Below are 55,592 nucleotides of genomic sequence, written 5' to 3' on the forward strand. Positions count from 1 at the left end.
GGCCGAGGAGCTGCGGCCCGCCGTGGAGGGCGGCGAGATCAACCCGTTCCGCAGCTACGACGTGATCCGCGTCATCCACGACCGGCTGCGTCTGCTCGAGCGCAGCCCGCTGCACACCGGCGGCTTCAAGGACGCCCCCTCCGTACGCCACTGGGTCGTGGTGCCGGTCGGTGAGAAGGCCGGTTCCGTCTCCCGCCCCGAGGGCACCGAGGTGGAGGCGTTCCAGGTCCGCCAGCACGAGATAGAGCGGATCTGCAACGAGCAGCAGTTCGGCAGCGGCAGCCGGCACTACCTCGGCGTGCAGTTCGTGCTGTGGGACGGCCAGCTCGTGATAACCCTGCTGATCACGGTCACCGTGCTGCACGAGACGCTCCGGGTGGAGGTCACCGGCCACGCCCTCGGCCCGGTGAACCCGCTGTTCACCTCCAAGCCCGCGCCGAAGAGCAAGAGTGTCTCCAAGACGGTCAAGTTCTGGGAGACCAAGTCCGTGAGCCTGCCGCTGGTCGACGCGAGCGAGGTGGTGCGGCTGGCCGCCCGCGCCCCGCTGACGTGGTTCCCCGGCTTCCTGGAGTTCCTGGGCGGGAAGCTGACCCTGCCGGAGCCGTTCGGCCTGCGGCACGCCTGGGCCGACAAGCCCTGGCGGCACCGCTTCATGGCCGACGACGCGCTGCGGGCGGCGACCCCGGTGCTGCGCGTGGTGCACTCCGCCGCCCTGAGCGTGCTGAAGGAGAACGGTGTGGACGTCGCGCGCTTCGACAGCCGTTCGCTGGTGCTGAGCGGGCAGGTGCAGGCCGCGGAGCCGCGCAAGGCCGACGAGTACCACGCGTAGCCGCTGTTGCGGCGGTCAGCCGGTCGGACGGGGGCGACCGACGCGGGACCGGCTTGCGCGCGGCCCCCGCCGCGCACAAGACCACTCACCGGAAGATCCCCGTATGCCCCAGTGAGTACCGCCCCGGCTGCGGGTAGACCGCCAGGCCGTGCGGGCCCTCACCCACCGGGATCTTGGCGAGGGTCTTCCCGGTCCGGGTGTCCATGGCGTAGACCTCGGAGTTGTAGCGGCCGGACAGCCACAGCACGTTGCCGTCGGCGGACACCCCGCCCATGTCGGGGCTGCCCCCGCCGGGAATGTGCCACTTGTCCACGAGCTTGCCGCTCTTGAAGTCGAGCAGGGACACGGAGCCCTCGCCCCGGTTGGAGATGTACATCTTCTTGGAGTCGCGGCTGACGTAGAGGCCGTGGGTGCCCTTGCCGGTCGGCATCAGTTTCGGCTGTGCGAACGTGTCGCCGTCCAGCACCCACATGCCGTCGGCCATCATGTCCGCGACATACCAGGTCCGGCCGTCCGGCGACATCTTCACGTCCTGCGGCATGGCGCCCCGGAACGGCAGTTTCTGCTGGCCGACGACCTTCATCTTCTCGGTGTCGACCTTCAGCAGTTCGCCCGAGAACTCGCAGGAGACGATGAAGTACTTCCCGTCCACCGAGAAGTCCGCGTGGTTGACGCCCGCGCAGCTCACCGGGACGGTCTTGCGCACCTCCATCGACTTCGGGTCGCGGAAGACCAGCTCCTTGTCCATGGAGGCCATCACGACGGCGTACTTGCCGTTCGGCGTGAAGTAGAGGTTGTACGGGTCGTGCACGTCCACCGCCCGGCCGGACCTGCCGGTCGCCGGGTCGATCGGCGTCAGGTCGTGGCCGCGGTTGTTGTTCACCCACAGCGTCTTCATGTCCCAGGACGGGACGACGTGCTGCGGCTGCACCCCGACCGGGATGGTCTCGATGACCTTGTACGTCTTGGGGTCGATGACGCTGACCGTGTCCGAGCCGGTGTTGGGCACGTACACGCGGGAGGGAAAGTTCTTGACCTGCGGTGCGAGCTTGTTCGGGCGGTCGGCCGCGTACACGTCGTGCTCGTCCAGCGGCGGCGGCATGCCCGGCAGCAGCGACTTGGCGGCCTGCGCGGGCGAGGCCGGGGTCGACGCCCCGGGGCTGCTGTCGGCGGCCTCCGGCCCGCTGCCGCCGCCGCACCCTGCCGCCGTCAGTGCGCAGGCGACGGCCAGCAGCGCGGCCCGTCGGCCGGTACGGGCACGTTTCCGATCTTGGGTTGAGGTCCGGTCAGCCATCAGGTCACAAGCTCCGTTGTCGTCACCGCGCGCAGTCCGCGCCGGTGCAGGCCGTCGAGGATCGGGGGCAGCGCGGCAACCGTGCCGGCGTGCCCGAGGTGGAGGCTCACGATGGATCCCGCGCGGGCCCGGTCCAGCACGGTGCGCTGGACGGCGGGGGCGCCGGGGTCGTCCGCGTCGAGGGAGTCGACGTCGTAGGAGAGGACGTGCGGGTAGCCGGCCTTACGGGCCAGCCGGGTCACCAGTTCGGTGGCGTACTGCGTGCGCGAGGGGCGGAACCAACTGCCGATGGTGCCGGTCAGCTTCCGCAGCCGGTCGGCGCATCCGCTGATCTCGGCGTACGCCTCGGCCGCCGGGAGGGCGCAGATGTCGAGGTGGCGCTGGGTGTGATTGCCCAGTTCGTGGCCGCCGTCGAGGATGCGGCGGGCCATCAGCGGCTGCTCGTCGAGCCAGCCGCCGACGGCCAGCACGGTCACCCGGGCGCCGGCCCGCTCGGCCTCGCCGAGCAGCGCGGTGGCCGTCTTCGCGTCGCCCTGGCCGTGGAAGGTGAGGGCGACCGCGTCGCCGCGCCGCGGGCCGTGCTGGATCTGTACGGGCAGGCCGGGCGCTCGGGTCGGCGGGCGGGCCCTTCGGGCGGCGCCCGAGGCGGCCGTCCCCGAGGGGCGCGCCCCGGGGCCCGGCGGGCCGGTCCCGCCCGGTGGCGGGGAGCCGGAGGCCCGTACGGGCGCGGTGCCCGTACGGGCTGCGCACCCCGACGCGAGCGCACCGGCGGCCGCGGCCGTGGCGGTGCGCAGCACGGAGCGACGATGCAGGGAAGTCACCTCACCATTAGAGGGCAACGTGTCCGCATTTGTCGCTTTGTCGGATTTATCGCGGGGCGTGTCTCGGCCTCCGCTGCGGCGTCCGGGCTACTGCGGCCAGGCGTCGGCCAGCATCTTGCGGGTGTCGGCCAGCAACTGCGGCAGCACCTTCGTCTGACCCACCACGGGCATGAAGTTGGTGTCGCCGCCCCAGCGCGGCACGACGTGCTGGTGCAGGTGCGCGGCGATACCGGCGCCGGCCACGGCGCCCTGGTTGAGGCCGATGTTGAAGCCGTGCGCCCCGGAGGCGGCGCGCAGCGTGGTCATCGCCCGCTTGGTGAACTCGGCCAGCTCCAGGGTCTCGGCCCGGTCCAGCTCGGTGTAGTCCGCCACGTGGCGGTACGGCACCGACATCAGGTGTCCGCCGTTGTACGGGTAGAGGTTGAGCACCGCGTACACGTGCTCGCCACGGGCGATCACCAGCCCGTCCTCGTCCGACTTGGCCGGAATCGTGCAGAAGGGGCAGCCGTCCTCGGCGCCCGGTCCGGACGGTTTGTTCTCCCCCTGGATGTACGCCATCCGGTGGGGCGTCCACAGTCGCTGGAAGGCGTCCTGTGTCCCGACTCCGATCTGCTGCTCCGGCTCACTCGTCATGCGGGCCAGCATATTCCCCGGTCGCGCGGCCATGCGGCGAGGGGCGGTCCCCGTCCGGGACCGCCCCTCGTGCGCCCCGCGCGAGCGGGGCCCGTCTCACACCTGGACCCGGCGCTCCACCGCGTCCAGGATCTCGGCGATCGCCTGCGCCTTCGGGATGCCGTTCTTCTGCGACCCGTCGCGGTAGCGGAAGGACACCGCGCCGTTGGCGACGTCCTCGTCACCCGCGATGATCATGTACGGCACCTTGCTGCGCTGCGCGTTCCTGATCTTCTTCTGCATCCGGTCCGAGGACGCGTCCACATCGATCCGCAGCCCCCGCTTCTTCGCCTCGGCGGCGAACTCCTGGAGGTACGGGACGTGGTCGTCGCCGATCGGGATGCCGGTGGCCTGCACGGGGGCCAGCCAGACCGGGAACGCTCCCGCGTAGTGCTCCAGCAACACCGCGAAGAAGCGCTCGATGGAGCCGAAGAGGGCACGGTGGATCATCACCGGGCGCTGCTTGGAGCCGTCCGGCGCGGTGTACTCCAGGTCGAAGCGCTCCGGCAGGTTGAAGTCCAGCTGGACGGTCGACATCTGCCAGGTGCGGCCGATGGCGTCCTTGGTCTGCACCGAGATCTTCGGGCCGTAGAACGCGGCACCGCCCGGGTCCGGGACCAGCGGCAGGCCCTGCTTCTCGGCGACCTTGCGCAGCGTCTCGGTGGCCTCTTCCCAGACCTCGTCGGAGCCGACGAACTTCTCCGGGTCCTTGGTGGACAGCTCCAGGTAGAAGTCGGTCAGACCGTAGTCGCGCAGCAGGTCCAGGACGAAGGTGAGCGTGGCGTCCAGCTCGTCCGCCATCTGCTCCTTGGTGCAGTAGATGTGCGCGTCGTCCTGGGTGAAGCCGCGGGCACGGGTCAGGCCGTGCACCACGCCGGACTTCTCGTACCGGTACACGGTCCCGAACTCGAACAGACGCAGCGGCAGTTCGCGGTACGAGCGGCCGCGCGCGTCGAAGATCAGGTTGTGCATCGGGCAGTTCATGGGCTTGAGGTAGTAGTCCACGCCCTCGTCGAGCTGCATGGGCGGGTACATGCCGTCGGCGTACCAGTCCAGGTGGCCCGACTTTTCGAACAGCTTCCCCTTGGTGGCGTGCGGGGTGTAGACGAACTCGTAGTCCGCCTCCTCGTGACGCCGCCGCGAGTAGTCCTCCATGACCCGGCGGATGATGCCGCCCTTGGGGTGGAAGACCGCCAGACCCGAACCGATGTCCTCCGGGATGGAGAACAGGTCCAGCTCCGCGCCCAGCTTGCGGTGGTCGCGCTTCTCGGCCTCGGCGAGGAACTCCAGGTACGCCTTGAGCTCGTCCTTGGTCGGCCACGCGGTGCCGTAGATGCGCTGGAGCTGCTTGTTCTTCTCGCTGCCGCGCCAGTACGCGGCGGCCGAGCGCATCAGCTTGAAGGCCGGGATGACCCGGGTGCTGGGCAGGTGCGGGCCGCGGCACAGGTCCTTCCAGCACAGGTCGCCGCTCTTCGCGTCGAGGTTGTCGTAGATGGTCAGCTCACCGGCGCCGACCTCGGCGGACGCGCCCTCGGCGGCCTCCGCGGCGGAGCCCTTGAGGCCGATCAGCTCCAGCTTGTACGGCTCGCCGGCCAGCTCGGCGCGGGCGTCGTCGTCGCTCACCGCGCGCCGGGCGAACTTCTGCCCGCGCTTCTGGATCTCCTGCATCTTCTTCTCGATGCGCTTGAGGTCCTCGGGGGTGAACGGGGTCTCGACGTCGAAGTCGTAGTAGAAGCCGTCCTTGATGGGCGGGCCGATGCCCAGCTTCGCCTCCGGGAACAGCTCCTGCACGGCCTGGGCCATCACGTGCGCGGTGGAGTGGCGCAGGATGTTCAGCCCGTCCTCGCTGCCGATGTCGACGGGCTCGACGGCGTCGCCCTCGGCCAGCTCGTACGCCAGGTCCCTGAGCTGCCCGGCGACGCGGGCGGCGACGACGGAGCGCTCGCCCTGGAAGAGGTCGGCGGCCGTAGTGCCCGTGGCCACCACGCGTTCTTCCCGCTCGGAATCGCGTTGGATGGTCACACGGACGTCTGACACCGGTCTCTCCTGACTTCTCGGGCGCGTCAGCGGTTGCTGCGCAGGCAAATCGTACCGAGCGACCGGCGCTCCTCGCGAAACGGTTACGACGGGGCTGCGCCGGGAGCGTTCTTCGGGGGTGCGGGTGCGGGTTTGTGGGGTTGGCGTGGTGGGGGCGCGAGGGCGCGTTTGCGGGGACGGCATGGTGGGGGTGCGCGTGATGCGCGATGGGCCCGGTGGGTGGGGGCGCGGGGCCACTCCAGCGGGGTCACTCCCCCAGCCTTCGGCCGGGGGCGCCCCCACGGCTTCCTTCAGCCCTGGCCGTCGGGCGGCTGTCCCGGGCGATAGGGCCGGGCTCTCCACGAGCCCGCAAGCGCACCGGGTCCGGTGCTCGCGGCTTGCGCGATGGGCCCGGTAGTGGGGGCTCGGGGCCACTCCGGGGTCACTCTCCCCCAGCCTCCGGCCGGGGTCACTCCTCGGCATCCTTTAGCCAAGGTGAATCGGATAGTGGGCCAGTGTCCGGACTGCCTGCGGGGAGACCCCGGAATGTCCCCGAGCCCTGGCCGTCCGGCGGCTGTCCCGAGCAATCGGGCCGGGCACTCTCACAAGCCCAAGAGCCCGTCCCTCGCGCACAGCGCGAAGACGGCCGCTCTCCCGCTCACAGCACGAAGGGGTCGCTCTCCCGCGCGCAGCACGAGGAGCCCTTCCTCCGGCGCGCAGCGCAAGGACCCTTCTCCCACGCGGAGCAGCGGGAGGCGCCCCGGAGGCCGCAGCAGTGACGCCCACACTCACGCGAGCCTCACCACCCCATGGGCGCGCACCAGGGTGATCGAAAAACTCCCCCCCGACCTCGGCTCGCCGAACCGGCCCGAGGGGGCGTGCAGGGGGCCACCCCCGCAGGCAGTCCGGACACTGGCCCACATATCCGATGCACCTCAGCTAAAGGATGCCGTGGGGGTACCCCCGGCCGAAGGCTGGGGGAGAGATGGCCCCCTGCGCCCCGCCCCCACAACGCAACCAATGCGAGCCACGCGTCAGCAAAAATCCTCGCGCGCAGCGCAGAGGGCCCCTCACTCCCCCGGCAACGGCAACGGCAACGGCACCTCCCCCCCACACGCCTCCTCAAAAACATCCAAATTCTCCTGGAGCGACTTCAGCAGCCGATCCCGCTCCGCCTCATCCACCTGAACAGGCGTGACATCCGACGCCCCCGTGATGCGCCGGAAACCGCCCCGGCTCTCCAGCCGCCCGCTGACCCGGATCGGCAGACCGACCAGATGGGCGTGCCCGGCGATGCGGTAGTCCTCCTCGTCGAGCGCGACCCGCACCTGGAGCACGTCGGCCCCGGACAGCACCCGCAACCGCACCACGCCGGGCCCGCCGGGACGCTCCCGCCGCAGCCGTACCACCGCGCCGGTGACCCGCACCGGCAGTGACGGCTCGTCGCGGACGTAACGCTGGGCAGCCTGCTGGAGTGCGGGCAGGTCGCCGGGCGAGAACTCGACCGGTTCGGGCCGGGCGGCGAACCCCGGGGGCGGCCCCGCCCCCGGCGACCACTCCACCGAGATCCGTACCCCCTCCGCATCCCGCACCAGTGAGATCAGCGCCTCCGCCAGCTCATGGCACACCCCCAGCTCCACGGCGGCGTCGAACGCCTCCATGCCGCCGGTCGCCCGCTGGTAGTCGGTGGCGTCGCGGGTGGCGTGCAGCGCGCGCTGCAACCCGGCGACGGCCGCGCGGCCGGCCTCCACCGGCACGTACGCGGTCAGCCGCCGCCCGGCCGGCGCGGGCCCGACCAGCACGTCCGCCATGAAAGCCTCGGCCTTGCGCTTGTGCCGGGCACCGTAGAAGCCCGCCCTCCCGTACGTGCCGAGCGCACCGGCCATCAGCATCGAGCGGGCCGCCGTACGCAGCTGCTCCTGCGCGACCCACGGGGTGCCGCCGATGCCGTCCTCCGGGACCTCGCGCTCCCAGCGCACCTCGTCGCTGGGCACCGCGAGTGCCGCCAGGACCTCGCGCGCGGACGGCGCGGCGCTGTGCGCGAGGGCGGCCAGCGCCTCCGCGATCAGGTCGGTGCTGTCCGGGAAGGTCCGGGTCTGCGGTACGAGCAGACTGGTGCCCCCGGCGGCTCCGCCGGGCGGCGTCCAGCGGGCGTAGTGGCCGGCGGCGCCTCCCCGCCGCCGCCAGCCGTGCCGCGCCAGCAGGGCGCCGAGCACCGCCGGGTCCAGCTGTGCCGGGTCCGGAAGCCGGAACGCGTACTCGTCGGTCGGCCGGTGCATCAGGGTCTCCCTCCCGCCCCGACCCGCGTCATGATCTCGCAGAGCGCGCGGTCGTCGAAGATCCGCGTGGTCGGGATCCGCACGTTGGTCCTGCGCCGCCCGGTCACCTCATGGCCGGCCAGGTTGATCCAGTAGCAGCTGTGCCGCAGTTCGAGCCGGTCGTGGTCCGCCCGCAGCCAGTCCTCCTGGGTCCGCGGCACCAGCATCACGACCAGGATCTTGTGCACCGCCACGGGCGTCCGCGCGAGCTTCACCAGATGAGCGTTGTCCAGAGTGAAGGCGAAGCTCGTGCCGGGCGGCCGGGGGCCGACCTGGTACGTGCACTTCAACTGCACCTTGATGGTCACTTCGTCGTCGACGGCATGGCCGGGCGCGCCGTGGCTGACGTGCCAGTCGATGCCGTTGTCCGGGAAGGGCTGGGCCAGCGAGCAGCCCGACGCGGCGGCCACCGCGTGAAGATAGCCCACTTGGAGCGTCTCCATACAGGCCGTGGTGGCGAGCGCGCCGCGCAGCGACGCCGTGCGCGCGGGCACCAGTCCCCCCGGATCGGGCTGCGCGAGCGTCATCGCTCAAGTGCCTTCCGGGCCGGGTCGTTCGAAGGGGCCGTCGTCGTGGCGACGGCCCGTTGTGGTGTTCTTGTCCGTCTCAAGTGGTCAACAAACCAGGACGGTTCGACAACCGGAACCCTCGGGTATCACCTGGTCGGGTGGCCGCGTCGGCTCACCCGCCGTACGAGCGCGAGGAGTTGTGAAGATGCCGTGCTGGTTCGACGGTCCGCTCGCTTCCTTCGACACCGAGACCACCGGGATCGACGTGGAACGAGATCGCATCGTGTCCGCCGCCCTGGTCGTCCAGGAAACCCCGCGCAGCGTCCCCCGCGTCACCCGGTGGCTGGTCAACCCGGGTGTGCCGATCCCCGAAGCGGCCACCGCCGTGCATGGTCTGACGGCCGAACACCTCGCCCTGTACGGCCGCTGGCCGGCGCCCGTCATGGAGGAGATAGCCCGTGCGCTGACCGACCAGTCGCTCGCCGGGCGGCCGCTCATCGTGATGAACGCGCCGTTCGACCTGACGCTCCTGGACCGTGAACTGCGGCGGCACCGCGCCGCCTCGCTCCCCCACTACCTGGGCGCCCACCCGCTGTCCGTGCTGGACCCGCGGGTGCTGGACAAGCACCTGGACCGTTACCGCAAGGGCCGCCGTACGCTCACGGACCTGTGCGCGGAGTACGGGGTCGAGCTGACCGGCGCGCACGAGGCCGCCGCGGACGCCCTCGCCGCGCTCCAGGTCGTACGGGCGCTGGGGCAGCGGTACGCGGAGCGGCTGGAGCCGCTGAGCCCGGCGCAACTGCACACCCGGCAGGCCGTGTGGCACGCCGCACAGGCGCGTGGGCTGGAGGCGTGGTTCGCGCGCAACGGCACGGAGGAGGCGGTGGATCCGCACTGGCCGATGCGTCCGGACCTCCCGGCCGCCGCCTGAACGACGGCGGACGACCCCGCACGCCCTCATACGCGCCCCTTGACGGCCCGCACGACGACGTACGGCAGGCCCTGCCGGGCAACGGTGCGCCAACGCCGAGGGCCGGGCTGCCTGTTGGCAGACCGGCCCTCGGTCCCGGTGGGCGATACTGGGTTCGAACCAGTGACCTCTTCGGTGTGAACGAAGCGCTCTCCCACTGAGCTAATCGCCCGGGTGTTTTCCGCTCCCGGGGTTTCCCCCGCGAACGACCTGAACAATACAGGCCGTCGGGCCTTTTCATCAAATTCCCCGCCCGCGCATTCCCGTCCCCCGCAGTCTGGAGGCCAGGCCCCGGTGTCCGGCGCGCATCATCAGCGTGTGGTTGGCGAGGAAGAACGGCCGGCCCGGCAGCGCGAGCCGGCGTAACGACGGCTTGCGCACCTCGACCTCCTGCTCGAAGACGGCACACGTCCCGCCACCGGAGGCGCCCACCGTCCAGCGCGCGAAGCCTTCGAGGTCGCCGCGCATCGCTATCTCCAGGACCCCGGTGTCCGGGTCGCGGCACGTCTCGGTCGCGGTGACGGTCAGCACGTACGGGAGCAGGGACCGGAAGTGCGCGGTGCCGCTGCGGTCGTCGACGCGGATCACCCGGCGCACCTGGGGCCACCACTGCGGATACGCCTCGGCGTCCTCCAGGACGGCGTAGACCGCCGGGGGCGGCGCGGACAGCCGCCATTCGCTGCGGAAGCGGTACCGGTGCAGGACGTGCCGCCAGTCGGTCATGCCCCTCAGTCTGCCGCCCGGGCGGCGCCGGGAGAACGACGACGGCCCGGAGGTCTGGAAACCTCCGGGCCGTTGTCCGGTGTGGGCGATACTGGGTTCGAACCAGTGACCTCTTCGGTGTGAACGAAGCGCTCTCCCGCTGAGCTAATCGCCCGGGCGCAGCGCCAACATTACCGCACGTCGGAGGGGTCTCGTGACCACCCACGGGGGCGGGCGTCCGCGCGCGGCCCCCGCCCGGCCGCGCGCCCGTCACTCACCCGCGTTCCACGGCAGCACGAAGCCGAACTTCCACAGGTACACGGCCAGCCCGGCCACGATGATCACGGCCCCGATGCTGGTCAGGATGATGTTGCGGCGCCGCACCTTCGGATCCAGGGCCTTCTGCGTGGCCTCGGTGACCTTGCGCTTGGTCCAGCGCAGCACCAGTTGGGCCCAGACGAACTCGGTCGCCCAGATCGCCATGCCCGCGAAGATCACCAGCCAGCCCGGCCCTGGCAGCGGCAGCATGATGATGCCGCCGACGACCACCGCGAGGCCGACGACGAATATGCCGACCTGCCAGCTCAGGTGCAGGGGCCGGGAACGCTTGATGAAGCGCGGCGCCCGGGAGCCGAGTCGCTGTGCCACGTTCGCAGTCTCTCCCGCGGCGCCCTCTTGTGCAGCCGGGGCCGCCGCCGCGGTGGTGATCCCGACTCCCCCGTTACTCTCCGTATTCATGCGGCCCAACCTACCCGACGGACCACCGTCACCGGAATGGCCGCCGAGGAGGATTGGCAACTCCGCCGTAAGAGGTACCGGAAGTCACCCAAAACCCTCAGAGGGGTTTACAACGGCACCGTAGGTGGCATGTCGATTTCGCCGACGTGCGAATCCCCGAGCGCACACTGAGCGAAAGGCCCTGGCGCTTATGAACACCACGGTCAGCTGCGAGCTGCACCTGCGCCTCGTTGTGTCGAGCGAGTCGTCACTGCCTGTACCCGCGGGCCTGCGGTACGACACGGCGGATCCCTATGCCGTGCACGCGACCTTCCACACCGGAGCCGAGGAAACCGTCGAGTGGGTCTTCGCCCGCGACCTCCTCGCCGAGGGCCTGCACCGGCCCACGGGCACCGGAGACGTCCGCGTATGGCCGTCCCGGAGCCACGGACAGGGCGTTGTCTGCATCGCCCTGAGCTCCCCGGAAGGCGAGGCCCTCCTGGAAGCCCCGGCGCGGGCTCTGGAGTCGTTCCTGAAGAGGACCGACGCGGCGGTTCCCCCCGGTACGGAGCACCGGCACTTCGATCTCGACACGGAGCTCTCCCACATCCTCGCGGAGAACTGAAAGGCGGCGCAGCAGCCCATCGCAGCCATCCACCGCACCGAACCGCTCACACCTGCACCGTCCGACTCGGGGCGACGGCACAGGACCGACAAGTTCATACGGCACGAGCCGGCGCCGTCGCCGCGGACCCACCGCGGAGACGGCGCCGAGGCTTGTTGGACGCGCTAGAGTCGGCGACCATTCGGCAAGGACACCGGGGCGGCGCCGTCCGACCCCACCCGGCCAGGGAGCGAAACCGTGATGATCACCCACGACACCCGGTGCGCGCTCGACGCGGTCGTCGACCTGTTGAACACCGCCCCGGAGGGCGATGCCCCCGGCGCCACCGACAGCCTGACCGACCTCGCGGCGCTCCAGGCGTTCGTCACGCGTAACGCGATCAGCGACGTGGGCACGCTCGGCGACCGTGACCTGGCCTCCGTACGGGCCGTACGGGCCCGCTTCGCCGACGTCTTCGCGGCGCCGGACGACCGTACGGCCGCCGAGCGGCTCAACGACCTGGTCGCGGCGGCCGGCACCACGCCGCGGCTGACCGACCACGACGGCTACGACTGGCACGTGCACTACTTCGCGCCGGGCGCCTCGGTCGCCGAGCACCTGGCGGCGGACGGCGGCATGGCACTGGCGTTCCTGGTGGTCGCCGGGGAGCGGGAACGGCTGCGGCACTGCGAGGCGCCGGACTGCCGGTTCGCCTTCGTGGACCTGTCCCGCAACCGTTCGCGCCGCTACTGCGACAGCCGTACGTGCGGCAACCGGCTGCACGTCGCGGCCTACCGGGCGCGCCGCCGCGAAGCCACCCGCTGACGGCGCTGACAGTACGGCCGGGGCCCGCCCGGCCCGTCGCCCCCTCGACCGGCCTCACAGGACGAGGAGGTCGTGCAGGGCGCCGATGAGCAGCAGGACGGCGATGAAGGTGAGGAAGAGCATCAGCGGCGGCTGGGACAACGCGAAAAGACAGCCACGCGGTTCGGGGGCCGGGGGGTCCGCCGCTGTGACGGCGGGGTCCCGGGCAAGGGCGCACTCGTCGTTCATCTCGCGCCGATGATGGCGCAGATGATCAGGTGGAAACGCCCGGATCACTCCTCAGGACCGGGAGTTCACCAGATCCCGTGCACTTCCGTGATCGCTACGGTGTCCGAGAGGTCACCCGCAGGGAACCTGCGGCGCGTGCCGTACGGCGGCTCCGGCGGCCTGCTCAGCGGCTCCGGCGGTCCGCCCTCCGGGGGGCTCGGCCGCCGTGCGGCTCCGGGCGATCCCGCGCCCGGTCAGATGCCGTGCTTCTTCAGGATGGCCTCGATGTCGGAGAAGTCCTCCTCCGGCGCGCCGCTCTTGTTCCGGCCCTTGGCCTGGGCCGCGGGCTGCGGGGACCGCGCACCCGCGCCGAGCGACGGGGCGGACGCCTTCGGCGCCACCGCGGCCGGGCCCTGCTGCCGGGCCGCGGCGCGCCGCTCCTTGCGGCTGCCGCCGGCCTTGAGGGAGTGCCGCTCGGCCACCCTCGCGATCATGAACAGGACGACGGAGAGGGCCAGCACCCCGAAGCCCGCCCAGACCACGGGCTTGAAGACCACACCGGTCAGCCAGTCGATGACGCCGGTCATCGCCAGGCCCGCGGGGACCAGTGAGACAGCGGCGATGCGCGTCGCGGCCAGGAACCGCTTGCGGTAGGCGGTGAGCGCGGCGATACCCAGGCCGGCCACCGACACCACGGTACAGATGGTCGAACTCAGCATCCCGGTCCTCCTGCCGATCGATTCTCGTCCTCGCCGCGCCCGGCCCACCCGTCCGCGGGACGGCAGCGCGACGCACCTCTTGCCCTGCTCTGCCTCCATCCTGCCTCCTCCCGGCCGTCCGGTGCCACGATCCGGGGCAGGCTCAGGGACATCTAAGGGTCCGGCTCCTCCGCAGGTGCCGGTCCGGGTGCGGCGCCCTCGGACCGGCGCGGGTGCCGGTTCGGCCGGGGCCCCGCGGGCTGGGAGACTGGGCGTATGAACGACGCCACGACCTCCGGTTCCGCCCGCCCCGTCGTCCTCGACGTGTGGTGCGAGCTGCAGTGCCCGGACTGCACCGCCGCGCTCGACGACCTGCGGGCCCTGCGCGAGCACTACGGGGACCGGCTGGACATCCGGCTGCGCCACTTCCCGCTGGCCAAGCACAAGCACGCCTACGCCGCCGCCCAGGCCGCCGAGGAAGCCATGGACCAGGGCAAGGGTCAGCAGTTCGTGGAGGCCGTTCTGGCCCGTACGGAGGAGCTGGGCGCCAAGGGCGAGCGGCTGCTGCTCTCGGTGGCCGCCGAACTGGGCCTGGACGCCGAGGAGATGGACACCGCGCTCATCGACGGCCGGCACCTCCTGGCCGTCGACGCCGACCAGGCGGAGGGCAAGGCGATCGGGGTGACCGGCACGCCCACGTACACGATCGGCGGGGAACTGCTGGACGGCGGCAAGAGCCAGGAGGGCCTGCGCGAGCGGATCACGGAGATCGCCGACCGGCTGCTGGCCGGGCAGGCCTGACCCGGCCCGCGGCCCGCCGGACGGGCCCGCGGCCGAGCCGGGCGGCCGGCGCGCTCAGAGCAGGAGCTTGTGCAGGGAGTAGTCGGTCGGCCGGTAGCCCAGGGTCTCGTAGAGACCGCGGGCCCGCGGGTTGTCGACGAAGACGTTGAGCCCCAGGACGGTGCGGCCCGCTTCGAGGGTCTCCCGCTCGGCGATCAGCATGAGCGAACGGCCGTGGCCGCGTCCGCGGTGCTCCGGCGCCACCTGGATGTCCATGACATAGCCGCCGGGCCGGGCCGGGTGGTACGTCGTGGTCCAGACCGTCCCGACGTCCGTGCCGTCGTGGGTCAGCACGCGCAGCGACTGGTGCGGGGTACCGGGCCCGTCCGGGAGCAGCGTCGCGTGGTCCTGCGCCGCGTTGTGTTCCGCGCGCTCGCGCGGCATCCCGTTGGCCACCTGCGCTTCGACGTAGGTGGCGGCCGCGGCGGTCAGCCAGGCCGGGTACTCCTCCGCGCCGAGCGGCCGGACGGCGCTGCCCGCGGGAAGTCCGGGCGGGGAGGTGAGCTCCTTGAGCATCCGGCGGCTGTGCTCCGTGTAGCCGAGGGCGGCGGCCAGTCGCAGGGCCGGCTCCGCGGCGGCCGGCACGTCCACCGAGATCCGCCGGCAGCCCCAGCCGCGCAGCACCTCCTCGGCGGCGAGGGCCGCGACGGTGCCGCGGCCGCGGTGCCGGTCGCGTTCGTCGATGCGCAGGTCCGCGATGCGCCCGGCGGACAGGCCCAGCCGGGCGTCGGTGGCCAGAGTTATCCGGCCCACCGGGCGGCTGTTGACACAGACTTCGTACGTACGGGCCCGGCCGCCGTCGTCGCGTCGTTCTTCGGGGCCGGCGGGGCGCAGCGTAGTGGTCACGCTGGCTTTCTACCCGGTTTTCCGGGCGTACGTCATCAGCGCGGGTCGAAGTCGGCGGCGGCGCGCTCCGCGAAGACCCGCATCGCCTCGGCGGTCAACGGTCCGGGCGTGTCACCCAGTTGGCGTCCGTCGACCCGGGTGACGGCCTGCACGTCGCGGAGCGTGGAGGTCAGGAAGACCTCGTCGGCGTGTTCCAGGACGTCCAGCGGCAGGTCGGTCTCCTTGGCGCCGGTCCACTCGACGGCCAGGGCACGGGTGATGCCCGCCAGGCAGCCGGAGGCCAGCGGCGGGGTGTGCAGCACGCCGTCCAGGGCGACGAAGACGTTGGAGCCGGTGCCCTCGCAGAGCTGGCCGACGGTGTTGCCGAAGAGCGCCTCGGAGGCGCCCTTCGCGCGGGCGCGGGCGAGCGCGACGACGTTCTCCCCGTAGGAGGTGCTCTTCAGGCCCGCCAGCGCGCCGCGCTCGTTACGGGTCCAGGGGACGGTGACGACCGCGGTGGTGTCGGGGCGGCGCGGCGCCTCGCCGAGCGCGACGACCAGCGTGGGGGCCGCCTCGCCGCGGTCCGAGCCGAGGGGTGAGAGGCCGCCGGTGTACGTGACGCGCAGCCGGCCGAGCGGTACGGGGTTGGCCTCCAGCACGGCCGCGCAGGCACGCCGTACCTCGTCGAGGTCGGGATCGGGGAGGCCGAGACCGCGGGCGGAGGAGGTGAGCCGGTCCAGGTGGCGGGTGAGGGCGAAGGCCCGCCCGTCGACGGTCCGGAGCGTCTCGAAGACGCCGTCGCCGACCGTCAGGCCGTGGTCGAGGACCGAGACCCGGGCGCTCTCGGCGTCGCGCAGCTCTCCGTCGAGCCAGATCTTCATGGTCGTGTCCCTCCGCCGCTCGGCTCGTGCAGGCCCGACGCTACCGCCAGCAGCCTGCGGGCCTTCAGCTCGGTCTCGTCCCACTCCCCCTCAGGGTCCGAGCCCCAGGTGATGCCCGCCCCGGCGCCGAAGCGCAGCACCGGCCCCTCGGGGGCCGAGCGGTCGATCCAGAACGTACGGATGCCCACCGCCAGCTCGCCGGTGCCGCGATCGGCGTCCACCCAGCCGATGCCGCCGCAGTACGGGCCGCGGGGCGCGGTCTCCAGTTCCTCGATGACGCGCTGGGACGCGAGCTTCGGCGCTCCGGTGATGGAGCCTGCCGGGAAGGTGGCGTCGAAGAGGTCCGCCCAGCCGGTCTTCCCGTGCTCCTCCGCCAGCTCCCCGCGCACGGTGGAGACGAGATGGACCAGGCCGGGGTGCGCCTCGATCGCGCAGAGCGCCGGGACGGTGACGGAGCCGGTGCGGCAGACCTGGCCGAGGTCGTTGCGGACCAGGTCCACGATCATCACGTTCTCCGCCCGGTCCTTGTCCCGCAGGTCCTCGGGGACCCGGCCGGTGCCCTTGATCGGGCCGGACTCGACGGTGCGCCCGGAGCGGCGCAGGAACAGTTCGGGGGAAGCGGTGGCGACCTCGGTGCCGTGCGCGGGGAGGCGGACCGTGCCCGCGTACGGGGCCGGGTTGCCGCGGGCCAGGACGGCGGACAGGGCGTCGACGTCGGCGTGCTCGGGGTCCGGCAGCGGCGCACTGAGAATCCGGCAGAGGTTCACCTGGTAGACCTCGCCGGCGGCTATGTGGGCGCGTATGCGCCGTACGCCCTCGATGTAGGCGGCGCGGTCCAGCGAACTGCGCCAGTCCCCGGGGGCCGGGCCCCGCCAGCGGGCGGGGTCGGGCGGAGGCACCGCCCCGGTCTCCCGTACGTCCCCGAAGCGCGCGCAGAGCAGTCCGCCCTCGTAGTCGGCGACGACGGCCCACCACCCCGCCGAGTCCAGGGCCTCCGGATCACGGGTGACATCGCGCAGGTCAGTGGCTGTACGGCCGCCGAAACGGGCCAGCGGAGGGAGGTCGTTCACGCCATCGAGTCTATGGCTGGGGCCCGGCGCCCGCCCCGATCGGGCGAGCAGCGCAGCACGCTGCACAAACGCGTTTTTGTACTGGCCCGGGAATCCGCTAGAGTTCAACACGTCGCCGGGACGCGGAAGCGAAACGGAGACGCGGTTCCTCCCCGGACCTGGTCCGGAAAGGCGCCTGCGGACGTAGCTCAGTTGGTAGAGCACCACCTTGCCAAGGTGGATGTCGCGAGTTCGAGTCTCGTCGTCCGCTCGAAGTGGGGGATCTTCCCGACCCCCGCACTCCTGGTGGAGTGGCCGAGAGGCGAGGCAACGGCCTGCAAAGCCGTCTACACGGGTTCAAATCCCGTCTCCACCTCCAAGGACGATTAGCTCAGCGGGAGAGCGCTTCCCTGACACGGAAGAGGTCACTGGTTCAATCCCAGTATCGTCCACTGGTCCGCAAGGACCGAGCCCCCGGCCTTCGGGCAGGGCGGAACCCGCGCGATTAGCTCAGCGGGAGAGCGCTTCCCTGACACGGAAGAGGTCACTGGTTCAATCCCAGTATCGCGCACGCAGCACCCCGCGGCCCCGGCCGCGGTCCCGAGGACGATTAGCTCAGCGGGAGAGCGCTTCCCTGACACGGAAGAGGTCACTGGTTCAATCCCAGTATCGTCCACACCGTAAGACCGAGGGCCGGAGCTTCTTGCTCCGGCCCTCGGTCGTTGTGGCGTCCCCGGAAACTGGTCCGTCAGGGCGCGGGCGGGGGCGTCCAGTTCGAGCCAGGGGGCGCCGTACGGACGTACGGGAAGACCGGTCGGCCGGACGGCCGGCCGGTCCGGGTCACAGTCGGGAGCGGGCGCCTGGGCCACGACACGCCCGCAGCGGACGAGGGTGGCGTCGGAGCGGGGGGCGGTGCGCGGGGCCGAGTTCGGCCCCGGACAGGCCGATGGCCGGGCATCTCCCCAGATGCCCGGCCACTCGTGCCGTCCGCCGCACCCCCGTCCCCACGGGGTTGTCGGCCGGAAGATCCCCCGTCCCGGGCCGCTCTCCCAGGACCGGGGCGCCTCAGCGCCCCAGCATTCCGGCCACGGACGACGCCTGTGTCATGACGGCTTCCCAGCCGCCGAACACCACGGCGAGCAGGACCGCCAGCGGCAGCACCATGGCCACCGCGACGAGCGGATGGCGGGTGCCTGAACGCCGCCCGCCGAACGCCGAGGCGGCCCTGCGCCCTTGCGTGCGGACGGCCGTGCGCCCGAAGCTGTCTGCCATCGTCCCGCTCCCCGTCGAATTGGGGCGGCGGGCGTCTGACCTCGGGGGACGAGTGCGTTCGCCCGCCGCTTGCACCCAACATTAGGGAACCGGCGGGCCCCGGTCGTCATGCCGTCGTACCGATTGGACGGCCTCCGGGAGGATGACGGTACGCCGCGCCGCGTACTCCCCTGGGTGGAGACCTCGCCCCGGAACCCCGGGTCATCCCGGAGGGGACGCTCCCCCGGCGGCCGCCTCGGACGCCTCGGCCCGCGGAACGGGGTGCTCGACCAGGGCCAGCACCCGGCTGGCCATGAACCGGGCCGTCCGCACCACCGTGCCACTGCGGGTGACTTCGCTCACTTCCACCACTCCCCTGCGCACCGCCGTCTCGACCCTGCGGCCCGCTCTGCTCGCCACCACTTCGTACGTCCGGGTCGTGTCCCCGGCGTCCACGACGATCTCGACTCGGTCACCCTTCACCGCGCCAATCCCCCTTCCGCGACGGATCATTGAGAGCACACGCGGCAGGCCGGGCCGCGCCGGGCCCGGATTCCTGCCGCTCTTTCAGGATCCCACCGTGCACTGACAATCCGGCTGCCGACTCATGCGCGGCCTATCAGCACAGCGAGCCGTCAATCCGTAAGCTGTGCCTCGTCAGACGGGACCGGGCAGCGGGGATGGACATGGCGATGATGCGGCTCCGGCGCGAGGACCCGCGTGTCGTCGGTTCGTACCGGCTGCACCGGCGGCTCGGCGCGGGTGGGATGGGCGTGGTCTATCTCGGCTCCGACAAGCGCGGGCAGCGGGTGGCGCTGAAGGTCATCCGGCCGGATCTGGCCGAGGACCAGGAGTTCCGGTCGCGGTTCGCCCGTGAGGTGTCGGCCGCGCGGCGGATCCGCGGCGGCTGTACGGCGCGACTGGTCGCCGCCGACCTCGACGCGGACCGGCCGTGGTTCGCCACGCAGTACGTCCCCGGGCCCTCGCTGCACGACAAGGTCAACGACGAGGGGCCGCTGTACCCGGCGCAGGTCGCCTCGATCGGTGCCGCGCTCTCCGAGGGCCTGCTGGCGGTGCACGACGCGGGCGTGGTCCACCGCGACCTGAAGCCGTCCAACATCCTGCTCTCCCCCAAGGGCCCGCGCATCATCGACTTCGGCATCGCGTGGGCCACCGGCGCGAGCACGCTCACCCACGTCGGTACGGCGGTCGGCTCGCCCGGGTTCCTCGCGCCGGAGCAGGTGCGGGGCGCCGCGGTGACCCCGGCGACGGACATCTTCGCGCTCGGTGCCACGCTCGCGTACGCCTGCACGGCGGACTCCCCGTTCGGTCAGGGCAGTTCGGAGGTCATGCTCTACCGCGTCGTCCACGAGGAGGCGCACCTGGGCGGTGTTCCGGACGCGTTGGCGCCGCTGCTGGCGGCCTGTCTGGCCAAGGACCCGGCGGACCGGCCCTCCACGCTGTCGCTGTCGCTGCGGCTGAAGGAGATCGCCGCGCGGGAGGCGCAGGGCCTGGCGTTGCCGGGCGGATCCGGCGGCGAGGCGGTGTCCGGCGGGGCCGGGCGCGGGCGGGCCGGCCGTGGCCCGTCGTCCGAGCGCGGCGCGTCCGCGGACCGGGGGGCCGCGTCCGAGCGGAGCACTCCGGCCCGGGCCAGGCCCGTACGGCCGCAGGCCGACCGGCCGACCGGGAAGCGCGCGGAGGAGTACGCGCGCCAGCGGACGGAGCGGCGGGCGGCCGGCACGCCGACGCCGCGGCCGCAGGCGCCGCGCGGAGGGGCGCCGGGACGCGGGAGCGCACCGGGCCGGCCGCAGTCGGCCCCCGGGGCCGCTCCGGCGGGGCCTCAGGGGGATGCCGCGCCGAAGCCCCGTGGTGGCCGGCGGCCGTCCGTACCGGGGGCGCGTACCTCGGGACGGAACGGTTCTCGTCCGGCGCGCGCGCCTCGCACGGGGGCGCGGACGTCGCCCGGCGGGCGCAGGCCGGGGCCCGACCGGCGGTTGCTGCGCCAGCGGATCATCGTGTTCATCACGGTGACGCTGCTGGTCGCGTTGGGAATCGCGGCGGCACAAGGGTGTCAGGGGCCAGCCCGGGGGCTGGGGGCCGAGCGGGCCGTGGTGACATCCTCGGCCGCTGAGCCGTCGGCGGGGTCGTCGGCAGGGCCCTGGCGGGGTTGAGCTCGCCAACGGGAGCCTGACGACGGGGCCTACCGGAGCCTGACGGGGCTTGACGGGGCCAGCCGGAGCCTGTCAGGGCCTACCGGCACCTACCGAGGCTCATCGGGTGGACACGCCGCCCGTTTCCCCCCGCCCCGCCGTCACCGCGTAGAACGCCACCGCTGCCGCCGCCCCCACGTTGAGGGAGTCGACGTCGTGGGCCATCGGGATGCGGACCCAGGTGTCGGCGGCCCGTAGGGCCTGCGGGGTGAGGCCGGCGCCTTCGGCGCCGAGCAGCAGGGCCGCGCGGTCCAGGCGGTGGGGTGCCACCTCGTCCAGGGGGACCGCCTTGGCGTCCGGGGTGAGGGCCAGGAGGGGGAAGCCTGCCGCGCGGACCGTTTCGAGGTCGCGGGGCCAGTTCTCCAGGCGGGCGTACGGGACGGCGAAGACCGCGCCCATGGAGACCTTCACCGAGCGCCGGTAGAGGGGGTCGGCGCAGTCCGGGGAGAGCAGGACGGCGTCCATGCCGAGGGCTGCGGCGCTGCGGAAGATGGCGCCGATGTTGGTGTGGTCGTTCACGGCTTCCATGACCGCGATCCGGCGGGTGCCGGGGCGGGCCAGGAGTTCGGCGGCCGTCGGCAGGGGTTTGCGGGCCATGGACGCCAGGGCCCCGCGGTGGACGTGGTAGCCCGTCACGCGTTCGGCGAGGGCCGGGCTGACCACGTAGACGGGGGCCGGGACCTCGTCGATGACGTCGCGCATGACGTCGACCCACTTGGCGGACAGCAGCATCGAGCGCATCGCGTAACCGGCGTGCTCGGCGCGTCGGATGACCTTCTCGCCCTCCGCGATGAACAGGCCCTCGGCCGGTTCGCGGCGGCGTCGCAGTTCGACGTCGGTCAGGCCGGTGTAGTCGCTCAGCCGCGGGTCGTCCGGGTCGTCGACGGTGATGATCTCAGCCACGGGATGGGGTGCCTTGTCGGTGCGGGCCGGCGAAAGGTTTCGCAGGTCAGGGGGCGGGGTTCACGGCGACGACGTCGCCGATGACGATGACGGCGGGCGGGCGGATGCCCTCGGCCCGTACCGTCTCGCCGAGGGTGCCGAGGGTGGCGTCCACCCGGCGCTGGGCCGCCGTGGTGCCTTCCTGGACGACGGCGACGGGGGTGTCGGCGCCGCGTCCGTGGGCGATGAGCGTGGCGGCGATGGCGCCGCTGTTCTCGACGCCCATGAGGACGACGACGGTGCCGCGCAGGCGGGCGAGGGCGGACCAGTCGACGGTGGAGCGCTCGTCGTCGGGCGCGACATGGCCGCTGACGACGGTGAACTCCTGGGCGACGCCGCGGTGGGTGACGGGGACGCCGACGGCGGAGGGCACGCTGATGGAGCTGGAGATGCCGGGGACGACGGTGCAGGGGATGCCGGCCTCGGCGAGGGCCTGGAGCTCTTCCATGCCGCGGCCGAAGACGTACGGGTCGCCGCCCTTGAGGCGGACCACGGTCTTTCCGGCGCGGGCGTGCTCGATCAGGGCGTTGTTGATGGCCTCCTGGGCCATGAACCGGCCGTACGGGATCTTCGCGGCGTCGATGACCTCGACGTGCGGCGGGAGTTCGGCGAGCAGGTCGCGGGGGCCGAGCCGGTCGGCGATGACCACGTCGGCCTCGGCGAGCAGGCGGCGGCCGCGCACAGTGATCAGGTCGGGGTCGCCGGGGCCGCCGCCGACCAGGGCGACGCCGGTGGCCCGGGCGCGGTGGTGCGGGGCGGCGAGGGTGCCGTCGCGCAGGCCCTCGACGATGGCGTCCCGTACGGCGGCGGAGCGGCGCGGGTCCCGGCCGGTGAGGACCGCGACGGTGACGCCCTCGCTGCGGCCGGTGGCCGGGGTCCAGGCGGTGGCGGCCTCCGCGTCGTCGGAGCGGACGCACCACACGCGGCGGTCCTCGGCCTCCTGGGAGGCGGCCGTGTTGGCTTCGGGGTCGTCGGTGGAGATGAGCGCGTACCAGGCGTCCGCGAGGTCCCCGGGCTCGTACCGGCGGCGCTCCCAACGGATCTCACCGGTGTCGGCCATCGCCTCGACGGACGGCTTGGCGGACGGGGAGATCAGCAGGACGTCGGCGCCGGCGGCGACCAGGGAGGGCAGGCGACGCTGGGCGACCTGGCCGCCGCCGAGGACGACCACGCGGCGGCCGGACAGGCGCAGTCCGACGGGGTAGGCGGCGTGTTCGGCGTGCTCGGCCATGACGGTACGGCTCCTTGTGCGGTGGCGCGGGGCGCGTGGTGCGGGCAGCGCTCGCGGGCGGGGGAACGGGGACGCGTTCGCCGCTACGGCGCTGGAGCGGCTGGCGGGCGGGGCGGCTCAGCCCCGGGGTTCCGTACCTGGTGAGAGGGTACGGGCCCGGCCCACAGCCTATGTGGCTGCGGGCCGGGGGTCATGCTCGGGCACCGGTACGGGACCGATGCCGGTGGGTCAGCTCTTCTCCGTGACTCCGGCGGAGTCGAAGGTGGCGACCTCGTGCATGGCGCGGGCGGCGCTCTGCACGACGGGCAGCGCCAGCAGGGCGCCGGTGCCCTCGCCGAGCCGCAGGTCGAGGTCGACCAGCGGGCGCAGTCCGAGCTTGTTGAGCGCGGCGACGTGGCCGGGCTCGGCGCTGCGGTGGCCGGCGATGCAGGCGGCCAGCGCCTCGGGGGCGATGGCGCGGGCCACCAGGGCGGCCGCTCCGGCGCTGACACCGTCCAGGATGACCGGCGTACGCAGCGAGGCGCCGCCGAGGATCAGGCCGGCCATCGCCGCGTGCTCCAGGCCGCCGACCGCGGCGAGGACGCCGATGGGGTCGCCGGGGTCGGGCCGGTGCAGTTCCAGGCCGCGGCGGACCACGTCGACCTTGCGGGCGTGCGTCTCGTCGTTGATGCCGGTCCCGCGGCCGGTGACCTCGGCGGGGTCGGTCTCGGTGTAGACGGAGATCAGGGCGGCCGAGGTGGTGGTGTTGGCGATGCCCATCTCGCCGGTGATCAGGGCCTTGTTGCCGGCGGCCACCAGGTCGCGGGCGGTCTCGATGCCCACTTCGAGGGCGCGCAGCACCTCTTCGTGGCTCATCGCGGGCCCGACGGTGAAGTCGGCGGTGCCCGGCCGGATCTTGCGCGGCAGCAGGCCGGGGGTGGTCGGCAGGTCGGCGGCCACGCCCACGTCCACGACGCAGACCTCGGCGCCCACCTGGTTGGCGAAGGCGTTGCAGACCGCGCCGCCGCCCAGGAAGTTGGCGACCATCTGCGCGGTCACCTCCTGGGGCCAGGGGGTGACGCCCTGGGCGTGCACGCCGTGGTCGCCCGCGAAGACGGCGACGGCAGCCGGTTCCGGGATCGGCGGCGGGCACTTGCGGGACAGGCCGCAGAGCTGCGCGGAGATGATCTCCAGCATGCCGAGGGCGCCCGCGGGCTTGGTCATCCGCTTCTGGCGCTCCCACGCCTCGCCGAGCGCCTTGGCGTCCAGCGGGCGGATGCCCTGGAGGGTTTCCTGGAGGAGGTCGGCGGGTGCCTCGCCGGGCAGGGCGCGGCGGCCGTACGTCTCCTCGTGGACGACCCAGGACAGCGGGCGGCGCTTGGCCCAGCCGGCCTGCATCAGCTCGGGCTCGTCGGGGAACTCGTCGACGAATCCGACGCAGAGGTACGCGACGACCTCCAGGTGGTCGGGCAGGCCCAGTTCGCGGACCATCTCGCGCTCGTCGAAGAAGCTGACCCAGCCGACGCCCAGGCCCTCGGCGCGGGCCGCCAGCCACAGGTTCTCCACCGCGAGGGCGGAGCTGTACGGGGCCATCTGGGGCTGGGTGTGGCGGCCGAGGGTGTGCCGGCCGCCACGGGTCGCGTCGGCGGTCACCACGATGTTGACCGGCGTTTCGAGGATGGCCTCGATCTTCAGCTCGCGGAACTGCTTGGCGCGGGCCTTGGGCAGCGACTTCGCGTACGCCTCGCGCTGCGCCGAGGCGAGCTGGTGCATCCGCTCCCGGGTCTCCTGCGAGCGGATGACGACGAAGTCCCAGGGCTGGGAGTGGCCGACGCTGGGGGCGGTGTGGGCCGCCTCCAGGACGCGCAGCAACACCTCGTTGGGGATGGGGTCGGGACGGAAGCCGTTGCGGATGTCGCGGCGTTCGCGCATGACGCGGTGCACGGCGGCCCGCTCGGAGTCGTCGTAGCCGGTGGCCGGAGGCGTCGTGGGCGCGGCGGTGTCGGGCCCGGGTTCCGCGCCGGCTTCGGGGCCGGCTTCCGCGGCGGGGGCCTCGGTGGGCTGCTCCTGGTGAGCGTCCGCCGGGGCAGCCGTGGCGTCGGGAGCGTGCACCGTGTCCTTACCGTCGCCCTCCTGGACGTCACCGTCCTGGACGTCGCCGTCCTGGTCCTCGCCGAGCTGGACGAGTTCGGAGGCGTCCTGCTCCGGGGCCGGCCGGTCGGCGGCATCCTCCGGCGCCTCGGCCCGGACGGCCTCGGCTGCGGGCGTCTGGGCTTCCTCCGCCACCGGGGCGGCCGGAGCGTGCGCGGCGGCCGGGGCCGTCGCCTCGGGGCCCTGTGCCTCGGGGGTCCGCTGCTCCGGGACGACCGGGATGGCGGCCTGCCCGGCGTCCGTGGGCACGGCCTCGGCGGCCGGGGCCTGCGCGGCGGCGGCCGGAGCCGCCGCGGGCACGTCGGCCTGCTGCTCGGCGACCGCCTCCGGTGCGGCCGGTGCCGCGTCGGCTGCCTGCGGCTGCGGCTCTCCGCCCGGGGCGACGGCCTCCTGCGGTACGTCGGTGACGGGCACGGCGGCCTGCTCCTGCTCCGGTACGGTCTGGTCCTGCTCCCGTACGGCTTGGTCCTGCTCCGGGACGGCTTGGTCCTGCTCCCGCCCGACCTGGTCCTGCTCCGGTGCGGCCGGGGCGGCCTCGGCCTCCACGGGGGCCGCGGGGTCTTCCGCGCCGGGCGCGTCGGGAGCCGTCCCGACCGTGGCTTCCCGGTCCTCGGCGGCGCTCTCCGTCTGCTCGGCGGCCGGGGCGGCCGTCTCCTGGGCTGCCGCGGGCGTCCCGGCAGGGGCGGCCGGTGCCTCTTCGGCGACCTGTATGGGCTGCGGCACCTGGGCCGGTGCCGCGGGCTGCGTGCCGTCGGCCGTGCCCGTGGCGTGCGTCGTCACGCCTGCGCCGGTCACGTCCTGGACCGCCTCTCCCGGCTGCGTGCCCCCGGCTTCGGGGGCCGGCTGCTCGGCCGGTACAGGCTGCTCGGCGGGCGCGGTCTCGTCGGCCGGTGCCTGCTGTTCCGCCACCGCGGGCTCGGCCGTCACGGCTTCCGCCACCACGGGCTCCTCCGCCACGGCCTCCGCCGCCTGCTCGCTGCCGTCGGCGGCCGTCTGCGACGTGACCTCCGGGGCGGCCTCCGGCGCGCCCTCGGCGCCTTCCGGAGCGGGCTCCGGCTGCGCTGCCGGGGCAGCGGCTTCGGCCGGCTCCGCCTGGGCCTCGGCCGGCTCCGTCGTCACGTCGGCCGCCACATCGGCCGTCGTCACATCGGTCACCGCAGCCTCCTCAGCACCGCGATCGACCGATTCTGCAGCCGCGACGGCGTCCGGGACCGGAGCCTCGACCGCGTCCGGAGCCGGTGCCGTCCCGGCGGCCGTGGCCGCGTCCGGAGCGGCCTGCACCGCGACGGCGGCCTGTGCCGCGACCGGCGCCACCGGGGCCGCCTGCGCCGGAGCACTGTCCCAGAAGGGAACCTGCGCGGGCGTCTGTACGGGGATCTCGCCGAGCTGCGGCCCGGGCAGCGGTGCCGTGCCGGGCGCCGCGTAGGCCTCGGCGGGCGCCTGCTGCGCGGCGGGGGCGGCGGCAGGGGCTTCCGGCTGCTGCCCGCCCTCCTCGACGTCCAGGTACTCGGGGCCGGTCGTCGGCGGGCCGGGGTTGCCGCGCACCGGAGTGCTCGGCGGCGCGCCGGCCGGGCCGCGGTCGGCGAGCGAGCGGACCACGCCGCCGCTCGCGTCGGGCACCGGCGGGCCCATGTGCAGGGGGCGGCGCGGCGGCGCGGGGGCCTGTTGCGGCGCGGCGGGCGGCGGTACGCGTACGCCGCCCAGGTCGACGGAGGCCGAGTCGCGGCCGCCGCTCTCGTGGTCGCCGGCCTCCGGCGGCACCGGCTCGTACGCCATGGCGCCGAGCGGCGCGGAGTCGTACGGACCGGCCTGCTCGGGCACGGCCTGCCCGGGCGCCCCTTGCGACGGCTGGGCCTGCTGCGGGTACTGCGGCTGGTGGTGCTGCTGCTCGCTGCCCCACGCGCCCTGGGCGCCCGGCATCAGCAGCAGGTCGTCGTCCTCGGTGCCCGCGTCGGCGGGGTCCAGGAAGGTGTACGCGTCGGGCGCCTGGGGCGTCCCCGGCGGCTGCGTCGGGCCGGCATCGGCAGGCGGGGGAACGGCCGCCGGCTGCGGCTGTCCGGGCTGTGCGCCTGCGTTCTCCGGCAGTCCCTCGCCCGGGACCTGGCCGGTGTCGGTCATGCGTACCCCTCGCCCATTGGTAGTGCTCCTTCCAACCGCTCGTGCGACGCGCTCCACCGCGGCGCGCCGACCGCCCCTATAGCTAGAACGAGCGAGCGCGCCTCGCGGCACGTCCGCCCTTGAGTGCTTCATTTACGGCCAAAACCACAGCATGTTCCGGATATTGGCGTACGAAACCGAACGTGGGGCGGCGGCGCAACGATCCGCCAGCCTACCCCGCGCCGGTTGCGGAGCGGGTCACGGGTGAGCAACCCGGTAGCCGCTGAGCAGGAAGACGACGGCGCGTTCCCGCTCGACCCAGGCGGAGGTGTCCAGTTCGACGGACTGGAGCAGCGCGCACTCGGTCTCGTAGCCGCCGTCGGCCAGCGCGCGGCCGATCGCCTCGGCCTCGTCGCGGGTCGACGCGTGCGTCACGATGCGCTCGGGCCGGCGGGCGGCGCAGGCGGTGACCACCGCCGCTCCCCCGCCGCCGACCCGTACGACGTCCGGTTCCGGGAGGTCCTCCAGCACCTGGGGCGCCCGCCCCTGGACGACCTGGAGCTGGACGCCGTACCGGCGGGCGACCGCAGCGGTGCGCTCGCAGGCGTCCGGGTCGGCGTCCACGGCGATGACGGCGGCGCCGAAGCGCGCGGCCTCGACGGCGGCGGCGCCGCTGCCCGCGCCGATGTCCCAGACGAGGTCCCCGGGCCGGGGCCCGAGGCGGGCGAGCTGGGCACTGCGCAGCTGGACGGATTCCCCCTCGTCCAGGACGCCGCCGTACGCCTGTGCGGGCAGTCCCCAGCCGCGCGGCGGCGTCGGGTAGGCGACGTCGCGCCCCGCCAGCCAGCCGCTGCCCTGGGTGGCGGCGTTGGCCCCGCCGACGACGATGACGACGTTGGGGTCGCGCCAGACGTGGTCGGCGACCTTGTCGGAGGTGAGGACCGTCACCTGCTCACGCCCGGTGCCCAGTTCCTCGCAGATGACGAAGGTGCGGTGGACGCCGTCCAGCAGCAGGGCGAGTTCGGCGGGGCCGGCGCCGGGCGCGGTGAGCACCGCCACCTTGGTGTGCGCGCGGCAGACGTTGACCGCCCGTCGCAGGTCGCGGCTGTGGGCGACGACGATCTGGGCGTCGTCCCAGGGCATCCCGGCGCGGGCGAAGGCGGCCGCGACGGACGAGACGGCGGGCACCACCTCCACCTCCAGGCCGTGCTCGGGTGCCCGCAGGGTCCGTACGACACCGAAGAAGCCGGGGTCGCCGTCGGCGAGGACCACGGCGGTGCCGCGGTGCTGGGCGATGCGGCGGGCGGCCAGTCCCACGCTGCCCAGCCGGATGTGTTCGGCGTGCGGGGGTACTTCGGGCAAGGCGAGATGGTGGGCGGCGCCGGCCACCAGGGTCGCCGCGCCGAGGGCGGAGCGGGCGGCGGCGGTCAACGGCGAACCGTCCCACCCGATCACCGTGACCCGGTCGGCCATCGTCGTCAGTCTCCTGAACTTCGCTTGCTACGGAACAGGGCGGGGCAATACGGGACAGCGCTGCGGAACACTGAACTCTCGCGGACACACCGGGCGTCTCGCGCGGCGGTGGTCAGCCGGTCACGGCGTCCGGCGGGCAGGCCGAGACTACCCCGAGAGGTCCGGACCACAGCGAGGCGGGCCGGGGTACCGGTGGCCGGAACCGCCCGGTCGCGCGGGCCGGCGGCGCGGGCGCCGGGCCGTTCCCGACGCGCGGGGCCCGGCGGCGCGGGTCAGTTCCACTCGGGGTAGGCGAAGCCGTTGGCGTCGGCCATCCGGCCCGGTACGCCGTCGAGGTCCTCGGGCAGCAGGCTCCACACGATCAGGTCCGTACGGATGTCCGCCCAGCCGCCGTCCTCGGTGCGCGAGCGGGCTATCCAGGCGTTGCGCAGCACGCCCTCGCTGATGCAGCCGACCTTCTGGGCCACCTGCTGGGCGGCGGTGTTGTCGGCGGCGGTGCGCAGCTCGACCCGTTCGAACTTCTGGTCCCTGAAGAGCCACTGCGCGACGGCGAGGACGGATTCGCAGGCGTAGCCCTCGCCGCGCGCCCAGGGGGCGGTGACGTAGGCGACCTCGGTGCTCAGGATGCGCCAGTCGGTGTGGTCGAGTTCGACCGTGCCGACCAGGCGCTGGGTGAGGAACTCGGTGACGGCGAAGGCGATGCCGCGGCCTTCGGTGCGGACCGCGGCGGACCGGCGGGTGGCCCAGTCACGGGCGGTGTCGGTGGTGTACGGCTGCGGCCGCGCGGTCCAGGCGGCGGTCAGCTCGTCGTTCATCATCTCGGTGAGCGCGGGCACGTCGGCCTCTTCGAACGGGCGAAGCACCAACCGATCCGTGCTGATGGAGATGTCCGGAAAGGTGGATGTCATGCCGCTGCTCCAACGCCGTTGACCGTGCTGCTCCGAAGTTCGGGCCCTGTTGACCGTCTTGAGTGCACCAGGATGCAGCATCCGACCGGGGATGTGCCACGCACGCGGGCCCCGGCGGCGCACAGAGCGCGTCCGGGGCCCGTCGGCTGCCAGGCTCAGCCGTCCCTACGGTGCTGACCTGCGGTGACGGCGATCAGCTCTGGGGCGCGCCGAAGGCCGGGAGCACCGAGCCGTCGGTGTACTTGTCCTCGATGAACTTCTTGACCTCGGGCGAGTTCAGCAACTTCGCCAGCTTCTTGACCCGCGGGTCGTCCTCGTTGCCCTTCTTGACGGCCAGGAAGTTGGCGTACGGGTTGCCCTCGGCCTTCTCCAGGGCGAGCGCGTCGGTGGAGGGCTTGAGCTGGGCGCCGATGGCGAAGTTGCCGTTGATGACGGCGGCGTCCACGTCGGCGAGGCGCGGCGCGACCTGTCCGGCCTCCAGCTCGGTGAGCTTGATGCCCTTGGCATCCTCGACGTCGGTCAGCTTCGCGTCGGCGCCGACGCCCTTCTTGAGGGTGATGACGCCGTTGTCGGCGAGCAGCTTGAGCGCGCGGCCCTCGTTGGAGGGGTCGTTCGGCACGGAGACGGTGTTGCCGGCGGTCAGCTCGGAGAGCTTCCCGACCTTCTTCGAGTAGACGCCGAGCGGCTCGATGGCCACGTTGACGACCGGCACGACGTGGGTGCCGTTCTTCTTGTTGTAGGTGTCGAGGAACGGCTTGTGCTGGAAGAAGTTCGCGTCGACCTGGCCGTCCTCGGTGACCTTGTTCGGCAGGTTGTAGTCGTTGAACTCCTTCACCTCCAGCGTGAGCCCTTCCTTCGCCGCGAGCTTGTCGCGGACGAAGTTGAGGATCGCCCCGTGCGGGGTGGGGCTGGCGGCGACGGTCAGCGGCGCGCTGCTGTCCGCCTTCTTTCCTCCGGAGGAGGAGACGTCGGAGGGCGCGCTGCAGGCGCTCGCGCCGAGGGCGACGGCTGCCGCGGCGACGGCGGCCACGGTGATGTTGCGGGTGGTACGCACGAAGAGTGCCCCTATCTCGGTTTCTCGGTCGCGCGGGGCCGACGGCTCCGCGCGGGGTGCGCCCGGCAAAGGGTCCGGGCTCAAGAGGGTCCGCCGGACCCGGTCTCAGACGCCGACGCGCTCCTTCGGGGCGTCGGCGGGTGCGGCCCCGTCGGGCTGCCCGGCGGCAGCGGCCGGGGCGGGTGCCTTGCGCAGTCCGACGCGTACGGAGGAGGAGCCGCGGCTGCCGCGGCGGGCCAGCCTGCGCACGATCAGGTCGCCGAGCAGCTGGACGGCGATGACCAGGACGATCAGCAGCACGATGGTGATGATCATGAGGTTGGTCTCGTACTGGAGGTAGCCGTAGGTGTAGGCCAGGTTGCCCAGGCCGCCGCCGCCCACCGCGCCGGCGATGGCGGAGTAGCCGATCAGCGTGATGACGGTGGTGGTCACGGCCGCGACCAGCGCGGGCAGCGCCTGCGGGAGCAGCACCTTGAAGACGATCGTCCAGGTGCCGCCGCCCATCGACTGGGCGGCCTCGACCAGCCCGTGGTCGACCTCGCGCAGCGCGGCCTCGACGAGCCGGGCGAAGAACGGGATGGCGGCGATGACCAGGGGCACCACCGCGCCCGTCGGGCCGATGGAGACGCCGACGAGCAGGCGCGTGAAGGGGATCAGCGCGACCATCAGGATCAGGAAGGGGAAGGACCGGCCGATGTTCACCACCGCGCCGATGATCTTGTTGACCACGACGTTCTGCAGGATGCCGCCGCGGTCGGTCAGGATCAGCAGGACACCGAGCGGGATGCCGAACAGGACGGCGTAGAACGTCGACCACCACACCATGAAGAGCGTGTCGAGCGTGTTGTTGTACAGCAGCGGCTGCATCTGCGACCAGGTCACTTGGCACCTTCCTTCACCAGCGCGCCGGCGGGCGCCGTCGTCGCGGGCTCGGCCGGGTCGCCGGCCACGTCCACCTGGAGACCCTGCTCGCGCAGGAAGCCGATGGGTACGACGTTCTCCTCGAAGCGCCCGGGCAGTTCGATGCGCATCCGGCCGATCTGCTTGCCGCCGACGGTGTCCATGGCGGCGCCGAGGATGGAGATGTCCACGTTGTACGTACGGGACAGCTCGGAGATCACCGGGCGGGTGGCGGCCTCGCCGTGGAAGGTGACGTCCACGACGGTGCGGTCCGGTCCGGAGGGCTCGCCGCCGACCGGGAACAGCTCGCGGGCCAGCTCGGAGCCGGGGGTGGCGAGCAGTTCCGAGACGGTGCCCTGCTCGACGACGCGGCCGTTCTTCATCAGCGCGGCCGAGTCGCAGATCGTCTTGACCACGTCCATCTCGTGCGTGATCAGCAGCACGGTCAGGCCGAGCTGGCGGTTGAGATCGCGCAGCAGCTGGAGGATGGAGCGGGTGGTCTCCGGGTCCAGGGCGCTGGTGGCCTCGTCGGAGAGCAGCACCTTGGGGTCGCCGGCCAGGGCGCGGGCGATGCCGACGCGCTGCTTCTGGCCGCCGGAGAGCTGGGCGGGGTACGCCTTGGCCTTGTCGGCGAGGCCGACGAGGTCGAGCAGTTCCAGCGCCTTGCGGGAGCGCTCGCGGCGGTCGACCTTGAGGATCTCCAGCGGCAGCTCGATGTTGTCCTGGACGGTGCGCGAGGACAGCAGGTTGAAGTGCTGGAAGACCATGCCGATGCGGCTGCGCGCGGCACGCAGCGCGGCGTTGGCGCGCTGTCCGTTTCCGGCCAGCGAGGTCAGCTCCTGGCCGGCGACGGTGACCGTGCCGGAGGTGGGGCGCTCCAGGAGGTTGACGCAGCGGATGAGGGTGGATTTTCCGGCGCCGCTCTGGCCGATGACGCCGTACACCTCGCCCTCGCGGACGTGCAGATCGACGCCGTCCAGGGCGGTGACTTCGCGGTCTCCTGAGCGGTAGACCTTGGTCAGGCCCGTTGTGGTGATCACTGGGAATTCCGTCACTGTCGTGTGCCGGGCGGCTCGCCCGCCGGGCACGGGGCATTCATTGCGGAGTGCGGCATGGGGGACCCGGAGGGCGCGGTGGCCCGGCTTCGGGTTCCGGTGACGCGGGGCGGCCGGGTACGGGGGTGCACGTCTCGCACGGCGCACGGCGGCGGGTCTCGCTTCGGGGCGCGAGGCTCGGCGGGGGCCCTCAGCGGTCACACATTCGACACATGCAACGAGCACCGGGCGTCAGGGGCGCCTCGGTCGCAGGGGTGCGGTTGCTCGTCGTGGTCATGTTCGCCAGTAAACCAGACAGGCGTACGGCCGGATCAAGCCTGTCCGTATGGCGGACAGGACCGACCGAGGGGTGGACGGCCGGTCAGTCCGCCGTGACGATCTCCAGGCCGTCCGCCGTGGCCTGCGCGGACACCGCCGACAGGTCCTCGACGAGCACGTCGGCGGACAGCTCGGCGGCCGGGTGGGTTGTGGTCAACGCCACGGTGGTCATGCCGGCCGCACGGCCGGACCGCAGCCCGGCGGGCGCGTCCTCGAAGACCACGCAGTCGGCCGGGTCCACGCCCAGCCGCCGGGCGGCCAGCAGGAACGGCTCGGGGTCGGGCTTGCCGCGGGTGATGTCGTCGGCGGCTATCAGGGTCTTCGGGTGGATGCCGACCTCGGCGAGCCGGGCCTGCGCGAGACGGGAGGTGGCGGAGGTGACGACCGCCCAGCGCTCCGGCGGCAACTGCGACAGCAGCGCGAGGGTGCCGGGCAGCGCCACCACGCCGCCCGCGACGTCCTCGACCTCCAGCTGCTCGATCCGGGCCAGCGCCTCGGGTATCCGGGCGGCGGGCAGCAGATCGCCGATGATCTCGGCGGCCGGACGGCCGTGCAGCTCGACCCGGGCGAATTCCTCGGCCGTGATGCCGTACTCCCCGGCCCACCGCGTCCAGCAGCGGTACACGGAGTCCATGGAGGAGACGAGGGTGCCGTCGTTGTCGAAGAGCAGTGCGGCCGCGGAGATCTTCATGCCGCGCCAGGGTACGTGACGCGGGGTGACTGCCGGGAGTGCCCGCGCATGACCGTACGGCGTGGTCACAGGGTCCGGAGAAGCCGCCGCGCGCGTCCGGCGGGGCCGCGCGCTCCCGCCCCCCGGCCGCCGATTAGAGTCCTCTCATGCCCCTTTTCTCCACTGCGCGCAGCCGCGCCGCGCGGAGGTCCCGGTGATCGACGCGCTGACGGCCGTGATCGGCGTGACCGCTCTCGCCCTGGCCGCCTGGTGCGGCTTCGCCGCGTACCGTGACGAGCCGACGAAGGACTGGCACTTCATCGGCATGGCCGTGGTCTCGCTGTCGGCCGTGGTCCAACTGATCTTCGGGCTGGTGCAGTTGGGCGGCGGCCAGACACCGCGGGACGGTACGGCGATCTTCGTCGCCTATCTGATCGGGGCGGCGGCCTGCGTGCCGGCCACCGGTTTCCTGTCGCTCTCGGAGCGGACCCGCTGGGGCTCGGCCACCGTCGCCGCGGGCGCGGTGGTCCTCGCCGTACTGGAAGTGCGGCTGTTCGACATCTGGGGAGGCGGCCATGCCTGAGACATCCGCGGGAGCCCGGCCCTCCGAGGCCGCGCCGAAGGGCTCCACCGGGGAGCGGCGCTCCCTGGGCACCGGCCCCGGACGGCTGCTGGTGGCCCTGTACGGCGTCTTCACCGTCGCCGCCGCGTCGCGCGCGGCCTACCAGCTGATCGCGCAGTTCGACCGGGCGCCGCTGGCGTACATCCTGTCCGCGGTCTCCGCGGTGGTCTACGCCTTCATCCTGTTCTCGCTGGTGCGCGGCGGGGAGGGGGCCCGCAGGGCGGCGGTCGTCTGCTGTGCGCTGGAGCTGCTCGGCGTGCTCGGCGTCGGTACGTGGACGCTGGTGGACCGCTCCGCCTTCCCCGACGCGACCGTCTGGTCGAACTTCGGGATGGGCTACCTCTTCATCCCGATCTTCCTGCCGGTGACCGGCCTGCTCTGGCTGCGGCGGGCCCGCCGGGCGTGACGCGCTGCCCGGCGGGCCCCCGCTGTGCGGGACCGGCCGGTCAGGCGCTCGCCACGTAGTCCTGCGGCGCGCCTTCCACGCCGGCCGCCTCCTTCTCCAGCGTGATGCGGCTGAGCCGGGGGCTCACCTGCTCGGTGCCGACAGGGGCGTAACCGTGGCTGCGGTAGAGCCGCAGGTTGCCCTCGCTGCGGTGCCCGGCGGTCAGCCGGTAGCGCTTGGCCGAGCGCTCCGTGGTCAGCCGCTCCTCGACGGCGGTCAGCAGCCGTCCGCCGAGGCCGTGGCGCTGCATCCGCGGGTGGACGACGAGCGTGCCGATGGCGGCGGTGCCGTCGGCGTCGACCGTGCCGCGTACCGCCCCGACGACCTCCGTGCCGAGCCGGGCCACCACCACGCAGGCGTCGCTCAGTTCGGCACGCAGGTCATCCAGGGTCTGGGTGAGCGGCTGGATCGAGTAGTCGTCGTACAGCGCGGCCTCCGGCTGGTAGCAGAGGTACTGGAGTTTGAGGATCTGCTCGGCGTCCTGGTCGGTCGCTGTCGAGACGGTCACGCTCATGCCCATGCGCGTTTGCCTCCCCTTGTTCGGTTCGGTGCGCCCGGGCGCGCAGAGGGTGCGAGGGTACGCCCGGACCGGTTGCCCTGACCGACGGCGCCGTGGGGTGCACGCCGCCGTCGTGGCGTGACTGACGCTGCTGCTTCCGGACTCCCCGGTTTCGCGCAGCGGCAACCTCCGCCGTGAGCATTCTGCGCAGGCATCCCAGGCAACGGGAACGGACCGGCCCCAAGCTCCCCTGTGACATTCCCAACGCGGACGCGATTTCGCGGTAGGTGAGGTCGGAGCCGGACAACAGGGCGCGCACCAGGGCGGGACAGCGTCCGGGGAGCCGTTCGGCGGCGGCGAGCAGCGCCCGGCGTGCCTCGGCCTCCAGGGCCGCGCGTTCGGCGACGGCGGCGATCGGCGGCTGCGGTCCGGTGGGGTCGTACGGGGTCTCCCACTGCGCCAGCCGCCGTGCGCCGCGGGCTTCGGCGCGGACCGCGTGGCGCAGCCAGCGGGCGGGTTCGGCGGGCGGTCCGGCCTCGCGGGTGTGTTCCAGCAGCCGGGTCCACACGCCCTGTTCGAGGTCTTCGGCGTCGGCTCCCGCGGCGGCCGCTTCGGCCGCGACTTCGGCGGTGAGCAGGGGGCGCAGCGTGCGAATGAGGTCGTCGTCCGTGGTGGCGTGCCGCATGGCGTGCGAGACGTGGTGGCGGCGCCGGGTGGTTTCGCCGGCGCCCCGGCCTCACCCGGCCGGGGCGCCGGCGGTGCCGGGTTGACGCCTGCCGGCGCCGGCCCGGCGTGCGCGCGGATCAGTGCTTGCGGAACTCGGCGGCGGCCAGCAGCGCCGTGTCGCAGTTGTCGGAGAAGAGGCCGTCGATGCCGGTGGCCAGGCACTTCTTGAAGTAGCCCAGCGCGTCGCCGTACGCGTTCGGGTCGGTGCCGCGGCGGAAGTCGGCGGGCAGGAAGGTGTTCTCGTTGCGGCCGGTGTAGGGGTGCAGGACCAGTCCGGCGGCGTGCGCGTCCTTGACGACGGAGGAAGGTGTGCCCAGCTTGTCGTCCTTGGTGCGCGGGAGGATGACGGTCAGGTCCGGGCCGATGCCCTGCGCGAAGCCGGAGATCCACTTCAGGCCGGCGGGCTCGACCAGGTCGGCGGTGGTGCGCGGGTCGCCCGCCACCTCGAAGTCCCAGGGGCGGTCCTTGAGGGTGCCCAGCAGGACGACCTTGGGGCAGTCGACGAGCTTGTCGAGCCGCTGGATGCTGCTGGGCTCGAAGGACTGCAGGAAGTTGGGCGCGTGCTTCTTGTGCCGTCCGTACTTGCGCAGCAGCCTGGCGAGACGTTCCTCCAGGCCCAGGCCCAGCTTGCGGAAGTAGGTGGGGTGCTTGGTCTCGATGTGCAGCCAGATGCGGCGGCCGCGCCTGCGGCCCTCGCGGTCGGCCCACTTCAGCACCTCTTCGAAGGTGGGTACGTCCCACACGCCGTCATAAAGGGTGTTGTGCTGCCGGGTGCCCGGAATGCGCTCCTTCGCCCGGAGCGTCTTCAGTTCGGCGAGCGTGAAGTCCTCGGTGAACCAGCCGGTGAGCTTGGCCCCGTCCACCGTCTTGGTGGTCTTGCGGTTCGCGAACTCCGGGTGCGCGGAGACGTCCGTGGTGGCGGTGATGTCGTTCTCGTGGCGGCAGACGAGGTGGCCGTCCTTGGTCGGCACGACGTCCTGCTCGATGACGTCCGCGCCCATGTCCAGGGCGAGCTGGTAGGAGCCGAGGGTGTGCTCGGGGCGGTAGCCGCTGGCGCCGCGGTGGCCGACGATCAGCGGTACGGGCAGCTCGCCGTGGGCGCCGTGGCCGCGCCCGCGGGAACTCGCGGCGCTCGCCGTGCCGGTGCCGCCCCAGACCGCCGCGCCCGCGCCGAGGGCCGCCGCGCCCAGTACCGTCCGGCGTCCCGGCTGCTGCCGTTCCTGCATGATCGCGCTCCTCGCTCCACGGCGCCGGTAAGGGTGTCCGGCACCTGTCAATGGGTCGGGGCGATCCTAGGCACGTACACCTTTCTGAGGGGAGACCCGGCCCCCAACGTGGGGGAAACGGATGTCAACTCTGCGTATCGGTCCCGTGAACCCGATGTGCGATCGGGGCCGGCCGACGAGTATCGTCCTGGGCTGCATACTCGTGCACGCTCGCGGCGGCCGCCGCAGACCACCCACGACCGGAGGGCCCGTTGTCCCGCATCCTGCTGAAGGCGTTCCTCGGATTCGTCATGCGTGTCCTGTTCCGCCCGAAGGTCGAGGGCGCGGAGCGCATCCCGGGCAGTGGGCCGGTGATCCTGGCCGGCAACCACGTCACCTTCATCGACTCGCTGTTCCTCTCGCTCATCGTCAAGCGCCAGGTGTTCTTCATCGGCAAGGACGAGTACGTGAACGGCAAGGGCCTCAAGGGCCGGCTGATGGCCTGGTTCTTCACCACCGCCGGCATGATCCCGGTGGACCGGGACGGCGGGCACGGCGGCGTCGCCGCGCTGATGACCGGCCGCCGCATCCTGGAGGAGGGGAAGATCTTCGGCATCTACCCCGAGGGCACCCGCTCCCCCGACGGCCGGCTGTACCGCGGCCGTACCGGCATCGCCCGCCTCGCCCTGACGACCGGTGCGCCCGTCGTGCCGTTCGCGATGATCGGCACCGACAAGGTGCAGCCCGGCGGCAAGGGCCGCCCGCACCTGGCGCCGGTGACCTGCCGTTTCGGTGAGCCGCTGGACTTCTCCCGCTACGAGGGCATGGACCGGGACCGCTACGTGCTGCGGGCCGTCACCGACGAGGTGATGAGCGACGTCATGGAGCTGTCCGGCCAGGAGTACGTGGACATGTACGCCACCAAGGCACGCGCGGCCTGACCGCCGCCCGGACCCGCTGGACGCAGGGCCCCGTCCGATCCCGGGCGGGGCCCTGCGCGTTGCCGCGGCGCTGTTTCCGTACCGCCGTCCTCCGGCCGTCCGTACGGCTAGCAAGGCACGCGGAATCCTTCCGCCGAGGGCCGCCCGGCGGCGAGCATCGCGGCCTCGGCCCGGGGCAGCACCTTGCCCTCCGCGCTGCGCAGCCGTGGCGGGACCGTGGTCGTGCCGATCCGTGCGCCCGGGGCGCTGCTGTTCTTCACCGTCACCCGGTCCAGCGGCGCGGGGTCGAGGCGCCCTCGCTCCTTGACGTACGCCACGAAGCTCTCGAAGTCGCGCTGGTGCCGGAAGGGACGGGTGAAGCCCGTGAACGCCGGATAACCGTCCTGGTTGAGCAGCGTGTACGACGGCGCCGCGACACGGTACGAGCGGGACACGTCCAGCGCGATGCCGTCGATGAACACGTCGGCCGGGTCGACCCGGTCGCCCGCCGGGCCCGTCGCGTCGAAGCTGTAGCGGACGTTGGCGGAGACGGCCAGCGGCGCGTACTTCAGACCGCCGCCGGCCGGCACGGTCCACTGCTGCTCCAGCGCGTCGTGGAGCTGCTGCCCGGTGACGGTGGCCGTGACGATCGGGTCGCCGAAGCCGACCGCGTTCCACGCCTTGCCGAAGGCGACCGTGCCGTTCGTCGCGGCGTCGTACGTGAGGTCCCCGGCGATGATGGCCTGCCCGATGCGCGGCGCGGTGGCGATGAGGGCCAGGTCGGCGGGGGCGGCGGGGTCGAGGTTGGCGTCGTTCATCGGGCCCTGCGGCTGCCGCCCGGCCCACAGTGCCCAGTCGGCCACCAGGTCGCCCATGGTGCTCTCGCCCGCCGCGTTGCGGGCCCGGGTGAAGGAGGCGGACTGCTTGCCGAGTGGCAGCGCGGCGCGTCGGGCCCCGTATCCGGCCCAGTACTTGACGACGTCCGACAGTTCCGGGTGGGGGGCCACGTCGCGGGTGTTGGGGTGGTTGGTGGAGGTGGTCAGCTCGCGGACGACCTTGCCGGTGGCCGGGTCCAGCCGGAGGCTGATCTCGTTGATGATCTGGCCGTGGCAGCCGGCCTCGACGAACGGACGGGGTACGCCGTCGGGGTCGGGGACCATCATGGTGAACGCGGTGTGCCAGTGACCGCAGACGATGGCGTCGATGTCCGGCGAGCAGCGCAGCGCCAGTTCGTAGGCGGGGCCCGAAGGGTTGGTGCCGCTGTTGAAGTCGCCGCCGGCCACCGCGCCGTCGTGCATGCTGAGCACGATCGCGTTGACGCCGCGTGACTTCAGTTCGGCGGCGCAGCGGTTGGCGGTGGCCAGTTGGTCGAGGGTGCGCAGTCCGGGCTGGTAGGAGGCCGGCATGGTCTCGGTGCCGATGGCGGTCAGGTGGATGAAACCGATCGGCAGCCGCCGTCCCTGGCCGGCGTCCACCCACTCGATGTTGTACGGCGGCAGGACCGGTTCCCCGCTGCGGGCCCAGACCGTGTTGGCGCCGTAGTACGCGAAGTCGGCGCCGTGGAAACGCTGTCCGGAGGAGTCGACGAAGGAGTTGTCCCAGTCGACCGTCGGATAGGAGATGCCGTCCACCATGTGCTGGGAGAGGAAGGCGGGTGACTTGTCGAACTCGTGGTTGCCGGCCGAGGCGAAGTCCAGGCCCATCCGGTTGAGGGCTTCGACGGTCGGTTCGTCGGCGAGCGACTCGGCGGCGAACTCCCAGCCGGAGAAGAGGTCGCCGGGCGCGAAGAAGAGGGAGTTGGCGCGGTCCGCCCGCAGCCGTTCGAGGTGCGCGGCCATGTAGGCCACGCCGCCCACGGTGTACTTCCTGCCACCGGCGCCGGTGATGACCGAGCTGCTGCCCGGGGCCGCCTGGAGGTATCCGTGAAGATCGGTGATGTTGAGCAGTTGCACGTCCACGTACTCGTCAGCGGACCGCGCGTCGCGCGCGTGGCCGGAGGCGAAGGCGTGGGTGCCGACCGCGCTGGCGGTGGCCAGAGCCCCCGCCGCGGTGAGGAACATGCGTCTGCCGAGCTCTGCCAAGGTCGTCACCCTCCAGAGAGTGCCCGAGTGCGGGGGAACGACTGGAGAGTCAAACGAGCCATGGGAGCCTCCCGGCCCACACGAGGCGGCCGGAATGTGAACGGGCGGGGGACAACTGCCGTCCCCCGCCCGGTACCACGGACCACACGGGTCGGTGCGGCACGCTCTCACGAATCACTCGGATCAGTGATACGTGATGTCACAGATCACCCGGATCGGTGATGGACAGCCGCACGGACCACCCGGATCAGTGATGCGTGACCTCGGGTTCGGGCTCCACTCCGGCGGAGCCGTCCTCCAGCCGCTGCCCGCGCAGCAGGAACCACGCGGCGCAGGCGGCGGCGATCAGGACGGCCGCGCCGACCCCGGCCGCGGTGTCCAGGCCGTCGACGAACGCGTGCTGGGCGGCCTTCAGCAGACCGGCCCCGGCGTCGGCCGGGAGGGTGCCGGACGCCTCGACGGCGCCGCCGAGCGACTCCCTGGCGGCGTTCGCGGTCGCCTCGGGCACGCCGTGCGGCGTGGCGAAGTCCCGGTAGATGCTGGTGACGATGGAGCCGAGCAGCGCGATGCCGAGGGCGGCGCCCAGTTCGTACGCCGTCTCCGAGACCGCGGAAGCGGCGCCCGCCTGCTCCTTGGGCACGCTGGAGAGGATCACGTCAGCGGTGACGGTGAAGGCGAAGCCCGCCCCGACGCCGACGGCGAACAGGATCGCGCCGAGGGTGAAGGTGCTGGTGTCCTGGCCCAGGCCGATGCAGCCGGCCAGGGCCAGGCCGACCACGCCCAGGCCGCCTGCGACGACGAGCCGTACGGACAGCCGCCGGGCGACGTATCCGGCGGCCAGCCCCGCGCCCACCGCGCCGATCGCGGCGGGCAGCTCGACCAGGCCCGCGTTGAGCGGCGAGCGCAACTGCACCATCTGGAGGAACTGCGAGAGGAAGAAGACCAGACCGGACAGGCCCAGGATGGTCAGCAGGTCGGCCAGTACGGCGCCGGAGAAGCCGCGGTGCTGGAAGAGCTTCATGTCCAGCAGCGGCGACTTCAGGGACTGCTGCCGGCGCACGAAGGTGACCAGCGCGAGCAGCCCGAGGACGGCGGCCGCCGCGATGTCCCAGCGGAAGCCGTGCACCGCCGCTTCCTTGACCGCGTAGACGACGCCGACCATGCCCACCAGGGACAGGCCCACGCTGGGCAGGTCCCACGGCCCGGGGTTCGGGTTGCGGGACTCCGGCAGCACCTTGGCGCCGATGATCACCAGCAGTGCCATCACCGGCAGGTTGATCAGGAAGACCGAGCCCCACCAGAAGTGGCCCAGCAGGAAACCGCCGAGCACCGGGCCGACGGCCGCGCCCGCCGAGGCCATGGCGCCCCAGATGCCGATGGCCAGGCTGCGTTCCTTGGGGTCGTGGAAGAGGTTGCGGATCAGCGCGAGGGTGGACGGCATCAGCGTCGCGCCCGCCACACCCAGCAGCGCCCGCGCCACGATCATCATGGCCGGGCTGCCCGCGTACGCCGCGAGCACCGACATGGCGCCGAACACGACCGATCCGGTCAGCAGCAGCTTCTTGCGTCCGACGCGGTCGCCGAGGCTGCCCATGGAGACCAGCAGACCGGCGATGACGAACGAGTAGACGTCACCGATCCACAGCAGCTGGGTGCCGGACGGGCGCAGGTCCTCGCTGAGGAACGGGGTGGCCAGGCCCAGGACGGTGGCGTCCACGCCGACCAGCAGGACGGCGAGGACCAGGACGGCGAGCGCGAGCCAGCGTCCGGGGCGGGGCTGGTCCTCCGCGGTGGCGCCGGTACGCTCCGCGGTCTCCTTGGCGGGCTTGCTCATTTCTCCATGCTCCGTCGGATGCCGCCGAGCAGCAGCTCGGCGATCGAGTGGTCGAGGTCTCTGCGGGCGACGCGCCCCTCGTGCACGGCCCACGCGCCGGCGCCGATCAGCCCGTACAGCGCCTCGGTGAGCCAGACGGGCGTCAGGTCGATCCGGAAGTCGCCTTCCTCCTGGCCGCGCCGGAACAGGGCGTGGATGCGGGCGTCCAGCCGCGCCCAGCCGTCGTTGACCTCCTCGCCCTCGAAGAGCTGGTTCTCGGTGTAGAGGAAGGACAGGAAGCCGGCGACGGGCTCGGACTCGGTGATCAGCCGGCGCAGCGCCGAGACGGCGTCGTCCTCGTCCAGGCGGGCGGCGTCCAGCGCCTCGGTGAACTGCTCGATGCCCAGCTCCTCCAGCGCTTTGATCAGGGCGTCACGGCCCGCGAAGTGCCGGTGGAGGGTGGCGCGGCTGATGCCGGCGGCCTTGGCGATCTCGTCCATGCCGGCGGTCGCCTTGCGGGTGAGCAGGCCGGCGGCTTCTTTCAGTACGTGTTCTCGGTCAACGGCCATGAGACATAGGGTACCCGAATGAGACACGAACGTCTCACGTTTTCTTTTGCCTCCCCTCCCCCTCGCCCTCCCCCTCCCGGAAATGGCCGCGGCCCCTCCGGACATCTCCGAAGGGGCCGCGGCCCGGATGCGAACACCGCCGTCCGGTGCTCGCACCCGCCGTCTTCATGCAGGTGAACAGGTGCTCAGCGCTTGGCGTCCGCCCACTCCCGCTGCGCCGCCAGGTCCGCCTTGACCTCCGCCAGCTGGACGGCGACGGCGGACGGGGCCGTGCCGCCCCGGCCGCTGCGCGAGGCGAGCGCGCCCGGCACGTTCAGGACCGTACGGACCTCCGGCGTCAGGTGCGGCGAGATGGCGGCGAACTGCTCGTCGCTCAGCTCGTCCAGCTCGATGCCGTGCCGCTCGCATTCCTTGACACACCCCCCGGCGACCTCGTGCGCCACCCGGAACGGCACGCCCTGCCGTACCAGCCACTCGGCGATGTCCGTGGCCAGCGAGAACCCGGCCGGGGCCAGTTCCGCCATCCGCTCCCGGTTGACGGTCAGCGTGGCCATCATCCCGGTGAACGCCGGCAGCAGGATCTCCAACTGGTCGCAGGAGTCGAAGACCGGCTCCTTGTCCTCCTGGAGGTCCCGGTTGTACGCGAGCGGCAGCGCCTTCAGGGTGGCCATGAGGCCCGTCAGATTGCCGACCAGCCGGCCGGACTTGCCGCGCGCCAGCTCGGCGATGTCCGGGTTCTTCTTCTGCGGCATGATCGAGGAACCGGTGGAGAAGGCGTCGTGCAGGGTCACGAAGGAGAACTCCTTCGTGTTCCAGATGATGATCTCCTCGGCGATCCGGGACAGGTCGACGCCGATCATCGCGGTGATGAACGCGAACTCGGCGACGAAGTCCCGGGACGCCGTCCCGTCGATGGAGTTGGCCGCGCTGCCGCCCTCGAACCCGAGATCGGCGGCGACCGCCTCCGGGTCCAGCCCGAGCGAGGAACCCGCCAGCGCGCCCGACCCGTACGGCGAGACCGCCGTCCGCGTGTCCCACTGCCGCAGCCGCTCCGCGTTCCGCGACAGCGCCTGGACGTGTGCGAGGACATGGTGCGCGAACAGCACCGGCTGCGCGTGCTGGAGGTGCGTACGGCCCGGCATCGCCACCTCCGGATGCGCCTCCGCGAGGCCGACCAGCGCCTCCTGAAGGTCCGCGATCAGTCCGCCGATGATCCGGGCGTGATCGCGCAGATACATCCGGAACAACGTGGCGACCTGGTCGTTACGGGACCGCCCGGCCCGCAGCTTGCCGCCGAGGTCCGGACCGAGCCGCTCCAGCAGCCCCCGCTCCAGCGCGGTGTGCACGTCCTCGTCCTCGACCGTGCCGACGAAACTCCCGTCGGCGACGTCGGCCTCCAGCCGGTCCAGCCCGCCCAGCATCCGCGTCAGCTCGTCCTCGGTGAGCAGCCCCGCCTTGTTCAGCACCCGCGCGTGGGCACGGGAACCCGCGATGTCGTACGGCGCCAGCCGCCAGTCGAAGTGGACGGAGGCGGACAGCTTCGCCAGGGCCTCGGCGGGCCCGTCGGCGAACCGGCCGCCCCAGAGCCGGACGTCACCGCTGTTGCTGCTCACTTGCTCAGCTCCTCGTGGATGGTGGGATATACAGATCCCCGGCGGCCGGACGGAACCGGCCACCGGGGACGGGGCCGGGGCAGCGCCCCGGCCCGTGACGGCATTCCGCCCCTGGGCTTTCCGCCCTTACGCCAGATCCCGCTTGGCGGCGATCTTCGACGACATGCCGAAGATCTCGATGAAGCCCTTCGACAGCGACTGGTCGAAGGTGTCGCCCGTGTCGTACGTCGCCAGGTTGAAGTCGTACAGCGACTGCTCGGACCGCCGCCCGGTGACCACCGCGCGCCCACCGTGCAGCGTCATCCGGATGTCACCGGAGACCGCCTGGTTCGCTTCCTCGATGAACCCGTCCAGGGCCCGCTTCAGCGGCGAGAACCACAGACCGTCGTAGACCAGCTCGCCCCACCGCTGCTCGACCTGCCGCTTGTAGCGGGCCAGCTCACGCTCGACGGTGACGCTCTCCAGCTCCTGGTGGGCGGTGATCAGCGCGATCGCGCCGGGCGCCTCGTAGACCTCCCGGGACTTGATGCCGACCAGCCGGTCCTCGACCATGTCGATCCGGCCGATCCCGTGCGCCCCGGCCCGCTCGTTGAGCTGCTGGATCGCCTGGAGCACGGAGACCGGCTTCCCGTCGATCGCGACCGGCACCCCCTCCTTGAAGGTGATGACCAGCTCGTCGGCCTCGCGCGGGGTGGCCGGGTTGGACGTGTACTCGTACACGTCCTCGATCGGCGCGTTCCAGATGTCCTCCAGGAAGCCGGTCTCCACGGCCCGCCCGAAGACGTTCTGGTCGATCGAGTACGGCGACTTCTTGGTCGTCGTGATCGGCAGGTTCTTGCTCTCGCAGAACGCGATCGCCTTGTCCCGCGTCATCGCGTAGTCCCGGACCGGGGCGATGCACTTCAGATCAGGAGCCAGCGAGGAAATCCCCGCCTCGAACCGCACCTGGTCGTTCCCCTTGCCGGTGCAGCCGTGCGCCACGGTGCTCGCGCCGTGCTTCTTGGCGGCGGCCACCAGGTGCTTGACGATCGTGGGCCGGGACAGCGCGGAGACCAGCGGGTACCGGTCCATGTACAGCGCGTTGGCCTTGATCGCCGGCAGGCAGTACTCGTCGGCGAATTCGTCCTTGGCGTCCGCGACCTCCGCCTCGACCGCGCCACAGGCGAGCGCGCGCTTGCGGATGACGTCCAGGTCTTCACCGCCCTGGCCGACATCCACAGCCACGGCGATGACCTCGGCGCCCGTCTCCTCGGCGATCCAGCCGATGGCGACGGAGGTGTCCAGGCCGCCCGAGTAGGCGAGTACGACGCGCTCGGTCACGGGTTTCTCCTTACGGTGCATACGCTGATGGGTATAACTATGCACTCCACCGCATGATTCGTCAACGCGCTTCACACGAATGGCGCAGCCGCACGGCCCGCCCGAGGCATCACCGCAGGTCAAACGCGACGCGCAGCCCCCGCACCCGCTACTCCCCCAGAACCTCCACCAGCACCGTCACATGGCTCAGCTCCATGCTCTTGGTCGCGGTCAACAGGGTGAGCGGCCCGGCCGCCGCATACTCCCGCAGCCGCTCCAGGGCCTCCGCCGCCGGCGAAGCCGCCAGCTCCTCCCGATACCGCGCGGCGAACTCCTCGTACCGCTCGGCCCGGTGCCCGTACCAGGTACGCAGCTCCTTCGACGGCGCCACGTCCTTGCACCACTCGTCCAGCCGCGCGGCCTCCTTCGCCACCCCCCGCGGCCACAGCCGGTCCACGAGCACCCGCACCCCGTCCCCGGCCTCGGGCTCCTCGTACACGCGACGCTGCCGGACCTTCCCCGGCCCTTGCCGATCACCCATGGCGCCATGGAAGCACGCCCCCACCCGACCCGCGCGGCACTCCCTCGCCCTTTTTCGGCCGTTCTGCACCCTTGCGAGGACCCCGCTTTGGAATCAGGGGCCCGGACAGGGTATTTTTCTTGTGCACGCCGCGACCGGGAAAACCCGGCCGAAGCGAGCACCGGGACGTGGCGCAGCTTGGTAGCGCACTTGACTGGGGGTCAAGGGGTCGCAGGTTCAAATCCTGTCGTCCCGACGGTGCTGTGAGGGCCCGTCGTTCGGAAGGGATTCCGGACGACGGGCCCTTCTGCGTGCTCCTTGTCTCAGGTGATCGGCCGCCCACCGCGGATCACCGCGATCACGTCATGCACCGCCCCCACATCCGCCACCGGATCCCCGCCCACCGCGACCAGGTCCGCGTCGTACCCCGCCGCGATGCGGCCCTTGCGATCGCCCAGGCCGCATACCTGTGCCGCCGTCGACGTTGCCGCCCGCAGGGCCTGCACCGGGGTGAAGCCGAAGTCGACCATGGCGGTGATGCCGTACGGGTAGCTGCCGTGGGCCTTGACCGGGAAGATGCCGGAGTCGCTGCCCAAGGCCATGGTCACGCCGGCTTCGCGCAGGGTGGCCAGGCCGGTGACGAGGGACGGGATGCGGCGGGCGATGTGGGCGGGGGGTGGTGGGCCGCCGGGGAGGGCGCCGAGGGTGAGGGAGGCGGTGGTGCCGCGGTGGGCCATTTCCTCGATCACCTGGCGGTCGAAGTCGACGCCGGTCCCGGTGAGGAAGAAGCAGTGTTCGATGGTGTCGAAGCCGGTGGCCACGGCTTCGCGGATGCCGGTGGTGGCGTGGGCGTGTGCGGCCGTCCGAAGGCCGTGGTGGTGGGCCTCGTCGACGATGGCGCGGAGTTCGTCGCGGCCGTACTGGACGCTGTACGGGTCCGAGCCGGGGGTGAGGTCGCCGCCGGTCACCATGACTTTGACGAGGTCGGCGCCGCGTTCGGCCCGTTCTCGTACCGCCGCGCGGACGCCGTCCACGCCCTCCGCCCGGCCGCCGAGGAACCAGCAGTGGCCGCGGGCGGTGGTGAGGGGCGGGCCGGAGGCGATCACATGTGGGCCGGCCGCCGGGTCCTGTGCGGTTTCCGCGCGCAGGCGGAGGGTGAGGTATCCGCGGTCGCCGAGGTCTCGTACGGTCGTCACTCCGGCGGTCAGGGAGGCTCGCGCGGCGGCTCGTACGCGGTCGAGGAGGGTGGTGTCGTCGGCGGTGGTGAGCCGGCCGATGACGTCGTCGCTCGCGTCGAACGCCAGGTGTGTGTGGGTGTCGATGAAGCCGGGGAGGAGGGTCGCGGCGCCCAGGTCGAGGATCTCGGTCCCGATCAGCGGGACCCCGCCGGGGCGGACGGCGGCGATCCGGCCGTTCTCGATCAGTACGGTGGGCCGTTCGGTCAGTCCTGGTCCCACTCCGTCGAACAGTGCTCGTGCGCGTACGGCCAGCATCGGGCCTCCCGTGCCGCGTGCTTCCCGGCCACCCGAGGCGGGCCCCGTGCCGCCCGGCCGCGGCGGCCTGGACGGAGGCCCAGTACAGCGGCCGGGCGGGTGGCCGGGCGGGGAACCCGCGGTTCAGCGTGCTTTTTGCGCCAGGTGCAGCAGGTGGTCGGCGAGGGCCTGGCCGCCGGCCGGGTCGCGGCTGATGAGCATCAGGGTGTCGTCGCCGGCGATGGTGCCGAGGATGTCGTGCAGTTCGGCCTGGTCGATGGCGGAGGCGAGGAACTGGGCGGCGCCGGGCGGGGTGCGCAGGACCACGAGGTTGGCGGACGCCTCGGCGGAGATGAGGAGTTCCCCGGAGAGCCGGCGCATCCGCTCCTCCTTGGCGGACTCCCCCAGCGGCGCCCGCGGCTTGCGGTCGCCGCCCTCGCTCGGTACCGCGTAGATCAGCTCACCGCCGGTGTTGCGGATCTTCACCGCGCCCAGTTCGTCCAGGTCACGGGAGAGGGTGGCCTGGGTGACGGAGAGGCCGTCGTCGGCGAGCAGCTTGGCGAGCTGGCTCTGGGAGCGGACGGCCTGCCGGTTGAGGATGTCCACGATCCGGCGGTGGCGTGCGGTGCGGGTCTGCGGTACGGCAGGCCCCCCGTGCAGCGTCTCGTTGTCCTGCGCCTCGGTCATCGTTGTCGTCAGTCTCCGGATCGTTGTTCCCCGTGTGCCCCTGCGAGGGCCGCGTCGAGGACGGCGGGGAGCTTCCGGAGGAACGTATCCGCTTCGTCGTCCGAGACGATCAGCGGCGGGGCGAGCCGGATGACGTCCGGCGCGACCGCGTTCACCAGGAGGCCCGCGTCCTGAGCCGCTCGCTGCACCTGCGGTGCGAGGGGCTCGGACAAGACGATACCCAGGAGGAGTCCCACGCCGCGGACCTGGCCGACGAGCGGGTGCGCCGACGCCTCGATCCCGCCACGCAGCCGCTCGCCGACCCGCTTGACGTGGTCGAGGAGTCCGTCGGCCTCGATGGTGTCGAGGACGGCGAGCGCGCCCGCGCACACGACCGGGTTGCCGCTGAAGGTCGAGCCGTGCGAGCCGGGGGTCAGCAGATCGGCGGCGGGGCCGAAGGCGAGGGTGGCGCCGATGGGCAGGCCGCCGCCGAGGCCCTTGGCGAGGGTGATCACGTCGGCCTCGACACCCTGGGCCTGCGACGCCAGCCAGTGGCCCGTACGGCCGATGCCGGTCTGGATCTCGTCCAGGACGAGCAGGGTGCCGGTGGCGGCGGTGATCTCGCGGGCGGCGGCGAGGTAGCCGGGGGGCGGTACGACGACGCCGTTCTCGCCCTGCACCGGTTCGATGATCACGAGGGCGGTGTCGGTGGTGACGACGGCCCGCAGCGCTTCCGCGTCCCCGTACGGTACGAAGTCGACGTCGCCGGGCAGCGGCCGGAAGGGGGCCTGCTTGGCGGGCTGGCCGGTGAGCGCGAGGGCACCCATGGTGCGGCCGTGGAAGCCGCCGATGGTGGAGACCAGGTGCGGACGCCCGGTCAGCCGCCCGATCTTGAAGGCGGCCTCGTTGGCCTCGGCGCCGGAGTTGGAGAAGTAGACCCGGCCGGGGCGGCCGGCGATCCGCAGCAGCCGTTCGGCCAGCTCGACGGTCGGTTCGGCGACGAAGAGGTTGGAGACGTGCCCGAGCGTGGCGATCTGCTCGGAGACGGCGCGGACGACGGCGGGGTGCGCGTGGCCGAGAGCGTTGACGGCGATGCCGCCGAGGAAGTCGAGGTAGTCGTTGCCGTCGGCATCCTGGACACGGACGCCTTCCCCGCGTACGAGGGGGACGCGCGGGGTGCCGAAGTTGTCCATCATGGCGCCCTGCCAGCGCTCGGTGAGCGCCGTGTTGGACGCCGCGCCCGCCGCCGTACCGAGCGCTGTCCCTGTAGCCGTGCCGCTCATGCCGCTCCCACCTTCTCGCTCACGTTCGCGTCCGTACCGGCGCCCGTCTCCGCGTCCGGCACGACCATGGTGCCGATGCCCTCGTCGGTGAAGATCTCCAGCAGGATCGAGTGCTGCACCCGGCCGTCGATGACCCGGGCGGTGTGCACCCCGTTGCGTACGGCGTGCAGGCAGCCCCGCATCTTCGGCACCATGCCGCTGGCCAGGTCGGGCAGCAGCTTCTCCAGCTCGGTGGCGGTGAGCCGGGAGATCACCTCGTCGCTGTGCGGCCAGTCCTCGTACAGGCCCTCCACGTCGGTGAGGACCATCAGCGTCTCGGCACCGAGGGCCGCGGCCAGCGCCGCCGCGGCGGTGTCGGCGTTGACGTTGAAGACGCCGGTCCCGTCGCCCTCGTCGGCGCTGCGGGCCACGGAGGAGATGACCGGAATGCGGCCGTCGTCCAGCAGGGCCCGTACGGCGCCGGGGTCGATCGCGGTGACCTCGCCGACCCGCCCGATGTCCACCCGCTCGCCGTCCACCTCGGCGTAGTGCTGGGTGGCGGTCATCAGGTGGGCGTCCTCGCCGGTCATGCCGACGGCGAGCGGGCCGTGCTGGTTGAGCAGCCCGACCAGTTCGCGCTGCACCTGTCCGGCGAGCACCATCCGTACGACGTCCATGGCCTCGGGCGTGGTGACGCGCAGGCCCGCCTTGAACTCCGACGTCAGGCCCAGCCGGTCCAGTTGGGCGCTGATCTGCGGGCCGCCGCCGTGCACGACGACCGGCCGCAGCCCGGCGTGCCGCAGGAAGACGACGTCCTGGGCGAAGGCGGCCTTCAGCTCCTCGTCGACCATGGCGTTGCCGCCGAACTTGATGACGACGGTCTTGCCGTGGTGGCGGGTGAGCCAGGGCAGCGCCTCGATGAGGGTGCGGGCCTTGGGCAGCGCGGTGTGCTTGCGGGTGCTCATGAGGAGTACGCGCTGTTCTCGTGGACGTAGTCGGCGGTGAGGTCGTTCGCCCAGATCACCGCGGACTCGGTGCCCGCGCTGAGGTCGGCGGTGATCCGTACCTCCCGGTAACGCATGTCGACCAGGTCCCGGTCCTCGCCCACCGAGCCGTTCTTGCAGACCCAGACGTCGTTGATGGCGACGTTCAGCCGGTCCGGGTCGAAGACGGCGGAGGTGGTGCCGATGGCGGACAGCACACGCCCCCAGTTCGGGTCCTCGCCGTGAATGGCGCACTTCAGCAGGTTGTTCCGGGCGATGGACCGGCCCACCTCGACCGCGTCGTCCTCGCTCGCCGCGCCGACGACCTCGATGCGGATGTCCTTGCTCGCGCCCTCCGCGTCCCCGATGAGCTGCCGCGCGAGGTCGTCGCAGACCGTGCGGACCGCGTCGGCGAACGCGTCGTACTCCGGGACCTCCCCGGAGGCGCCCGAGGCCAGCAGCAGCACCGTGTCGTTCGTGGACATGCAGCCGTCGGAGTCGACCCGGTCGAAGGTGGTCCGCGTCGCGTCGCGCAGCGCCCGGTCCAGGACCGGCGGCTCCAGGTCCGCGTCGGTGGTCAGCACGACGAGCATGGTGGCCAGCCCCGGCGCGAGCATCCCCGCGCCCTTGGCCATGCCGCCGACCGTCCACCCGTCCCCGCCGGCCACGGCGGTCTTGTGCACACTGTCGGTCGTCTTGATCGCGATGGCCGCCTTCTCCCCACCGTGCACGCTCAGCTCGACGGCCGCCTTCTCCATCCCCGGCAGCAGCTTGTCCATCGGCAGCCGTACGCCGATCAGGCCGGTCGAGGCGATGGCGACCTCACCCGCGCTGTGCCCCTTGAGCACCTCGGCGGCCTTCTCCGCGGTGGCGTGGGTGTCCTGGAAGCCCTCGGGGCCGGTGCAGGCGTTGGCGCCGCCGGAGTTCAGCACCACGGCCGAGACCCGGCCGCCCTTGAGGACCTGCTCGGACCACAGGACCGGAGCGGCCTTGACGCGGTTGGCGGTGAAGACGCCGGCGGCGGCCAGTCGCGGACCGTTGTTCACCACCAGGGCGAGGTCCGGGTTCCCGTTCTCCTTGATCCCGGCGGCGATGCCCGCCGCCGAGAAACCCTTGGCTGCCGTGACGCTCACGGTGCGACTCCGATCGTTGAGAGCCCGGTGGCCTCGTCGAGGCCCAGGGCGATGTTCATGCTCTGCACCGCGCCGCCGGCGGTGCCCTTCGTCAGGTTGTCGATGGCGCTGACCACGACGATCCGGTCGGCCGCCGCGTCGAGCGCGACCTGCACCAGCGCGGTGTTCGACCCGTACACGGCCGCGGTGGACGGCCACTGTCCCTCGGGGAGCAACTGGACGAACGGCTCGTCCCCCAGCGCCTTCTCGTACGCGGCCCGCAGGTCGGTGCCGTCCACGCCGGGCCGGGCCTTGGCGGAACAGGTGGCCAGGATGCCGCGGGACATGGGCGCGAGGGTCGGCGTGAAGGAGACGGTGACCGGCTCCCCCGCCACGGTGCCCAGATTCTGCGCCATCTCCGGCGTGTGCCGGTGCACCCCTCCCACCCCGTACGGGCTCATCGAGCCCATCACCTCGCTGCCCAGCAGGTGCGGCTTGGGCGCCTTGCCCGCGCCGGAGGCGCCCGAGGCGGCGACCACGACGGCCTCCGGCTCGGCGAGCCCCGCCGCGTACGCCGGGAAGAGGGCCAGCGAGACGGCCGTCGGGTAGCAGCCCGGCACCGCGATACGCCGCGCCCCGCGCAGCGCCTCCCGCGCCCCCGGCAGCTCGGGCAGCCCGTACGGCCAGGTGCCGGCATGCGGCGAACCGTAGAACTTCTCCCAGGCCGCCGGATCCGCCAGCCGGAAGTCCGCCCCGCAGTCCACCACCAGCACCTCGGGCCCCAGCGCCTCGGCCACCGCGGCGGACTGCCCGTGCGGCAGCGCGAGAAAGACGACGTCGTGCCCGGCCAGCGCCTCGGCCGTGGTGGCCACCAGCTCCCGCCCGGCCAGCGGCACCAGGTGCGGCTGCACCACTCCGAGGCGCTGCCCGGCGTTGCCGTGCGCGGTCACCGCGCCGATCTCGACCTCCGGATGCCCCAGAAGCAGCCGCAGCACCTCTCCCCCGGCATAGCCACTCGCTCCGGCCACTGCTGCTCGTACTGGCATGGATCCTCCTCCTTGGAGGCATGACTATACGGAAGATGGCAGATTTATGCAATGGCGGGTGGGGCGGGTGAGGGACCGCGTTCTGTGACGTTGCGCTTCAGTTGGCGGGTTTGCAGGTGACCTGGCGGGTTGTGCGTGCGGCTTCGCCGGTGGTCACGTGCCTGTTCGAAATGGATGACATCGAGTCGTGCCAACCGACGCCAGACGATTCATACCTGCTGGGGGCCGGATAGGGCCGTGCCGTACGTCGAGGTGTCGTGCAAGCAGGGTGTAGATGGGCGTCAGCGACGTCCGTGTCGGCTGTCCCCACCGCTACCTGGAACGCACGACGGTCTGCGCCCCTACAGCTATCCGCGTCTCACCAACGACGCCAAGTTCGACATCCCTCTCCTGCGCCGGGCTCTCACGCTGCCTGCCGGCTACGTCGGCGCGATGGGCTCCTGCCACACACACGAGGAGCGTCTGCGCCTCCTGCGGGAGGGCAGGTGTCGAGGCACAGCAATATGCCGCATTACGTGCCCGACCGGCCCTGACCTGGGAGCACGTATACCTGAGGAGGCGGCAATGTCCGTCGCTGCTGACATCATCGCTCGCGCCAACGGGGCGAGTGGCCTGCCGCTGTCTTCGCACACCAGCCCCACCCACCGTGCCGCTGCCGAGATACTGCCGACCACAAGCACCTTGATCGAGTGTTTCCATAACACGTACGCTGACGGCCGTTGCTGTGTGTGGCACAGGGGGAACAGCCCGCTGAACGCGGTTCGCTCGGGTTGCCTGGGGGATGCGGGGGTGCAGGTTGGACAACTTCATGCCAGTGTCAGCTGGTGTTCCGCCCATTCATTTCGGAGTGCACGAACTGCGGACCGGAAGCGCGGACGGAGCACGGGCCGACTTCGAGAAGATGCTCGCGCAGCTCGCGAGTGCGACCAATCCGAACGTCCGGATGATCGCCGCGAATCCGGGCGACTGGGGAATCGACGCTGTCGCCGGTGACCTCGGGGGCGCCATTACGGTGTGGCAGTCCAAGTACTTCATGCCGAAGACCACAACCAGCCAGTCGCAGCAGATTCGCGAGTCTCTCGCGAACGGGCTGAAAGCCGCAGCGGCCAACGGTCACACCATCACGCTCTGGATCTTGTGCATCCCCTCCAGCATGGACGGGCCGGCAGCTCAATGGTGGGATGGCTGGAAGAAGCGGCAGGAGAAGGCGCATGGCCTTGTCATCGAGCTGTGGGACGAGACCACGCTCGTGAAGAAGCTGCTGAGCCCCGAAGGTGACCAGGTACGCCGCGCCTATTACGAACCCTTCGCAGTGCCTGCCGCCCCCGCCCAGGAGCAAATACGCCTCGTGCTGGACGTGGAGGAGGACAAGGCGGCGGCGCTCGACTCGGCCCTGTTCGTGCGCCAGATGACTGAGGCTGGCCACGTAGAACTGGACTCGGCGAAACGGCAGTTCTTCAACGCCGACCTAGTGGCGCGCGAAGTCGCGCATAAGGGCGTGCCGGTTGAGATAGCCGCACTGAGCTCTGCTGACGCCACCCTTCACGGGGTGTGGGAGATGCAGTTCAACGAGTGTTCGGCCGCAGGCGCCCTCGCTGCTCTGCACGGCCGGGTATGGCGCGAGGTGCGCAGCGAGCACGACAAACTGCCCAAGGTGCTGCGTCTGGAGGTGACGCACAGCTGGGGTCTGGTCCACCGGCTGGTCGACAACCGTCGGGCTGGGTGGGTCACGCACTGGCGGCAGATCGCGAGCGGTCACACCGACGGCTGAGGTTGCACGTCCGTCCGTACCGCTCGACCACTGATGAGGAGCATGCCGTGCAAGCAGACCGGCCGGTTGTAATGCCCGAAGACGAGGTACCTTTCCGTCTCGCTCAACTGCTGTTGCTCCTTGACGCTGTCGCCGCGCAGGACGCAAACGGGGCGACCCTGGAACGCATCGGGTACTACGACTTCCTGTCCGCGAACCCCTTCCTCGTAGTTCCCTCCGAGGGCCGGGACGCCAGCCTCCTCCGGCTGGCCGGATTCGACCCGCAGGTCCTTGCCTACGCGTCCTCTTCACAGCGTTTCACGAGCCGGCGAGAACGCATCCAGCACGACTTGGCGCTTCTAGTGGCCTACGGGTGCTGCCGAGTCCGAAATCGTAACGGTTCCCTCACCTACTCGATCACAGAGGCCGGTCAGCACCTCGGCGGGCAGTTCACCGCCACCTACGCCGCCTCCTTTGCTACCGCCGCCGACATCGTCGTCCGCCGGCTCCGCAAACTCAGCGACAAAAAGCTGCGCGAGCAGACCGCACGGTGGCTCAGGCCGGACGGTCCCGGCGGACCCGCGGCTGCCCTCATGAGTGTCCTGGGGACAGGCCCCTTACTGGAAACGTCCTGGGAGGGATGATCACCATGGAGCCGCTTCCCGGCATCCGGATCCGCCGTCTGCGCCTGGTCGGCATGGAGCGGTCCTACGACGTCGATCTCACCGCCGAACAGCGGGTACGGAACCTCTCCGTCATCGCCGGGGCATTCAGTTCCGGGAAAACAGCGGTCCTGGAGTTCATCGCCTACGGGCTCGGCGCGAAACGGCACCCCCGCCACCAGGAGGTGCTGCGAAGGGTTCGTTCATGCCTCCTGGAGGTCGAGCTCTCCGGCGAGCCGCACGTGATCGAGCGGTCGGTCGGTGAGCCCTCGAAGGTCGCCTTCGTACGCCGCGGAACGCTCGACAGCAGGCCCACCTCCAGGGCCGAGAGCAGGCCCATCGACCCGCCCGGGGCACCGGAAAGCCTGTCGTCCCTCCTCCTGAGTCACTGCAAGCTCGAAGGCGTCCAGCTACGCGAAGCGCCCACCAACAGCGAATCCCGCACGGACCCGCTCAGCTTCCGCGACTTGATGTGGCTCGCCTTCCTGCCCAACGAACGCGTCGCGGACAAGAACTTCCTGTTCGAGAACGACTACATGCGCAAGCACAAACTGCGGCAGGTCGTCGACGTCGCCTTCGGGGTCCACGACGACCGCGCCGTCGAACTCGGCCAACGCATCCAGGAACTCGGCGGCCGGCTCAACCGCGCCAAAGCCGAACTCGCAGCAGCCCGTACCTTCGTCGTGGAGCAGGCTCCCACCGCACTGGACAGTGAACCCACACCTGCCATCCACGAACAGGAGCTGGCTGACATCACGAGCCAGCTCACGGAGTTAGACCGCCGGGCGAAGGCGGGAACGGAATTCGCGGCCCGGCTGCGCCACCAGCACAAAGAGGCGGCCCAGACTTCCCGCCGGGCGGCAGCGGTCCTGCGGGACTGCGAAACACAGCTCCAACGCCTGATGCCTCTCCGCGCGCAGTACGCCGACGATCTCCTCAAGCTCGGCATGCTCGGCGAGGCACAGCAGATCTTCGACCCCCTGAGCGTCACCACCTGCCCCGCCTGCCTGAATCGGCTGTCGGCTCCCCCCACCGCCGACGACGGACGCTGCAGCCTCTGCCGTCACGCACTGACAGCAGCGGAAGGGACATTGGTCCTGGGCGCTGCCGACACCGGCAGCCAGGCCGGGGACAATCGGGTGGACGTCGCGGCCGAGACCCGGTCCACCAAGGCCCGTCTCAAGGAGATCACCACATACATCGATGAGCTCGGCACCTCGCTCGCCGCACTCAAACTCCGGGCGGAAGAGGCGGCCGTCCAGGAAGAGCAGGCCGCCGCCGCGCTGGACGCCGCAACATCGCCCTCCGTCT

51 protein-coding genes, 8 tRNA genes and 1 pseudogene (2 of these 60 only partly in view) are annotated in these 55,592 nt (G+C 72.1%); 19 read left to right on the forward strand and 41 right to left on the reverse strand.

Annotated elements, in window-relative coordinates; genetic code table 11:
* On the forward strand, positions 1–829 hold the 3' portion of the coding sequence (locus AB0A97_RS31370) for a hypothetical protein (protein ID WP_361156153.1). 842 nt of this gene lie to the left of the window's left edge; only the last 829 of its 1,671 coding nucleotides appear in the window; its start codon lies off the left edge, out of view; the stop codon is at positions 827–829.
* Between the two features lie 85 nt (positions 830–914).
* Here AB0A97_RS31370 and AB0A97_RS31375 read toward each other — a convergent pair whose 3' ends face one another.
* The 6 genes from AB0A97_RS31375 to AB0A97_RS31400 all read right to left on the reverse strand — a co-directional run bounded on the left by AB0A97_RS31375 (position 915) and on the right by AB0A97_RS31400 (position 8,477).
* Positions 915–2,123, reverse strand: a complete 1,209-nt coding sequence (locus tag AB0A97_RS31375; RefSeq protein WP_361156156.1) for a hypothetical protein — start codon at positions 2,121–2,123, stop codon at positions 915–917.
* Positions 2,123–2,920: a polysaccharide deacetylase family protein gene (locus AB0A97_RS31380; RefSeq protein WP_361156380.1), complete on the reverse strand. Its 798-nt coding sequence runs from the start codon at positions 2,918–2,920 to the stop codon at positions 2,123–2,125. Before AB0A97_RS31380 ends, AB0A97_RS31375 begins: the two co-directional genes overlap by 1 nt.
* A gap of 111 nt (positions 2,921–3,031) precedes the next feature.
* Positions 3,032–3,589, reverse strand: coding sequence for an HIT domain-containing protein (locus AB0A97_RS31385; RefSeq protein ID WP_030024201.1), 558 nt, complete (start codon positions 3,587–3,589; stop codon positions 3,032–3,034).
* 84 nt (positions 3,590–3,673) lie between these two features.
* Positions 3,674–5,653, reverse strand: coding sequence for a threonine--tRNA ligase (thrS, locus tag AB0A97_RS31390; RefSeq protein ID WP_361156159.1), 1,980 nt, complete (start codon positions 5,651–5,653; stop codon positions 3,674–3,676).
* A 1,049-nt stretch (positions 5,654–6,702) separates the two neighbouring features.
* The gene (locus AB0A97_RS31395; RefSeq protein ID WP_361156162.1) at positions 6,703–7,911 is read right to left on the reverse strand and encodes a hypothetical protein; all 1,209 of its coding nucleotides are present in this window, start codon (positions 7,909–7,911) and stop codon (positions 6,703–6,705) included.
* Entirely contained in the window at positions 7,911–8,477 is a 567-nt protein-coding gene (locus AB0A97_RS31400) for a DUF4365 domain-containing protein (protein WP_361156165.1), read from the reverse strand. The genes AB0A97_RS31395 and AB0A97_RS31400 overlap by 1 nt, the downstream gene beginning before the upstream one ends.
* A gap of 187 nt (positions 8,478–8,664) precedes the next feature.
* Here AB0A97_RS31400 and AB0A97_RS31405 point away from each other — a divergent pair, with 187 nt between their 5' ends.
* Complete coding sequence (locus AB0A97_RS31405) at positions 8,665–9,390, forward strand: 3'-5' exonuclease (protein WP_361156168.1); 726 nt, start codon at positions 8,665–8,667, stop codon at positions 9,388–9,390.
* Between the two features lie 139 nt (positions 9,391–9,529).
* Here AB0A97_RS31405 and AB0A97_RS31410 read toward each other — a convergent pair.
* The 4 genes from AB0A97_RS31410 to AB0A97_RS31425 form a co-directional block, all read right to left on the reverse strand.
* Positions 9,530–9,601, reverse strand: a tRNA-Val gene (locus tag AB0A97_RS31410).
* A gap of 68 nt (positions 9,602–9,669) precedes the next feature.
* Complete coding sequence (locus AB0A97_RS31415) at positions 9,670–10,152, reverse strand: SRPBCC family protein (RefSeq protein WP_361156170.1); 483 nt, start codon at positions 10,150–10,152, stop codon at positions 9,670–9,672.
* 82 nt (positions 10,153–10,234) lie between these two features.
* Positions 10,235–10,306: transfer RNA gene (locus AB0A97_RS31420), tRNA-Val, on the reverse strand.
* Positions 10,307–10,401: 95 nt separating this feature from the next.
* Complete coding sequence (locus AB0A97_RS31425) at positions 10,402–10,869, reverse strand: TIGR02611 family protein (protein ID WP_361156173.1); 468 nt, start codon at positions 10,867–10,869, stop codon at positions 10,402–10,404.
* Between the two features lie 190 nt (positions 10,870–11,059).
* Here AB0A97_RS31425 and AB0A97_RS31430 point away from each other — a divergent pair, with 190 nt between their 5' ends.
* Both AB0A97_RS31430 and AB0A97_RS31435 read left to right on the forward strand, forming a co-directional pair.
* A complete protein-coding gene (locus AB0A97_RS31430) occupies positions 11,060–11,473 on the forward strand; it encodes an SsgA family sporulation/cell division regulator (protein ID WP_003987206.1) in 414 nt (137 codons plus the stop codon).
* Positions 11,474–11,710: 237 nt separating this feature from the next.
* On the forward strand, positions 11,711–12,277 hold the full coding sequence (locus AB0A97_RS31435) for a CGNR zinc finger domain-containing protein (RefSeq protein ID WP_361156176.1): 567 nt from the start codon (positions 11,711–11,713) through the stop codon (positions 12,275–12,277).
* Positions 12,278–12,331: 54 nt separating this feature from the next.
* On the opposite strand, the gene AB0A97_RS31440 is transcribed toward AB0A97_RS31435, so the two are convergent.
* Together AB0A97_RS31440 and AB0A97_RS31445 are read right to left on the reverse strand one after the other, a co-directional pair.
* A complete protein-coding gene (locus tag AB0A97_RS31440) occupies positions 12,332–12,505 on the reverse strand; it encodes a hypothetical protein (protein WP_361156179.1) in 174 nt (57 codons plus the stop codon).
* A 233-nt stretch (positions 12,506–12,738) separates the two neighbouring features.
* Entirely contained in the window at positions 12,739–13,203 is a 465-nt protein-coding gene (locus tag AB0A97_RS31445; protein WP_361156182.1) for a hypothetical protein, read from the reverse strand.
* A gap of 255 nt (positions 13,204–13,458) precedes the next feature.
* Between AB0A97_RS31445 and AB0A97_RS31450 the strand changes: the two genes are divergently transcribed.
* Entirely contained in the window at positions 13,459–13,983 is a 525-nt protein-coding gene (locus AB0A97_RS31450; RefSeq protein ID WP_361156185.1) for a DsbA family protein, read from the forward strand.
* 54 nt (positions 13,984–14,037) lie between these two features.
* Here the strand turns inward: AB0A97_RS31450 and AB0A97_RS31455 are convergent, their stop codons facing one another.
* The 3 genes from AB0A97_RS31455 to AB0A97_RS31465 are packed head-to-tail and all read right to left on the reverse strand — an operon-like array spanning position 14,038 to position 16,798.
* Positions 14,038–14,868: a GNAT family N-acetyltransferase gene (locus AB0A97_RS31455; RefSeq protein ID WP_361156187.1), complete on the reverse strand. Its 831-nt coding sequence runs from the start codon at positions 14,866–14,868 to the stop codon at positions 14,038–14,040.
* Positions 14,869–14,903: 35 nt separating this feature from the next.
* Positions 14,904–15,728, reverse strand: a complete 825-nt coding sequence (locus AB0A97_RS31460) for an aminodeoxychorismate lyase (protein WP_361156190.1) — start codon at positions 15,726–15,728, stop codon at positions 14,904–14,906.
* Positions 15,725–16,798: a chorismate-binding protein gene (locus AB0A97_RS31465; RefSeq protein WP_361156193.1), complete on the reverse strand. Its 1,074-nt coding sequence runs from the start codon at positions 16,796–16,798 to the stop codon at positions 15,725–15,727. The genes AB0A97_RS31460 and AB0A97_RS31465 overlap by 4 nt, the downstream gene beginning before the upstream one ends.
* Before the next feature lie 177 nt (positions 16,799–16,975).
* Between AB0A97_RS31465 and AB0A97_RS31470 the strand changes: the two genes are divergently transcribed.
* From AB0A97_RS31470 to AB0A97_RS31490, 5 genes are all read left to right on the forward strand, one after another.
* A tRNA-Gly gene (locus tag AB0A97_RS31470) sits at positions 16,976–17,048 on the forward strand.
* 34 nt (positions 17,049–17,082) lie between these two features.
* Positions 17,083–17,156, forward strand: a tRNA-Cys gene (locus AB0A97_RS31475).
* A 1-nt stretch (position 17,157) separates the two neighbouring features.
* Positions 17,158–17,229, forward strand: a tRNA-Val gene (locus AB0A97_RS31480).
* A 47-nt stretch (positions 17,230–17,276) separates the two neighbouring features.
* A tRNA-Val gene (locus tag AB0A97_RS31485) sits at positions 17,277–17,348 on the forward strand.
* A 33-nt stretch (positions 17,349–17,381) separates the two neighbouring features.
* Positions 17,382–17,453: transfer RNA gene (locus AB0A97_RS31490), tRNA-Val, on the forward strand.
* Positions 17,454–17,842: 389 nt separating this feature from the next.
* Here the strand turns inward: AB0A97_RS31490 and AB0A97_RS31495 are convergent.
* The gene (locus AB0A97_RS31495) at positions 17,843–18,049 is read right to left on the reverse strand and encodes a hypothetical protein (RefSeq protein ID WP_125048105.1); all 207 of its coding nucleotides are present in this window, start codon (positions 18,047–18,049) and stop codon (positions 17,843–17,845) included.
* Positions 18,050–18,250: 201 nt separating this feature from the next.
* Positions 18,251–18,511 (reverse strand): hypothetical protein, encoded by a 261-nt coding sequence (locus AB0A97_RS31500; RefSeq protein ID WP_361156196.1) that lies wholly within the window; start codon positions 18,509–18,511, stop codon positions 18,251–18,253.
* A gap of 203 nt (positions 18,512–18,714) precedes the next feature.
* Between AB0A97_RS31500 and AB0A97_RS31505 the strand changes: the two genes are divergently transcribed.
* On the forward strand, positions 18,715–20,199 hold the full coding sequence (locus AB0A97_RS31505; protein WP_361156384.1) for a protein kinase: 1,485 nt from the start codon (positions 18,715–18,717) through the stop codon (positions 20,197–20,199).
* A gap of 99 nt (positions 20,200–20,298) precedes the next feature.
* On the opposite strand, the gene AB0A97_RS31510 is transcribed toward AB0A97_RS31505, so the two are convergent.
* The 9 genes from AB0A97_RS31510 to AB0A97_RS31550 all read right to left on the reverse strand — a co-directional run bounded on the left by AB0A97_RS31510 (position 20,299) and on the right by AB0A97_RS31550 (position 33,037).
* Positions 20,299–21,141, reverse strand: coding sequence for an RNA methyltransferase (locus AB0A97_RS31510; RefSeq protein WP_361156198.1), 843 nt, complete (start codon positions 21,139–21,141; stop codon positions 20,299–20,301).
* Positions 21,142–21,187: 46 nt separating this feature from the next.
* Complete coding sequence (gene cobA / locus AB0A97_RS31515; RefSeq protein ID WP_361156201.1) at positions 21,188–22,411, reverse strand: uroporphyrinogen-III C-methyltransferase; 1,224 nt, start codon at positions 22,409–22,411, stop codon at positions 21,188–21,190.
* A gap of 228 nt (positions 22,412–22,639) precedes the next feature.
* Positions 22,640–26,659: a nicotinate-nucleotide--dimethylbenzimidazole phosphoribosyltransferase gene (cobT, locus tag AB0A97_RS31520; RefSeq protein ID WP_361156204.1), complete on the reverse strand. Its 4,020-nt coding sequence runs from the start codon at positions 26,657–26,659 to the stop codon at positions 22,640–22,642.
* A gap of 237 nt (positions 26,660–26,896) precedes the next feature.
* Positions 26,897–28,111 carry a precorrin-6y C5,15-methyltransferase (decarboxylating) subunit CbiE gene (gene cbiE / locus AB0A97_RS31525; protein ID WP_361156207.1) on the reverse strand — a complete coding sequence of 405 codons (1,215 nt, stop codon included), beginning with the start codon at positions 28,109–28,111 and terminating at the stop codon, positions 26,897–26,899.
* A 272-nt stretch (positions 28,112–28,383) separates the two neighbouring features.
* A complete protein-coding gene (locus AB0A97_RS31530; RefSeq protein WP_361156210.1) occupies positions 28,384–29,019 on the reverse strand; it encodes a GNAT family N-acetyltransferase in 636 nt (211 codons plus the stop codon).
* A gap of 193 nt (positions 29,020–29,212) precedes the next feature.
* A complete protein-coding gene (locus tag AB0A97_RS31535; protein ID WP_361156213.1) occupies positions 29,213–30,073 on the reverse strand; it encodes a MetQ/NlpA family ABC transporter substrate-binding protein in 861 nt (286 codons plus the stop codon).
* 105 nt (positions 30,074–30,178) lie between these two features.
* A complete protein-coding gene (locus AB0A97_RS31540) occupies positions 30,179–30,955 on the reverse strand; it encodes a methionine ABC transporter permease (RefSeq protein WP_361156215.1) in 777 nt (258 codons plus the stop codon).
* Complete coding sequence (locus AB0A97_RS31545) at positions 30,952–32,013, reverse strand: ATP-binding cassette domain-containing protein (protein WP_361156218.1); 1,062 nt, start codon at positions 32,011–32,013, stop codon at positions 30,952–30,954. The genes AB0A97_RS31540 and AB0A97_RS31545 overlap by 4 nt, the downstream gene beginning before the upstream one ends.
* Before the next feature lie 376 nt (positions 32,014–32,389).
* Positions 32,390–33,037 (reverse strand): HAD family hydrolase, encoded by a 648-nt coding sequence (locus AB0A97_RS31550; RefSeq protein WP_361156221.1) that lies wholly within the window; start codon positions 33,035–33,037, stop codon positions 32,390–32,392.
* Between the two features lie 193 nt (positions 33,038–33,230).
* Between AB0A97_RS31550 and AB0A97_RS31555 the strand changes: the two genes are divergently transcribed.
* Together AB0A97_RS31555 and AB0A97_RS31560 are read left to right on the forward strand one after the other, a co-directional pair.
* A complete protein-coding gene (locus tag AB0A97_RS31555; RefSeq protein ID WP_361156224.1) occupies positions 33,231–33,599 on the forward strand; it encodes a hypothetical protein in 369 nt (122 codons plus the stop codon).
* Entirely contained in the window at positions 33,592–34,044 is a 453-nt protein-coding gene (locus AB0A97_RS31560) for a hypothetical protein (protein WP_361156227.1), read from the forward strand. Before AB0A97_RS31555 ends, AB0A97_RS31560 begins: the two co-directional genes overlap by 8 nt.
* Before the next feature lie 40 nt (positions 34,045–34,084).
* On the opposite strand, the gene AB0A97_RS31565 is transcribed toward AB0A97_RS31560, so the two are convergent.
* From AB0A97_RS31565 to AB0A97_RS31575, 3 genes and pseudogenes are all read right to left on the reverse strand, one after another.
* On the reverse strand, positions 34,085–34,603 hold the full coding sequence (locus AB0A97_RS31565; RefSeq protein ID WP_361156230.1) for a GNAT family N-acetyltransferase: 519 nt from the start codon (positions 34,601–34,603) through the stop codon (positions 34,085–34,087).
* 142 nt (positions 34,604–34,745) lie between these two features.
* Positions 34,746–35,267: pseudogene (locus tag AB0A97_RS31570) on the reverse strand (sigma-70 family RNA polymerase sigma factor); the annotation flags it as partial.
* 118 nt (positions 35,268–35,385) lie between these two features.
* The gene (locus AB0A97_RS31575; protein WP_361156234.1) at positions 35,386–36,534 is read right to left on the reverse strand and encodes a glycerophosphodiester phosphodiesterase; all 1,149 of its coding nucleotides are present in this window, start codon (positions 36,532–36,534) and stop codon (positions 35,386–35,388) included.
* A gap of 251 nt (positions 36,535–36,785) precedes the next feature.
* Here AB0A97_RS31575 and AB0A97_RS31580 point away from each other — a divergent pair, with 251 nt between their 5' ends.
* Entirely contained in the window at positions 36,786–37,454 is a 669-nt protein-coding gene (locus tag AB0A97_RS31580; protein WP_361156237.1) for a lysophospholipid acyltransferase family protein, read from the forward strand.
* Positions 37,455–37,561: 107 nt separating this feature from the next.
* On the opposite strand, the gene AB0A97_RS31585 is transcribed toward AB0A97_RS31580, so the two are convergent.
* The 6 genes from AB0A97_RS31585 to AB0A97_RS31610 all read right to left on the reverse strand — a co-directional run bounded on the left by AB0A97_RS31585 (position 37,562) and on the right by AB0A97_RS31610 (position 45,349).
* On the reverse strand, positions 37,562–39,514 hold the full coding sequence (locus tag AB0A97_RS31585; RefSeq protein WP_361156386.1) for a bifunctional metallophosphatase/5'-nucleotidase: 1,953 nt from the start codon (positions 39,512–39,514) through the stop codon (positions 37,562–37,564).
* Positions 39,515–39,761: 247 nt separating this feature from the next.
* Positions 39,762–41,348 (reverse strand): MFS transporter, encoded by a 1,587-nt coding sequence (locus AB0A97_RS31590; RefSeq protein WP_361156240.1) that lies wholly within the window; start codon positions 41,346–41,348, stop codon positions 39,762–39,764.
* Positions 41,345–41,896: a TetR/AcrR family transcriptional regulator gene (locus AB0A97_RS31595; protein ID WP_361156243.1), complete on the reverse strand. Its 552-nt coding sequence runs from the start codon at positions 41,894–41,896 to the stop codon at positions 41,345–41,347. Before AB0A97_RS31595 ends, AB0A97_RS31590 begins: the two co-directional genes overlap by 4 nt.
* Positions 41,897–42,081: 185 nt before the next feature.
* On the reverse strand, positions 42,082–43,509 hold the full coding sequence (argH, locus tag AB0A97_RS31600; protein WP_361156245.1) for an argininosuccinate lyase: 1,428 nt from the start codon (positions 43,507–43,509) through the stop codon (positions 42,082–42,084).
* Positions 43,510–43,635: 126 nt separating this feature from the next.
* Positions 43,636–44,829 (reverse strand): argininosuccinate synthase, encoded by a 1,194-nt coding sequence (locus tag AB0A97_RS31605; protein ID WP_361156248.1) that lies wholly within the window; start codon positions 44,827–44,829, stop codon positions 43,636–43,638.
* 148 nt (positions 44,830–44,977) lie between these two features.
* Entirely contained in the window at positions 44,978–45,349 is a 372-nt protein-coding gene (locus AB0A97_RS31610; RefSeq protein WP_361156250.1) for a DUF488 family protein, read from the reverse strand.
* Positions 45,350–45,510: 161 nt separating this feature from the next.
* Between AB0A97_RS31610 and AB0A97_RS31615 the strand changes: the two genes are divergently transcribed.
* Positions 45,511–45,584 (forward strand) — tRNA-Pro (locus AB0A97_RS31615).
* A 67-nt stretch (positions 45,585–45,651) separates the two neighbouring features.
* On the opposite strand, the gene AB0A97_RS31620 is transcribed toward AB0A97_RS31615, so the two are convergent.
* From AB0A97_RS31620 to argC, 6 genes are all read right to left on the reverse strand, one after another.
* On the reverse strand, positions 45,652–46,821 hold the full coding sequence (locus AB0A97_RS31620) for an amidohydrolase family protein (RefSeq protein WP_361156252.1): 1,170 nt from the start codon (positions 46,819–46,821) through the stop codon (positions 45,652–45,654).
* A 123-nt stretch (positions 46,822–46,944) separates the two neighbouring features.
* Positions 46,945–47,487: an arginine repressor gene (locus tag AB0A97_RS31625; protein WP_030017304.1), complete on the reverse strand. Its 543-nt coding sequence runs from the start codon at positions 47,485–47,487 to the stop codon at positions 46,945–46,947.
* Positions 47,488–47,495: 8 nt separating this feature from the next.
* Positions 47,496–48,749 carry an acetylornithine transaminase gene (locus AB0A97_RS31630; RefSeq protein WP_361156255.1) on the reverse strand — a complete coding sequence of 418 codons (1,254 nt, stop codon included), beginning with the start codon at positions 48,747–48,749 and terminating at the stop codon, positions 47,496–47,498.
* A complete protein-coding gene (argB, locus tag AB0A97_RS31635; protein WP_361156258.1) occupies positions 48,746–49,693 on the reverse strand; it encodes an acetylglutamate kinase in 948 nt (315 codons plus the stop codon). Before argB ends, AB0A97_RS31630 begins: the two co-directional genes overlap by 4 nt.
* Positions 49,690–50,844, reverse strand: a complete 1,155-nt coding sequence (gene argJ, locus AB0A97_RS31640; protein ID WP_361156260.1) for a bifunctional glutamate N-acetyltransferase/amino-acid acetyltransferase ArgJ — start codon at positions 50,842–50,844, stop codon at positions 49,690–49,692. The genes argB and argJ overlap by 4 nt, the downstream gene beginning before the upstream one ends.
* Positions 50,841–51,869 carry an N-acetyl-gamma-glutamyl-phosphate reductase gene (gene argC / locus AB0A97_RS31645; RefSeq protein ID WP_361156263.1) on the reverse strand — a complete coding sequence of 343 codons (1,029 nt, stop codon included), beginning with the start codon at positions 51,867–51,869 and terminating at the stop codon, positions 50,841–50,843. The genes argJ and argC overlap by 4 nt, the downstream gene beginning before the upstream one ends.
* Positions 51,870–52,043: 174 nt before the next feature.
* Here argC and AB0A97_RS31650 point away from each other — a divergent pair, with 174 nt between their 5' ends.
* The 4 genes in view from AB0A97_RS31650 to AB0A97_RS31665 are tightly spaced (at most 47 nt apart) and all read left to right on the forward strand, a layout consistent with a single transcriptional unit that may run on beyond the window.
* On the forward strand, positions 52,044–52,862 hold the full coding sequence (locus AB0A97_RS31650) for an XdhC family protein (RefSeq protein WP_361156266.1): 819 nt from the start codon (positions 52,044–52,046) through the stop codon (positions 52,860–52,862).
* On the forward strand, positions 52,813–53,640 hold the full coding sequence (locus tag AB0A97_RS31655) for a serine/threonine protein kinase (protein WP_361156388.1): 828 nt from the start codon (positions 52,813–52,815) through the stop codon (positions 53,638–53,640). Before AB0A97_RS31650 ends, AB0A97_RS31655 begins: the two co-directional genes overlap by 50 nt.
* A 47-nt stretch (positions 53,641–53,687) precedes the next feature.
* Positions 53,688–54,263 (forward strand): ABC-three component system middle component 2, encoded by a 576-nt coding sequence (locus AB0A97_RS31660; protein ID WP_361156268.1) that lies wholly within the window; start codon positions 53,688–53,690, stop codon positions 54,261–54,263.
* Positions 54,264–54,268: 5 nt separating this feature from the next.
* Positions 54,269–55,592 carry the 5' portion of a DNA recombination protein RecN gene (locus AB0A97_RS31665; RefSeq protein ID WP_361156270.1) on the forward strand. The gene runs 695 nt beyond the window's last position, so the window shows 1,324 of its 2,019 coding nt (coding positions 1–1,324); its start codon is at positions 54,269–54,271; the stop codon falls past the right edge of the window.

Origin of the sequence: Streptomyces sp. NPDC045470 (assembly GCF_040646595.1) — a bacterium.
In the GTDB taxonomy this organism is placed as follows: Bacteria; Actinomycetota; Actinomycetes; order Streptomycetales; family Streptomycetaceae; genus Streptomyces.

Coding starts and splice junctions, on each gene's coding strand:
- argB (WP_361156258.1), bottom strand. CDS start 49,693: ATGAGCACCCGCAAGCACACCGCGCTGCCCAAGGCCCGCACCCTCATC.
- AB0A97_RS31430 (WP_003987206.1), top strand. CDS start 11,060: ATGAACACCACGGTCAGCTGCGAGCTGCACCTGCGCCTCGTTGTGTCG.
- AB0A97_RS31590 (WP_361156240.1), bottom strand. CDS start 41,348: ATGAGCAAGCCCGCCAAGGAGACCGCGGAGCGTACCGGCGCCACCGCG.
- AB0A97_RS31495 (WP_125048105.1), bottom strand. CDS start 18,049: ATGGCAGACAGCTTCGGGCGCACGGCCGTCCGCACGCAAGGGCGCAGG.
- AB0A97_RS31630 (WP_361156255.1), bottom strand. CDS start 48,749: ATGAGCGGCACGGCTACAGGGACAGCGCTCGGTACGGCGGCGGGCGCG.
- AB0A97_RS31550 (WP_361156221.1), bottom strand. CDS start 33,037: ATGAAGATCTCCGCGGCCGCACTGCTCTTCGACAACGACGGCACCCTC.
- AB0A97_RS31385 (WP_030024201.1), bottom strand. CDS start 3,589: ATGCTGGCCCGCATGACGAGTGAGCCGGAGCAGCAGATCGGAGTCGGG.
- AB0A97_RS31610 (WP_361156250.1), bottom strand. CDS start 45,349: ATGGGTGATCGGCAAGGGCCGGGGAAGGTCCGGCAGCGTCGCGTGTAC.
- AB0A97_RS31650 (WP_361156266.1), top strand. CDS start 52,044: ATGACATCGAGTCGTGCCAACCGACGCCAGACGATTCATACCTGCTGG.
- AB0A97_RS31575 (WP_361156234.1), bottom strand. CDS start 36,534: ATGCAGGAACGGCAGCAGCCGGGACGCCGGACGGTACTGGGCGCGGCG.
- AB0A97_RS31425 (WP_361156173.1), bottom strand. CDS start 10,869: ATGAATACGGAGAGTAACGGGGGAGTCGGGATCACCACCGCGGCGGCG.
- AB0A97_RS31445 (WP_361156182.1), bottom strand. CDS start 13,203: ATGCTGAGTTCGACCATCTGTACCGTGGTGTCGGTGGCCGGCCTGGGT.
- AB0A97_RS31450 (WP_361156185.1), top strand. CDS start 13,459: ATGAACGACGCCACGACCTCCGGTTCCGCCCGCCCCGTCGTCCTCGAC.
- AB0A97_RS31625 (WP_030017304.1), bottom strand. CDS start 47,487: ATGACCGAGGCGCAGGACAACGAGACGCTGCACGGGGGGCCTGCCGTA.
- cbiE (WP_361156207.1), bottom strand. CDS start 28,111: ATGGCCGACCGGGTCACGGTGATCGGGTGGGACGGTTCGCCGTTGACC.
- AB0A97_RS31655 (WP_361156388.1), top strand. CDS start 52,813: ATGATCGCCGCGAATCCGGGCGACTGGGGAATCGACGCTGTCGCCGGT.
- AB0A97_RS31560 (WP_361156227.1), top strand. CDS start 33,592: ATGCCTGAGACATCCGCGGGAGCCCGGCCCTCCGAGGCCGCGCCGAAG.
- AB0A97_RS31375 (WP_361156156.1), bottom strand. CDS start 2,123: ATGGCTGACCGGACCTCAACCCAAGATCGGAAACGTGCCCGTACCGGC.
- AB0A97_RS31565 (WP_361156230.1), bottom strand. CDS start 34,603: ATGGGCATGAGCGTGACCGTCTCGACAGCGACCGACCAGGACGCCGAG.
- AB0A97_RS31595 (WP_361156243.1), bottom strand. CDS start 41,896: ATGGCCGTTGACCGAGAACACGTACTGAAAGAAGCCGCCGGCCTGCTC.
- AB0A97_RS31620 (WP_361156252.1), bottom strand. CDS start 46,821: ATGCTGGCCGTACGCGCACGAGCACTGTTCGACGGAGTGGGACCAGGA.
- cobA (WP_361156201.1), bottom strand. CDS start 22,411: ATGGCCGAGCACGCCGAACACGCCGCCTACCCCGTCGGACTGCGCCTG.
- AB0A97_RS31395 (WP_361156162.1), bottom strand. CDS start 7,911: ATGCACCGGCCGACCGACGAGTACGCGTTCCGGCTTCCGGACCCGGCA.
- AB0A97_RS31530 (WP_361156210.1), bottom strand. CDS start 29,019: ATGACATCCACCTTTCCGGACATCTCCATCAGCACGGATCGGTTGGTG.
- AB0A97_RS31405 (WP_361156168.1), top strand. CDS start 8,665: ATGCCGTGCTGGTTCGACGGTCCGCTCGCTTCCTTCGACACCGAGACC.
- cobT (WP_361156204.1), bottom strand. CDS start 26,659: ATGACCGACACCGGCCAGGTCCCGGGCGAGGGACTGCCGGAGAACGCA.
- AB0A97_RS31505 (WP_361156384.1), top strand. CDS start 18,715: ATGGCGATGATGCGGCTCCGGCGCGAGGACCCGCGTGTCGTCGGTTCG.
- argC (WP_361156263.1), bottom strand. CDS start 51,869: ATGCCAGTACGAGCAGCAGTGGCCGGAGCGAGTGGCTATGCCGGGGGA.
- AB0A97_RS31400 (WP_361156165.1), bottom strand. CDS start 8,477: ATGACGCTCGCGCAGCCCGATCCGGGGGGACTGGTGCCCGCGCGCACG.
- AB0A97_RS31460 (WP_361156190.1), bottom strand. CDS start 15,728: ATGAAGATCTGGCTCGACGGAGAGCTGCGCGACGCCGAGAGCGCCCGG.
- AB0A97_RS31415 (WP_361156170.1), bottom strand. CDS start 10,152: ATGACCGACTGGCGGCACGTCCTGCACCGGTACCGCTTCCGCAGCGAA.
- AB0A97_RS31440 (WP_361156179.1), bottom strand. CDS start 12,505: ATGAACGACGAGTGCGCCCTTGCCCGGGACCCCGCCGTCACAGCGGCG.